Genomic DNA, 57,671 nt, shown 5'->3' with positions numbered 1-57,671 from the left:
TGTTCTGGGGACTATCAACACTGGCGACGGCAACAAGCGCCACCATGTACCCGGCCAGCAGGGCGCCATAGGCTCGAAAGTCCCGCTCCAGAGTGCCGACAAAGGCACATCCGGCCATCCACAGAGCAACACCACCAAGGAACAGCCCACGGTCCTGGCTGAACATGGAAATCAGCAGGATAGAGACGCCTACGCCCAGCAACGTCCCGAGAAAGCGATAGAGCGCCTTGGAAAGAGCCTGCCCCCGCAAAGGCTGGGCAAGAATCATAACGGTCACACCGGCGCCCGCAGGTGTATCAACCTGAGCCCAGAAGGCCGTAGCCAATGCTACGACCAACGCAATCCAGGTTCTAAGGCTGAACTGGATCCATCCCGGACGGAAGACCGACTGAAGTACAGTGGTCAAGAAGGGCTATCCCTGCCTGGCAAACGGGTCATTCCGGAGCAGTCTTGCAGTTCCTGTCATCAACTCAGACCGAAAACCCTACTCCTCCAATACTATAATGGTTAGCCCCTGAATGCGCATGACATGATTTGACGAAATTTATCGCCGTATTGTGATGTCGGCCAAGATCCGGCGCCATCACTCCTCTTCGTGCGGAAGACCACGACAGGCAGCGGCCAGCGTTGGGTTCTGTCCGGCAGAATCCCGACACAGCGTCCGAGCATCTGTTCCGCAGATAGTGGTCACGTCTTCCATGCTGGACGCCGTAACGTCACGCGCCACATCAACGTCCTGATTGTTTTCGTGTCCTTCTTCCTTGCTCAACTGATCCTGCGCCGCATGCATCTCTTTGAGCGCATTGATACAGGCGTCACTCGCAGAATCAGGATGAACCTGCAAAACCTTGAGGATCTGGTTAACTCCGATCCCCAAAGCATTGATCGACGGATCATCATCGTTGGTTTTGGCCCCTCCATCTTCGGCATGAGCCAGAACCGGAAAGGCGAGCGGGACGGCCAGAAGCAGGGTGGCCACAAAGCGACGCTTGATCATGACGGCATGATTAGGGGAAAATAATCTCGGGACAAGCCTTCTGGCCCGGTAGTCACACACCGTTGCAGAACCCTTTGCCGTAGCTTTTCCGCGCTTCGGAACGCAGTTGTCCTTGACTCACTGACGGACCATCGGTAAGCGGGGCCATCCTTTTGCGGGCGTTCCGGCCCGCTATCCGGTCCATCATGGACCACACAGTCGAGAGCCTGGAAACATCATGAAGATCCGCAACAGCCTGAAGTCCGCAAAGGTCCGCGACAAGGACTGCCGCGTTGTCCGCCGTCGTGGACGCGTTTACATCATCAACAAGAAGAACCCGCGCATGAAGGCACGTCAGGGCTAATTGCCTTGATCCGCTGGATGACAACTGAACGGCGCTGCCTGATGGCTGGCGCCGTTCTGCTTTGTACTCCAGTATTTTCTGCCTCTGCAGCGCCGGTTGCTCCTCCTGCCCCCGCGCTTGCAGGTCAGACACACTCCCCATCGCCCGTAAAAACCGATTCCAGCAAGGCACATCCGCACCACAAGACCGTTCAGGAACGGCTTGTTGAAACGGAAAAGGCTCTCGCTCTCGCTGGAAACGACAAGGACGCGCGCAAACTCGCCGATCAGGCGGAAACATTGCGGAACCGCAGCCTGACCGGAGCGGTGCGGATGCTTCTGACCGATTCGCAGGATGCTCTCGGCAAGCATGATTTTCAGTCCGCCGAAGATGATCTGACGTCCGCCATCACTCTCCAGCCCGATCAGACCATCCTGCGACGTTACCGCGCCGCCATCCGGTCCGCCGCTGGAGACAATAATGGAGCGATTTCCGATCTGGGCGTCGTGATTCAGGCTGATCCCGGAGATACCACCGCATGGGGCATGTTGGCAGAAGCTGAGCGGGACCGACACGAGCCTGACGCTGCCCTACGGGCCTACAAGCAGATGATGCTCCTTGATCCACACGCCCCGGATGCAGACAAGCAGCTCAAGATCCTTCAGAAAGAGAAAGACGGACAGGAAGACTGACGGACACAACCTCTTGTATTCGTCAGCGTTCATTCCCTGATTCACTCTATTCAGGAGGATTTTCATGAAGACCAAAACCGTTCCCGTTGAACAGGTCCCCGCTAAAACGGGCTGCTGCAGCAAAGTTAAAGCCTGTTGCAAGCATGCCGGTCGTGCCCGCGAAATCGGCCTTGCAGGCATGACCGCCATGGCGACCATTGGCCCGAAACGTTTTCGCCCCTATTTCCAGCAGGCTCTGGCTGTTATTTCTGTCGTGGCCGCGACCATCCAGTTCTTCCGTAACCGGAAAGGCTGAACCTTTCTCTGGCCAGACTCCACACCGGCACTCTGGCCAGAACCCTCTTCAGAATCGCTTTGTCAGACCGCCCATGATTGTCCTTGGGGTTCCGACAACCGTTCGGCTTAAAGAGGCTGATGGGAAGTATCGCTTGTCGGCTGCATTCTGCACGTTGATCTGAGCGCTCCAGGACCCTCTTTCATAATACGCCGCCAGATTGACCAGAGCATAGGCAGACGTTTTATACGTCAGGCCATAGACGGGATCGCGTGGCGTATAGTTATCGGCTGGACTAGACCCTTCAAAATGCACACCCGCCCCAATACCAAGCCCCTTCAGCATCCCTGACGGGATGGAATACTTTGTCCAGATATTGAAAATATGGTGCGGAACGCCCGCAAGCCACAGAGTTCCGCCATTGGGCAGAAGCCGATTGTCTTTGGTGATTTTGGTATCGAGATAAGTGTACGCAATATTGGCAGTCCAGGTTGGGAGAATTCTGAGATTGCCTTCCAGTTCAAACCCTTTGCTCCTCTGCTCACCCTGGGCAATTGAGTAAAGCGGATGGAGGGGATCTGTTGTCGCGACATTTGTCCGCGCCAGATCGAAAAGGGTCGCCATCCCTGTCAGAACACCGTTTCGCGTCTGCGCTTTGAGACCCACCTCGTAATCCGTTCCCCTCTGTGGCGGCAGGATCTTCTGCTGATAATCAACAGACGTCGTTGGAAGAAACGCCTTGGACCAGTTGAAGTATGCAGACATCCAGTCCGTAAAGGCCCAGGTAATGCCCGCGTGCGGGCTGAAAGCCGTCGTTGGCGGATTGTTCCCGCCACGACCACTGGTCGCACGATCCCAGCGCACACCAAATGTCACCGCAACCTGACGGCCAATTTTCATATGGTCCTGAATATAGGCCCCGAACTGATCCTGACGTGTTTTGGAAATGACACCGCTGCTCGCATAGTCGGGAACATCCCCATAGACCGGATTTGCGAGATTGAGATTTGTTGTGGTTGCAAAGCCGGTGGTGGAATTGGTCCCATTCTGACCATAGTCGGTCCCGACCAGAACGTAATGCGAAATCAGGTGTGTTGTATGGAATTTGAAATTAACATTCGTATCAATTCGGACGTCAGTTCCATGATTATTATACGGTCCATAGTAGTAACGACCAACCTGTGAGAGATCGTTCGAGAACCCCGTCGTTGCAAACAGCCATCTGTTGTAGGTCTGACGGTAAACCTGATACCGAAACCCTTGATGGAAGCCGATGTTCTCATTGAACTTGTGATCAAACATGTAGCCCAGATGAACGTAGGTCTGTCGCTGCTGGGCAGGGTTTTCAACATCGGTTATGGCAAAATCCCTGGGTAGTTTTCCCCAAGGAGACGGCAGAACCGTTCCATACGCCGGAATCGCCGTATAAGGGTGACCGCTCGTGCGATTATAGCGAAACAGGAGCGTCAGATCGGTATGATCTGTCGGACGAATTGAAATGGATGGCGCGATGTAAAGCGTCTCCATATCCGAGGCGCGAACGAAGTAATCCTGCTTTCGGTAAACGGCATTCACCCGGGCTGTAATCATCCCATTGGATGTCAGCTTCCTGTTGATATCCGCGCGCCCTTCATAATACGACCAAGATCCACCCTGAGCCGTGAAGGTGGCAAAATTACTGTCTACCGGCCTCTTGCTGACCATGTTGACCATGCCGGAGAGCGGCCCCTGCCCAAACAGGCCCGAAGCCGGCCCTTTAATGACTTCCATGCGGGACAGGCCCACAGTTTCGTTCATGGAAAGGCTGTCGATGGTTTTCATACCATCGAGATAGGTCATGCCGGATGTGCTGAAACCACGCACACGAATACTGTCATACAGGCCGTAGCTGTCCGCATGGGACACGCCTGCTACGTTTTGCAGCGCATCCGAAAGACGGATGACATTCTGCTCGTCCATCAGTTTGCGGGAAACAACGGAAATGATCTGAGGGTTTTCCAAAAACGGAATGGCCATCTTGGCGGCACTGACAGAAGCAGCCTGCTGCTGCCCAACCACCGTGACAATATCCTGCTTTCTGCGCCTGGCCGCAGCAGAAGGGCTGTTTTTACGAGCGTGGGGTGCAGAGGCGCTTTTCTGCTTTTCCGGTTTCTCCACCAACGAGCCTGCACTGGCGGAAGAAGACAGCAACAACTGGGAAACGATCATCAACGCCATTGGCTGAGTGCAACGAAACACACTCCGACCAAGGCTGGCTGTTGTAGGGCTCATTTGATTCGCATCTCAGAGAGTAAGGATTTGATGCTAATGCGAGTCATTCTTAATAAAAACAAGCACCCAGACTTTGTTTGTCATAATCCGGATTGTCGTTATCAACGCTTCAGAGAAACGAGATGGGATCGATATCAATATCGATCTTGGCACTTCCTTTGGGCCTGATGTCTTTCAGCCAGTCTCGCAAAATCGGCTGAACAGCAATTCCTCGCATGGTCCGCAGCAACAACCGGCGCCGGTGCCGCCCGCGCAAAACAGCCAGCGGTGCAGGCGCTGGCCCCAGAACCTGAACCCCTTCCCGCTCCGGTGCGGCAAACGCGATTTCCTTTGCCAGCGCATCCGCCGCATCCGCTGTCGCAGCGCTGACAATCAGCGCCGCCAGCCGCCCATAAGGCGGCCAGAAAGACGGACGTCTCTGCTCCGCTTCCTGCTCCATGAAGGTCTGGAAATCATTCGAGACGAGCGCCGTCATGACCGGATGCTCACCCACATAGCTTTGAAGCAGCACACGGCCCGGACGTTCCGCACGACCCGCGCGCCCCGCGACCTGATGCAGAAGCTGAACGGTGCGTTCTGCGGCCCGCAGGTCACCACCCCCCAGCCCCAGATCGGCATCCACCACACCTACGAGCGTCAGCTTGGGGAAGTGCCAGCCCTTGGCGACGATCTGGGTTCCGATGATGAGATTGACCTCGCCATCCGTGATCTTCCGCACTGCCTCCGCCGTTGCAGCCGGAGACCCGAGCGTATCCGAAGACATGACAAGGATCTTCGCCTCCGGAAAACGCAGTTTTGCTTCTTCCGTAATGCGCTCGATCCCCGGCCCGATCGGCACCAGAGAATGTTCAGCATGGCATTGCGGACAGTCTGACGGAATGCTCTCGGTATGACCGCAGTGATGGCAGGTCAGGATACCGCGCGCCCGATGTTCCACCAGCCAGGTGGAACAGTTAGGACACTGCATCCGATGCCCGCAGGCGCGACAGAGCGTCAGGGGCGCGTAGCCACGGCGATTGAGGAACAGCATCGCCTGCTCCCCATTCTTCAGCGTTTCATCAATGGCGGTGCAGAGCACCGGAGACAGAAACAATCCCCGTTCCGGCGGGTCAGACCGCATATCGACCAGAGACACGTCCGGCATTGTCGCGCCACCATGCCGGGCAGTCAGAAGCTCATGGTGATAACGACCACCTTCGACGTTCGCCAACGTCTCCAGAGACGGCGTGGCAGACACGAGAATAGCGGGCGCGTTGGCCAAACGGGCACGGACGACAGCCATATCCCGCCCATGATACATGACGCCCTCTTCCTGCTTGAAGGCAGTTTCATGCTCCTCGTCCACCACGACAAGGCCCAGATTTTCAAACGGCAGGAACAGGGCTGACCTTGCGCCAACCACAACGCGTGCCGTGCCATCAGCAACAGCACGCCATGTTTCACGCCGACGCTTGGCCCCGAGATCGGAGTGCCAGACAGCCGGTTCCGCACCAAAGCGACGGATAAACCGATCAGTCCACTGCGCTGACAGGGCGATTTCCGGCAACAGGACCAGAACCTGCTTTCCTTGAGCCAGACAGGCCGCCACAGCCTCAAAATACACTTCCGTCTTGCCAGACCCTGTCACGCCCTCAAGCAGGGTCACGTCAAAGCGCTGCTCTTCCACCGGACGGCAAAGCTGCTGTGCAACCTCTGCCTGCTCGTCAGAAAGACGCGGCGCGCCATGGCTTGGGTCAGGTGTCGCGAAAGGTGCCGCCACCGAAATCACGGCCTCCCGCAACAGACCAGCCGTCGCAAGCCCTCTGATAACGGCGGAACTGGCTCCGCTGGCCGCCGCAAGATCGGATGTCGTCATCGCCGTGCTGGATGCCACATCGAGAACAGCGCGACGTGCTGGCGTCACACGCAGACCATCTTCGGGCTGCTCAGTCCGAACCCAACCAAGAGCAGGTTTGGGCGCATCTTTCAGGTGAATCCGGGTCGCCATAGCCAGAACCAGCCCCGGCGGCGTCAGCGTATAGGCTGCCACCCAGTCGATGAACCGCCGCAGACTCCCCGGCAAAGGGCGTACATCCAGCTTTTCAACTACGGGACGCAGGCGGGATAGTGGAACTTCACGCGCAGGTGCTGTCGCGAAATCAGCCGGAACCGTGGTGGTGGTGTCCCAGACGCATCCAACGATCTCCCGCTTTCCCAACGGAACCGCAACCAGATCGCCTGGCTGAAGCGGTATGGGTGCCAAATAGTCCAGCGGCCCCGGAAAAGGCAGCGGAACGAGCACCGAAACGCGCGTTCCGGTGGGGGGTGGCTTTCGCCAGAGGTCAGGCTTGGGTAGGCTGCTGGATGCCATGCCTGTGTCTAACCTCCCTGAGCCCGAAATGCCATGATGGCCCATGACGCATTGCGCGACTGGACCGAATGGCTGACCCATGAACGGCGCTCCAGCCTGCGAACAGTCGAAGCTTACCGGCACGATATTGTTCTGGCACTGGCCTTTTTCGAGCAGCACCTTGGCGGGGACGTTGATCTGACATCCCTCGCCAAACTGTCTCTGGCCGATTTGCGCGCCTGGCTGGCCCATGAAACCGCCCGCAGCGAAAAACCTACACGTCGCGCCACGAACGCAGACTCCCGCGCTCGATCCAGAGCCCGCCGCGTGTCGGCCTTGCGGTCGTTTTACCGCTATCTGGCCGTCCGGTTCGATATATCAAATCCCGCTCCCGGACTTCTGGCCACACCGCGCCTGAAAAAACGTCTTCCCCGCCCCCTTGGGCAGGAACAGGCTCTCGCCGCTCCCGAAGGGATTTCCGACGACGCCTACACCAGCGCCGCCGCCCTCAGGAACAAAGCCCTTTTCACGCTGCTTTACGGCACCGGATTACGCATTGGCGAGGCCCTCGCCCTGGACGTGCGGGATCTTTCAAACGCTGGTGAAAACATGCTCCGGGTTGTCGGTAAGGGCGGGAAAGAACGCCTCGTTCCCCTCCTTCCCGCCGTGCGCGAGACATTGGAGACATGGAAAGCCGCCCATCCATCTCCCTCCCCCGATGCTCCCTTATTTTGCGGCACGCGCGGGGGGCGCCTGAACCCCGGTGTCGCCCAACGCGCCATGCGGGAATGGCGTAAAGGCGAAGGCCTGCCGGATTCCGCTACCCCTCATGCGCTGCGCCACTCCTTTGCAACCCATCTGATGGAAGGCGGCGCAGATTTGCGCGCCATTCAGGAACTCATGGGCCACGCCAGCCTTTCCACCACCCAGGCATATACGCTGGCGGACGAAAAGCATCTGCTGGACGTCTGGCGCAAGGCACATCCACGGGCGGAGCAGAAATGAAACGACTGATCGGCAGCTTTCTGACATCTCTCCTGGCGGTAACCGGATATGCGAATGCCGGAACCTGTCGCATGACCCAGGCCACAGTCCTCCCTCTTCGTAATGATGGCGGTTATCTGAGTGTTCCTGTTCAGATCAACGGCCAGGCTGCCTCCATGATTGTGGATACAGGCTCACAGGGAAGCCTGATGACGCCTGAAGGAATCAGGACGCTCCGCCTGCCGCAGGACCAGAACCGCCATACCGTCATGCAGGGACCAAATGGGGCTCCCCGACTGGTCCCGAACAGCCGCATCGCCGATCTGCGTCTTGGCAAACTCGCACTGGGGGCTGGCTCCATGCCCGTAGGGTCTCTCCCCGGCTCCCCCATGATTCGCCCACCCATTCTGGGACTTTTAGGAGCGGATGTTCTGGACGGATACGATCTGGAATTCGATGTACCACATCAGCAGCTCATCTTCTGGAAAATCCTGCCCAGTTCCTCAGACTGCCAGCTTGCGCCATCATGGAAAGGCAAATGGAACACCGTGCCTGCCCGCGTCATTGACGGGCGCATGATGGTCACGTTCACCCTGGATGGCACCCACGGCACCGCCCTGCTGGATAGCGGTGCACGCTCGCATATCATCAGTACGGATTTCGCTTATCGGCTGGGTCTCACGGACGAACTTCTGGCTCTCGACCCCGGCGGCACGACAGCCGGAGTGGATCTGCATGAACGCCGCTACCACTGGCACCGATTTAAACGCTTCTCCATGGGAGGCACGGTCTGGGAAAACCCGGTTCTGACCGTAGCCCCAGTCCACGATCAAACAGATATGCTTCTGGGATCAGACTGGTTTGCCAAGCATGACATCTGGCTGTCGTATGCGACAAGCCAGATTTTTGTTCGCTAGTCCGTTAGCTAAATCATAAAGAAATGATTTCTTTTGCCAGCGTGCCACATTACTCAGACACCCTAACTATAAAGAGTTACATATCTGATTATTTTACCGAAAAATATTAAAAATCAGATATGTAACATGAATTATTTATTGATAATTCCCTCGTCATTATCGACAATATTCTGTATTTTTTTAAACCACATCTTTTCAAAAAGAAGATCTTGACTCTTATTGATCATACCTCTCATCGAATAATTTTTAACGCCCCACATACTCGAATTCGCCATATCATTATGACCTACAAGAAATGGAAACGTTGTAACAATTTTCAAATCTTCAATATTCTCCAAATATCGATCAATGGTATTGGATTCAATATCAAGATTTTTTTCATCCCACTGGGCTATTATTTCCAAACTCTTCCTGCTGTATACATTACAAACCATGCCAACCATTTTATCGATAAGAGCGCATTCCATTTTATCAAATTCAAATATTGATGATACTCTTGCATCTGGATGAAGGTCAGATATAAATGCAGAAAAAACATCCCACTGGCATTTTTCGCGATATATCCGGATTGCAAATTCAAATATTTCGTCAGCTGTTACGTCAGAAAAAACGGCATCGTCTTCATGAATAAGAACGAACTCACAATCTGACTCCAAAAGTTTTTTTGCCAAATATTTAAAACTATAAGCGGCACCCACCCAACCTGGGGTAGCACGCAGTCCAGAGAAACAGAATATTTCACCGTTCTGTTTCTTTTTTGCAAAGGCGTGACGCTCGAAAGTTTCAGGCATACTCAGCACGATTTTATTGGAATCAATTTTCGTTCTGTTGCTCTGGCTATAGAAGCGTCGGAAATCAATAAATCCGAGGGCCAGCATGATCCGACTGATATAAAAATGAAATTCCCCCCCGGAATTTCTGTTTGCACTAGGATCGACCGTCACTTCTTTTGAAATCATTTCCTGAATTGACGAAACGATTGCATCACAATCCCCTAAATCAACAAAAGATATGCTTTCGCCGTATTGGGAAAAATCATAATCACCTTGATCATTGGACACTTCTGAAACAACAGGTATCCCGAGAGAAAGAGCTTCAAATACTCTCGTACTTTCCAAGGCTGAATCTTCATAATAATGAATATTAAGACACACCCGAGCCTTTAAAATTTCCCGATACAAATCAGCGCCGAATAGATTACTAACAACCTTAACATTAAAATTCTTACCCACAGCTTCAAGAATTTTATTACGCCTTATGTTATTGGCGTCTCCATAGAAAAGAACGTCATATTCTTTTTCTTCCGAAGAAAGCTGAATGCCGTGATTTTTTACATAATTAATATAATCGGGAAGAGCTCCAATCTGAGCATAATAAACTTTGGGATATGAAATCCCCATTCCATCAAGAAATTTGATTCCAGAATTCGTATATTCGATGACGGCAAGCGACGCATTCAGGACATCAATATATTTTTCTGTAAACCACCGTGACATAGTCGTCTGCTCAAGCTGTACGCAAATACGGCGATCCGCAGGTGGCAGATTTTGAAACATTTGAGCACAAACAACAAAATATAGCCGTGATGTAAAATCTTTAGGCATCTCGGTTTGAACGCCAACATCAAAACCCAACGAAGTCAGTGAGCTGGCAATTAAATTTGCCACATAAAGTGTATGAGGCGTAGCAATAACCATAATAGAAAATAAATTTTCCATTTCCTGCTTCGGTTCTTTTCGAGAAGAAATTGGATTTATTTTCTCGTTAAGTATTTTTTTAATTAATTTTACCTTACCTCTAGATATTAGACTCGAAAATGTCTTTAATTTTCTAATAAAAATTCCAGCACCCCGTAAAGGCGCTGAAAATTTCCAGCTTGTAGACGTTTTATAAATATTTATATCAGCATCTTTTTGAGAGAGAATACCGTTAATATTTTCTATATGCTGATTCAGATTATTTATGTGAATCATTTTTTGATGAAGTTCAGAATCTTGCCTACCAATCTCACGTTGGAGATGATTAATATGATTTTTAAACCCCTCTAGCTCCTTTCTAGCTAGACTAAAATTCTTCTGAACCGTCAGTGCACCACGCAACAATTCAACAGTACTATTCTTATATTCCATGGTATTTTCGAGATTTTTATTATATCCTTCTCCGATTTTCTGACTTTCCAATTCACAGAATTTTCCAAGATTGGAAAAAGCCGCTGTAGCCTCTTTCCATGAGCCATTATTTTCCAAAGAGGAGACCAAGGAGTAAAGATCCGGGTTCACATCAGAACCAACCATAACAACACCCAACCCATTGCTATGATTAAACCAGAACGTCGGATATTTTCTTTTTAAATCTTCAAAAAATTTCCAAACACCAAAATTTCCCGTATAGACTGCAATGTCATGAAGAAGAACAACCCCAGATGAAGACATCTTTGGGAGCCATTTTGTAAAATCATTTTTTACAGATTCATAAGTATGAAGGCCATCTATATGCAGAAGATCTATACTGCCATCTTCGAATTTTCCTAACGCATCATCAAAGGTTGACCTTATCAGAGTCGAAAACCCCGAGAAATTTTCGTTATTGTATTGATTAACTAAAGAAAAAATATTTTCTCCGTAGAAACCACTCTGGACATCTCCATTCCAAGTATCTATGGCATATGTTTTTGTTTTTAAATAATTTTTTTGCACTGCATGACAAAAATTAAAGTATGAATTTCCTTTATAGGTCCCCAACTCGACAATTATTTTTGGTTTTATGACACTCACAATCCAATATGCAAATGGGATATGTCCTGCCCATGGGCCTGGGTGAGTAATATAATATTTATCTTGGATCGCTGGGGCCAAATTTATATAGGTTTCGTTCATAATTTCCTCGAGGTATTCTTACATTATTAGAAAAGTTTCTACACTAGCTTCTTTCTCAAAGTAAGACCCTCACTGTCACCGTAGGCCTACCAAAAATTCACAGCTCTCATTCGAAAAATAAAATACCCCATTCCAGTAATATCCACCCTAAAATACTGCAAAAAATTTTATATTCACCACTATAAAAACAATTTCTTACTTTACACTTTAAATAATTCTAAAAATATTTTTTAATATTTATATTTTACAAATAAAAATAATTGTTTAATATTATATTTTAAGGGACGAATTTTATATTTAATCCCAAGTCCAGAACTTCCCTGCTTTCATCCGTTCTTTACGGGATGGCGTGAAGACCCACCAATCCAGAGCTTCTCCTGTCCGAGCCTCATGGATGGTCGCGGCAAAAACGTCATGTACGCAGGGATCATGCCTCTGCCCGGTGAGCGCACACAGTTTCACGTAAAGATCATCTGCTTCACACGCCGCCAGTTGCGCTGTTGATGTTACTCCGAGAACAGCAAAATCAGCCAATGCTGCCTTACCTACATTCTTCAGTTTCGCAAGATCGCTCATCCTTAGGCTCCTCTTCAGGCAACCATGCTCTCACTGACACCTTAATGTCCTAGCAACAAAAGGACATCATTCATGGCACTTCACGGGTTATCACGTTTCACGGATCGAAAAGTCCTTGTAACAGGGGCAGCATCCGGGATTGGGCACGCAACCGCTCTCCGCTTTCTGGAAGAAGGGGCACATGTTCTTCTGGTTGATCGGGACGAAGACAAACTGAATGATGTCATGACGTCTCTTGACCCGGCAAAAGCGACGGCTTCCCTAACTGATATTTCCCAACCCAAACAGGTTGAAGCACTTCTCACCTTCACACAACAAACCTTTGGAACACTTGATGTCCTGGTGAATAATGCCGGCGTCACAACAATGGGGACTGTGCTGGATGGCGATCTATCCGCCTGGGAGACGGTCTGCGCCACCACATTGACCGGCACCCTGAATGTCAGCCGGACTTTCCTGCCACTCCTCATCAAAAGCAAAGGCAATATCGTCAATACGGCTTCTGTTTCGGGTATGCGCGGCGACTGGAATACGGCCTATTATGACGTGGCCAAAGGCGGCGTCGTGAACCTGACCCGCGTTCTCGCAATGGATCATGGTAAAGACGGCGTCCGCATCAATGCCATCTGCCCGTCTGTAACCCGGACTGCCATGACAGCAGAGGCCGTGAAAGACGCTGCTTTTGTTAAACGTGTTGAGGACCGGATTCCTCTGCAACGTCTGGGCGAGCCAGAAGACATGGCCGCAGCCATCACCTTTCTTGCCAGCGATGATGCTGCTTACATTACGGGCCTCATCATGCCAGTTGATGGAGGCGTGACCGCATCAAACGGGCAACCTCCCTTCCCTATGAACTGATTTACTCCACGTCTCCGCGCTTGTTCTGCACGGAGACGTTGCCTGAATGCGTTGAGAAAAAATGTAGATTCCTGCCTTTGGGAAGCGGCGGCTGGTCATTTGAGAGCGTAAAATACATTCTGTTTTCACGCAGGTTCCAGAGAACAATCTTGTTCTCGAAAAACGGCAATCCCAGACTGCCAATCTGAACATCGTCCTGAAAAAGAACCTTCTCGTCTTCAATGGAAAGACCACCCATTGTCATATTGCTGACCGTCGCCACCTGCCCGACACTCATAAAGCCATCATAATGCGTGAATTTTTTCTGCTCACCCAACCCTGAGAGACTGTCTTTCAGAGAGGAAATCCAGGCGGATGGAAACGTCGTGTACGTCAGATCAGGATTAAAGCTGACGTGCCTTTTCTTACCGCCAATCCGTAGATGAACTGTAAAATCATCTTCCATATATAGAGAGCGACTCTCTTCCCCAAGGAAGGTGTCTATTGCCCCCTTACAGGCAGCGTCGCGGCTAAACTCAAGATAGGCAAACTTCCGCTTGGGAATGTCTATCAAAACCGAAAGACGGGAAAGCGCGGCCCGCCCCAACACTCCAACAATCGGCCTGCCATCCACGCTTTGTGCTGTTGGCCGCTCTAGCAGAACAGCATCCACATCTTTGAGCGCTACACCGTCCAGAACAAGCTCAGAGATTTTGGAGTGATAAGCCCGTTCCTGATAGGTCCCGTTGATAATGACCCTCGCGTCTTCATCGGCCTGCGGAAATTGGACGTCCCCAGAGTTGCGAATGTAAATATAATCAAATGCGGGACTGACATACATTGCAGCCGGTTTACCATTGATGGTCACGGGGATCAGCGGCGCATCGCCTTGCCCTCCCAGAAGAGGCAAAAGAATTGGTGCAGTCACACACTCGACAGAATTTTCCGCCTGCGCGGATTCAATAAACAGCCCTGAGGACACAAGAAGAGCAAGAACCAGTTTCTTCATGGGCTGTGGCCTTCCGGGCAACACACTCAATATTTCCAATACGTCATCAACTCTGGGGCCATCTGTCCCCTCAGTCTTTTTTGCTGATGTCTTTCTCCGTTTTAACCACCTTGCGACAGCAGACTGAATATTGAACGAAACAGAGCGACCCTCATAAAAAAGCCTCCAATCCAGATCAGGATCGAAGGCTTTCAAACATATCAAAGCTCAGAAGACTTATTCGCCCTTGAGACGGCTATTGCACTGGGACCAGTATCCGCCGCCCTTCTGTATCCATTTGAGGTTCCCGTTCTTCCCCGTTGCCTTGTTGGCATTGTACTGCGCCACGCAGGTCTTCATGCGGGCCTTGCCAGGTGTCAGGCTGGAGAACTGAGAAGATATCGCCGTTGGGAACACTACATTCCCAGACGTAACCGGCACAGTCTTGGATTCAATCGGAGCCTTGGTCCCCGCAACAGAAGAGTCAGGCGGGTTCGCCTTGCCTGTCGTAACAGGCACCGTCGTCGTGGGAGCCGTGGCCGCAGAAGCCGGAGCGGCAGCCTCAGGCGTTGCATCCGGTGTTTCCGTACCACAGCTTGCAGCCTTGAAAGCCTTGTAGCTCTGGCCATTCAGCGTACCGCCCTTCTTGGCGGCCTGGAAAGCAGCGTGACATTCCTTGGCCGTCATCGCGTGAGCAGGAACAGTAGCGAGCCCGGCCGCCAGAACAGTGGCGAAGGTTAGGCGGGACAGCAAACGGTTGGAAACCATGAAAAAACATCCTTGTCTGTCAACCGGAAGGTCGTAGCCTCCCGGCCCGGAAACGCCAGTGACTACGCTCAGTTGATACGCTCACCATGCATGGTCATGTCGAGGCCTTCAAGTTCCTCTTCTGCAGAAACGCGCAGCCCCATGACGCGATCCAGAATCTTCAGGATCACGAACGTCATGATAACACACCAGACAATCGTCACGCAGACCGCTTCGGCCTGCGCCAGAAGCTGCGACAGGCCCCCAACCGTTCCCGTCGGGTTTGCATCCGTCGCAGAAAGCGGTCCGTAAGCCAGAAGGCCCGTCAGAAGCGCACCAATGATCCCGCCTGTTCCATGGACACCAAAGGCGTCAAGGCTGTCATCATAGCCTAGCGTATGCTTGAGCCACGTCGCACTCCAGAAGCAGACCGCACCCGCGATCAGACCGATCACGACGGCACCACCCGGAAGAACGAACCCAGCCGCCGGCGTAATCGCGACCAGACCAGCCACAACACCGGAAATGATACCCAGAGCTGTTGGCTTTCCGGTCCGTGCCCATTCCACGACCATCCAGGCCACGCCACCTGCAGCGGCCGCAAGCTGCGTCGTCAGCATGGCCATGCCCGCACGGCCATTCGCACCCAGAGCAGACCCGGCATTGAAGCCAAACCAGCCAACCCAAAGCAGGGATGCACCAATAATGGCGTAGGTCAGATTAAACGGAGACATGTCATCCGTACCAACGCCACGACGCTTGCCCAGAACATACGCACAGACCAGGCCCGCCACACCGGAGTTGATGTGAACGACTGTACCGCCTGCAAAATCCACGGCACCGAGACCAGCAACCCAGCCCGTCGGGCTCCAGACCCAGTGAGCCACAGGGGCGTATACCACAAGCAGCCAGAGAATGGTGAAAACACACATGGACGAGAACTTCATGCGTTCCGCGTAAGCACCTGTAATCAGCGCTGGCGTGATGACGGCAAACGTCATCTGGAACATCATATAGACGCTCTCGGGGATCGTCATCGGCACAGCGGCCGCAGTCCCAGCGCCCAATGTAAACGCAGAATCTACACCATTATGGAAGTTCGAAGCCACACCGTTCAGGAGGGCCCGGGACAGATCACCAATCCATGGTGTACCATTCGAGAAAGCGAGACTGTAACCCGCAACCATCCAGACGAGGCTGGCAATGCAGCAGATGGCGAAAGACTGGATCAGCGTGGCAAGAACGTTCTTCTTGCGCACCATACCGCCATAGAACAACGCCAGCCCCGGAACGGTCATCATCAGCACAAGCGCCGTACTGACCAGCATCCAGGACGTGTCACCCGTATCAATGGCAGCCGGAGCATCCGCAGCCATGGCAGAAGCAGGCAGCAGAGCCGCCGCTGCCATGAGTGAAAGACAGGAGCCCTTCATCACAGAGCGCCCTCCCCGGTCTCTCCCGTGCGGATACGGATAAGCTGATCCAGGTTGGAGACCATGATCTTGCCATCACCAATCTTGCCCGTCCGAGCAGCGGTCATGATCGCCTCAATGACGTCTTCCACGACAGAATCCGATACAGCAACTTCGATCTTGAGCTTCGGCAGGAAACTGACGTGGTATTCGGCCCCACGATAAATTTCCGTCTGGCCTTTCTGACGACCAAAACCTTTGACTTCTGTGACGGTCAAACCTTGCACGCCCAGCGGCGTCAACGCCTCCCGGACATCGTCAAGCTTGAAGGGTTTGATAATGGCGGTGACGAGCTTCACGAACGGCATATCCTCGTTGGGTATCAGCAGACTGACGGTCAGTATGGCCCAGATTGTACCAGTTCAACAACAATATACGAAACAACCCGGAGACACCGGAAAACCGGTGCCTCCGGGCATTTTTGCTCCGCCCGGATCTGAAGACTGATCAGAACGTGGCGTTGATACGACCGTAATAGTAGCCACCAGCAATGCCGATGCCGGAAGAATCCGCGTCGTAGGTATTTGCTCCAAGGTAGTTAAGATACTTGGTCAGACGACGCGGACGCTGGTTGAAGATGTTATTGGCACCCACGGCGAAGTGCCACACGTGATTGAGACGATACCCAACCTCAAGATCCGTCAGCCAGACTGGCGTATTCTTGAACTGTCCCCAGCAAACATTGGAATACTGAAGGCTCTCTCCTTTGCAGGTGAGATTTGCAGGCGTCTGATCCTGATACGTCAGCATGGAGGTCGTCTCGCCGTAACGGGTCTGGCGGACGTTCACATCCCACTGACCAATGGTCCAGTACGCGTTCAGAATGATCTTGCTACGCGGAGAGGTGGACGTCAGATACGCAATGCTCTGCTCGTTGAGGTAAGGATTACCCTGCGAGTTCGTGTTGATGTGGCTGACGCGTGTGCGGTTCAGGTTGAGCGCCATCGTCAGATCAAGATTTCCATACCGATGCATATGCAGCAGATAGTCGGACTGGATATCGAGACCCTGCGTTCGCGTACTGCCTACATTGGCGAAGTAGTTGGCAGACACGTCAGCGGACGTAATATCTGTTGGCAGCGTCGCACCCGTCATGGCGATCGCCGAGATCGCCGTATCACCGTAAATGGAGCCTGCACCGGAAATGCGGTCACGGATGTTGATCTGGTAAACATCCGCAGAAATATGCCAGCCATCTACCGGCTCAAGAATGATACCGCCTTCTGCACTTGTAGACCGCTCGGGCTTCAGTTTCTGTGCACCCAGTGCGCGTCCTGCCGCACCTGAAGTCGACAGAAGGCCAGAAGCACCCGTTGGAGACACATTCAAAGCACTGAAGTTTTCTTCCGGCAGGGTCGGCGCGCGGAAACCGTTGCTGATCGTAGCACGGACAGCAATACGCTTCGTGATGTCATAGCGCGTGGAAATCTTGCCGTTCTCAGTGTTGCCAACGTCGGTGTAATGCTCAAACCGGCCAGCAAAATCGAGATCCCAGTGCTTCAAAGGATGGAAATCACCATCCAGATAGGCCGCCCAGACGTCACGACTCCATTTGCCTGAGTTTTCAGGCATCAGGCCCGCATATCCCTGCGTTCCGCCCTGTGTGTACGACGCGATTTCGCCGGGCCAGATCTGATAAGTTTCAAGACGATGCTCGCCACCGAAAGCCACGGTCACAGGAACGAGGTTCGCAATCTTCAACTGACGGCGGAAATCAAGATTGTTCGTCCACTGCGACAGACGATAGGTTTCAGCACGAACCGTCGTCGGGGACGTACCCGTCTCCTTGATCAGATTCGGGTTCGCCGTATTTTTGTTGCCGATGTCACTTTCATCCGCACCATAGGTCGAGCTGAGATCCCAGGAAAACCCGAGGAAATTGTCACCCTTCAGACCCAGCGTGGCAGCGTAATCATTCTCTTCAATGGTTTCGAGCGGTGAGAACCCATAAGGATAGAGCGTCGGCGCGACAGACGGCATACGATAGTTCTCGTAAGCCTCGGAATGACGATGCGCATAGGTGATGAGGCCATAACCCTTCACACCTTCCGTCAGCGTCTTGCCAAACTCAATGCTGAGATTTTCGCGGGTTTCTTCCGGCGTACTCAGGATTTTGTTGGAGTTGTGAGGAACCGTGAAGCCTTTGTACTCGGGATTGCCCGGAACCGTACGGACATCCGTCGTGTTCGGGACCATATGGTCCGTGTGATAAACCTGCCCACTCATATGGACATAACCATCACCCAGAAAACCAAAGCCGCCATCTGCGCCAAGCTGATATTGCCAGCCATCACCGTTATAGGCGTTGGCACCTGTCTGGGCCGTCATGTTCAGACCATGTGGCGTCTTTTTCAGAATGATGTTCACAACGCCTGCAATGGCGTCTGAGCCATACATGGCCGCCGCACCATCACGCAGGATCTCGATGTGATCGATTGCAGAAGCCGGGATCATGTTCAGATCGACCGGCGTCGAACCCTGCTGCGGACCTGCATCAGCATAAATATTGGCCGTCGTATGACGACGCTTGCCATCCACGAGGACCAGAACCTCGTTCGGGTTCAGACCACGCATCCGGATCGAAGACGTGAGTGCGCCCGCATCACTTCCCATGGCGTTGACTGTAATGGACGGATCGGTACGAACGATGGCGTCAGCCAGGTTCATCTGGCCGGAACGCCGCAGCGTTGCCGCGGTAAGCACACTGATCGGGCTCGTGGAATCCCGTGCCCGGCGATTAAACGCATGCGTTCCCGTCACGATCATCTGTTCGTTGCTGTTGCTATCAACCGCATGAGAGCGACGCGGCGTTACAGCAGCCTGACGAACGGCTGTTTTCTTCCCGGTGGTTTTGACCGTTCCCTTCGCGGGTGTCGTGGCCTTGGTCGATTTGTGCACGGCAGCAGAGGCCTGATGTGCTGGATGCAGAATCGTAACGATGGTGGTAGCGAGAAGAAGTGACTTGAGGCGCATTCAGGCTGTCCTAATCAGATCCGGTGTTCAGTTCAGATTAGGAACGTTTTTTAATGTGTCTACGGTTATTCCTTTCTCGAAACTATATCACAGCGTTTCTAGTGCACAAATGTCACACCATCAGGCTTACAAACGTAATTATTGAACCCTCCTGTGTGACACTATGAAATTTCAGGGAACAACGGGCATTTTCATATCCGGACCGCGATATTTGGTATCACCGGGTCGATTGACTGGAGGTGCCATGAGACTTTCCGGCCACGGCATGTCAGACGGAGAGTCAGAAACGACAGCCGTACGGCCACGCGGAAGACATTCTGGCAGTTCGATCTGAATCCGCCGCAACATGCGCTCGCGTATATCGCAGGACAGATTCCACATGCGCCCAGCGTCTGCTGCCCCTGCAATCATACGAATGGAAATGACCTGAGCGTTGCTGTCCGCAATCTGACAGGCGACGGAAGAGCGGTCCTGATCCCAGTCCGGGCAATGAACAATTTCCTCCATGAACATCTGCCGTAGCTTGTCCATCGGCGTCCGATAATCCAGCCACAGAAAAATGGACCCAATCAGAGACTGTGAACTGTGCGTCCAGTTCTGGAACGGGTTTTCCAGAAAATAGGAAATGGGCACAATGTAGCGGCGTCGATCCCATGTTCTCAGCACCACATAAGTCGCATTGATTTCTTCAACCCAGGCCCAGTCTCCATTCAGAATCAGCATATCCTCCATCCGGATCGGCTGCGTCATGGCAATCTGAATACCAGCAATCAGGTTCGACAGAGCAGGACGCGCAGACAGACCAACGATCAACGAAGCCGCTCCAGCAGAAGCAAAAAGCGACACGCCAAATTTCTGAACGGAATGAAACACCATCAAAGAGGTAGCGACAGTGAGCACCCCAAAAGTAATTTCAATCAGACGCCGAAGAACACGGATCTGCGTCTGATGAGACCGCACCGTAATGTCATCTACATTTTCTTTTGCACTGATACGGTTGAGATACTGATCCGTCACCAGCCTGAAAGCCCGGATAATCCCGAAGCCCAGGTTCATGATGAACAGACAGGCCAGCGCGTGTGCCAGAAATGTTTCTGTCTTGGGAGAAAAGCCTTCCGTGGCAGGCAAAGCAGCACTCGCTGCAATAATCATCAGAAAATAACTGATGTTCAACCGCAACCTGTTGATGATCGCATGAATGAACTGGATTTTCCGCAATCCCGGCAGCCGTGGCAGTGCGCCAGTAATGAGGCGGCTTAGCAGAAGCGCAATCAGCGCAGCCGCACAAAGCAACAGAATGGATCCAAACGGGTCAGGCAGCCAGTCAAACTGGTGACGGAGAGTGGACATTGAATCCACGTAATTCTGTCTGAACATGGGTCTCCCTAGACAGTCGTAAGCCGTTCCCCTTCAGGTCGCGCAGGGACGATATCCTGAACGAATGAAACGCTATTTCCGGGTACTCCACAGCAGATCCACTGCGGAACGCTCGACTATAACCTCACGGGAGCAGAACTGTTCCCCAAATAGAACACCACCAATTTTCACTATATTATTTAGTTATTATATCTTCTTCACTATTCTTGTTGCTGAAAAGATACACTGCACATACCCTTTTTTATGCGGCCTGAAATCCAAACATCCAGAAAAACAAATTTAGCAAAAACACTGAATTTATAAGCAGTTTTTAGTTTTTTACCGAAACGGTATTTAAACAACGATCCACATTGATGTTTCGATTTATTGACATAGAATTTATGTAATTTTTTAAATTAACGATCTGGTGAAGTTTTATGTCGCCCCATTCTTCCATTTTGTCCTCTGTCCTTTCCTTCACCCTTCTTATGTCAGGCACCTCCGCCGTTGCATGGGCAGCGACACAGAATGAGCCACCGGAAACACGCACAAAGCCCCTGACCGGCGCTCACCACACCGCACAGAAATCGCGTCCTGCGTCTTCCCATCATGCGAAAAGCGGACATCCGGATGAGGCAGATGAAAATTTCACCGTCCGTGGTCATGCCCATCCCGTTAATGGTGGGGCGTTGGGGACCAAACGCGTTCTGGACACACCCTTCTCGATCAGAACCGTTACGGCAGCCGAGATTCAGGAACGACAGGTCAAATCCCTTGCCCGCGTTTTTTCGCAGGATGCATCCGTCATTTCAAACGGCGACACATATTCATTCAACGCCTACTCCGTGACAGTCCGCGGTGTGCCGCTTGACGATTACAACGGCTACAAGATCAACGGCACGCCCTTCTTCATGACGACCGTGGAGCTACCGCTTGAGTCCTTCGAGGCAGTACAGCTTCTCAAGGGGGCTTCCGGTTTCATGTACGGCTTCAATGCGCCCGGCGGCATCATCGACTTCCAGACCAAAAAACCAACAGACGCCCGCACGTTTTCCTTTGATGCTGGCTATAGTTCAGGCGCGGTCGGCAGCCAGCACATCGATACAGGCGGCCGCCTCTTTCGGAACGATATTTTCGGATACCGCCTCAACCTCACACATGAAAACGGCGAAACCTACAGCGGCTCTCACGTCACCCGGTTCTCGGGGTCTCTTTCCACCGATGTACGCCTTGCCCCCAACCTTCTCTGGACGGCCGACGCCATTTATCAAGACCGCCAAGTCCGAGGGGGCGTACAGGATTTCTTCATTGATGACCCGTCTGCCTATGGCGGCAATCGCCTGCCCGATGCCATCAGCGGCCATAAAAATCTGACCGCCTCTCCCGCCAGCATGTTCACATCCCACACGCTGTTCGTTTCCACCGGACTACACTGGGACATCACGAAAAACTGGACCGCCCGGATCGATTACAGTCACAGCATGGACTACCGTCGCTATCGCGGGGAGTGGATGTCCCTGCAAAACCAGGCCGGCGACTACAACACCTACATGAGCACCAATCCCGGAAGCTGGGCGCAGTACGATCAGGTTCAGGCCATTCTGGAAGGAAAATTCCGAACAGGCTTCATCCGACATGACTTTACCATGGGCGCCGCATGGCAGGGCTTGAGCAAATATCTGCCCTATGATTCCGACTACGTTGATATCGGAGGACAAAACCTCTACGCGCCCGTCATCAGCCGTTCCTACAGCGGAAGCTGGAACACAGCGACTTACAACAATTACCGCTCCGATCAGGTTGGTCTTTTCGGAAGCGACACTCTGACGTTTGACAAACACTGGTCGTTGCTGGCTGGCATTCGCTTCACAGATTTCCACCAGCTGACCTGGAAGGCTTCAGGCGCGAAAACCGCCCTGCGCACCACCCCCCTCACCCCGACAGCCGCGCTGATGTTCCATCCGTGGAAAGACACCACCATTTACGCCAGCTACGTTCAGGCACTGGAGAACGGCGGAACCGTCGGCGATACCTATAAAAACGCACGTGAAACTCTTCCGCCAATCCGTTCAGACCAGGTGGAAGTCGGTGCAAAAGTGGCTCGTGCAAACTGGGATCTAACAGGCGCGCTCTATCGCATCACACGCGGCGCACAATACGCAAATGCTGACAATGTCTATGTCTCTAACGGCACCGTCACATATCAGGGCGCAGAACTCAGCGGTCATGTAGATCTTCCGTTCGGCATTACGCTTACGGATAGTCTGGGCGCCGAAGGCGGAAAATACAGCAAGGCGGATGCCACCATCAAAGGAAACAAGATCGAGGGTATTCCACTGTTCCAGAACGTGTTCCAGCTGACAGACCGTATCCCCGGCGTGCCAGGTCTCTCAGCCACGGCGGAAGTTCACTATACGGCCTCCATGTGGGGTGATAGCTCCAACACCTACCACGTCCCAAGCTATACCCTGCTCAACCTGCGAGCCAGCTATCGCACGAGCATCGGACGCCACAAAGTGACCCTGCGTGCTGAACTCGATAACGCCACGAACCTTCATTACTGGGGTTTTCTGGCCTCTGACTACTTCTTCGTCGGAACGCCACGGGCCGTCTTCCTGAACGCACGCTTCGATCTCTGACTTACACTGGCTCCACCCTTCCCTCTTCCGCTCCCAACCTCACAGGAGTAGGACAGGGGGCAGGGAGATGAGCACGATGAAAAAGACACATTACGACCTGTGCATTAACGGAGCTGGCCCGGTTGGAGCGACACTCGCATGCCGTCTGGCCGCAGAGGGCGTTCGTGTTCTGCTGATTGACCGTGCGCCTCTCCCGGGCATGGAAGACCCCTCTCTGGACGGTCGCGCCTACGCCATTGCGGAAGGCTCACGTCAGATGCTCGAAGCCGCGGGCATCTGGGACAATCTGCCCGGCGTCTCCCAGCCTATCCGTGAAATCCGCGTGTCTGATGGCCGCCCTCATGAAGCCGCCTCTCCGCTCTTCCTGCACTTCGGCGTGGAAGATGCGCCAGAAGGCATGAATTTCGGCTGGATGGTCGAAGCCCGTGATCTGCGTGTCGCCATCAATCAGACGCTGGGACAGTATGAAACGTTGGATGTGCGTGCGCCCGATACCGGCACATTCACCTTCCATCCGGATCGCGTCTCCATCCGCCTAGCCTCTGGCTCCACCGTTACGGCGAAACTTGCCATCGCCGCAGAAGGTCGCCGTTCGCCCTTGCGCGAGCAGGCTCGCATTGGCCTGACGAAAATTCCCTACCATCAGTACGGGATCGTCGCGACGATCGCGCACGAAAAGCCGCATGACGGCGTGGCTCTGGAACACTTTCTGCCAGAAGGCCCGTTCGCCCGCCTGCCCATGCCCGGCACACCGGAACACCCACACCGCTCCGCCATCGTCTGGGCAGAAGGCGAAGGCCGTGCACAGCGCTTCCATAGCCTCCCGCATGACGTCTTCGCACGGGAAATCAAGGCTCGCATGGGCGACGAGGATCTTGGCGCGATTACCCCCATCGGGCGCCGCTGGATCTACCCCCTCTCCGCACAATACGCCCAGACCTATATCGCGCAGCGTCTGGCCCTCGTTGGAGATGCCGCACACGGTATTCACCCGATTGCCGGTCAGGGCCTGAACATCGGTTTCCGGGACGTCATTGCCCTTGCCGATCTGCTGATCGAAGCTCACAGCCATCGTGCTGATCCGGGAAGCCATGAACTCCTGACACGCTATCAGCGCCGGACGCGCCCCGGCAACATGGCCATGCTGGCTGCAACCGACATTCTTGAGCGCCTGTTTGGAAACGACAATCCAATCCTGCGGCGCGTGCGCGACCTGGGCATTGCAGGCGTCCATCGTTTTCCACGCCTCAGACAGGCCTTTGTCCGTCGGGCAATGGGCGTATGACCCGCACTCCTGACCTGGCTCAGCTCTGGCGCGACATGCAGTCTCAGGCCTGCAGTTGCCATGACCCGCTGATTCAGGATGTTTTTGCGACCAATATCGGGGACCATGCCGACTTCAGTTCGGCACTGGCCTCCCTTCTGGGCACAAAACTGGCAGATCGCTCAATTTCTGCTACGGCCCTTACACGCCTTGTCGCCTCCATCCTTCAGGACGTCCCGGAAATCGCGGAAGCGGCGGCCGAAGACATTCTGGCGACCCGGGACCGGGACCCCGCCTGCCCGGACCTTGTCACACCCTTTCTGTTCTTCAAGGGATGGCAGGCCCTCCAAGCCCATCGCATCGCGCATTATCTCTGGCAGCAGAACCGCCGACACCTGGCCTATCATGTCCAGAGCCGGATCAATGAACTGTTCTCGATCGACATTCATCCCGCCGCTCAACTGGGACGTCGTCTGAGCATCGATCATGGAACAGGCATCGTCATTGGCGAAACCTGCATCATTGAAGACGATGTTTCCCTTTTCCAGGACGTCACCCTTGGCGGGACCGGAAAATTGAGCGGAAACCGCCACCCAATTGTCCGCCGAGGCGCCATGATCGGTTCGGGCGCCAAAGTTCTGGGTCGGCTCATCATTGGCGAGAATGCACGAGTCGGCGCGGCCTCCGTCGTTCTGGAAGATGTTCCTGCCAACTCAACAGCCGTCGGAAATCCCGCACGCATTCTCGGAACAGCAAAAACTGCTGTCACACCGAGCCCTGTTCATCCCGTCCCCTGACGAAGACAGCAGGCAGAACAGGGCTGCCTGCGCCGAAGAATTGTTTCGATATGAAACAGATTTGTTTCCATGAATAACATTCCTTATTACCAAGAAACAGAAAGTATAGTTTTGTTTTAGTTTGATGATATTTATGCAACAGCGTGACTAAAGGGCATTTCTTCCAGATATTTCCGGATAGACAAAGTTCTGGGACAAAAACATTACTTGCGGGATCTCAGAAATATAGTCTGACTGTGAGCCCACATGATTCTTCATCGACGCAGGGAGCTGCTTCTGTGCGCTTCCGTTCTCAGCATGGGACTGGACGCGACCGCATCCGCGAACGCACAGACCGCCACGAGCACGCATCACCGTGCGTCCTCTCACCGCACATCCTCACACGCCAAAACGGCTGCTAAAACAACAGCAGCAACACAGGCTCCCGTTGGTACGACGGCATCCGTTGTTTCCACCCCCGCCGCGCCAACTTTGAACGCTCAGGTTAATCGCCGTCGTGCGGTTGCTTCTATTGACGCGGGCCGCTCTGAAAGCGTCGTTGTCACCGGGTCGGCCCTGAGCACGTCCAACAATCAGAACGCCAACCCGGTCCAGATTGTCACGAGCAAGCAGATCGAACAGACAGGCGCCACGACACTTGGCGATTACCTGCAACGTCTGCCCTCCATCGGGTCATCCGGAACAACGAACAGCCAGACCAACGGAACGGGCGGCGCCTCCTGCACCGACATCCGTAACCTTGGTCAGAACCGCGTTCTGGTTCTCGTTGATGGCAAGCGCGCCGCCATCAACGGCAACAACAGCTGCTTCGACATGAACACGATCAATGTTCATCAGATCGCCAGCGTTGAAATCCTCAAGGATGGTGGCTCAGAACTTTATGGTGCCGATGCCGTTTCCGGCGTTATCAACATCAAGCTCAAACACAACCTGAGTGACGGCAACATCACGGTCCGTGGTGGCATCACAGATGTTGGTGACGGCCAGACAGGCATGATCTCCGGCTACAAGGGCTGGAACTTCGATCATGGCCGCGGCAACGTAACCGTCTCCGGCTCTTACATGACCCAGAGCGGGATCAAGCAAAGCAGCCGTTCCTGGGCTAACCCGGTTCAGATCAACGATCCTGCCAGCGCGTCCAGCATCTCCTATGGCTCGTCCATTCCAACTGCCGGCCGTTTCATCACGGATAGCGGGGATTATCTCGCAACCGGTACAGGTGGCGTCCGTAATTTCACAAAATCTGACCGCTACAACTATGGCAATGACCAGAACCTGACGAATTCGCTGACAAACGCGACGCTCGGTTTTGACGCGCATTATGACATCAACGAGCACTTCACGCCGTATCTGAACTTCAATTACAGCCACCGCAATTCGTCCACGACGATGGCTCCAATGCCCGTTTCCGGCAGCATCTATCCGTCCACCCTGCCGACAACGCTGTATATCCCTGCCGATTACCCCGGAAACCCGACGGGTGAAGACGCAGTCATGTACAAGCGCATGTCCGAATGGGGGAACCGTCGTAGCGAAACCGCATCCGACACCTACACCGGAATTGCGGGCGTAAAAGGCGCGATCACCCACGGCTGGAACTATGACCTGTCCTACTCTTATGGGTGGAACCAGGTCATGTCGCAGACGTCAGGCGTCGGCAACTACTCCAAACTGCTTCAGACCTATGGCCTGGAACAGGTCGAACCCGGAAACTCGGACAGCGCGCTGGTTTATAACCCGTCTGTCTGCAATGCAGCGGCTGGCTGCGTTCTGTCCAATCCGTTCACGAAGCTCTCGTCCGCAGCGGCAGCCTATTCCAACTACACGTCGCACGATCACTACTATTACCAGTTGCGTGACCTGAACCTGCGCATCAACAACAACCATGTTGTGCACATGCCGTGGAAGAACGGTGGCGATCTGGGTATCGCAATGGGTATGGAGCACCGCGGCGAGCAGCTTGCCTACCATCCGGATGCGCTCGTTGAATCCGGCCAGACGCTGACGAACTCCGCCTCCTACACGGGCGGTGGATTCAACGTCACGGAAGGCTACCTCGAAGGCAAGGCAACGCTGCTGCACAATGCGTTCCTCGCCAAGGATCTGACGATCGACGCGCAAGGCCGTTACTCTGAGTACAACACGTTCGGCAGCGCCAAGAACTGGAAGGCCTCCATCAACTGGGCGCCAATCCAGGACATCCGCTTCCGCGCGACGCTCGGCACGTCTTATCGTCAGCCGAACGTTTATGAACTGTATGGCGGCCAGTCCCTCGGCTACGCGTCTGCAACAGACCCGTGTGACTCCGTTCAGGCAGCCTCTTATGGCGCAAAATCTGCAACGGTCGCCGCCACCTGCGCCAAGCAGGGCATCAATTCTTCAAGCTTCACTTCGGCCTATTCCGGCCAGACGCCAACACTGTATGGCGGCAATTCCAAGCTGAAGCCTGAAACCGGCCGGACCTACACGATCGGTACGGTCATCACGCCGCGCTGGATTCCGGGGCTCTCGGCTTCCGTGGAATACTGGCACTACACGCTCAAGAACATGATCACGTATCTGAGCAGCCAGTACATCATGGATCAGTGCTATACGGGTGCCAACACGAACTATTGCAGTGCCATCACGCGTGTTGCCAGCACGGGTCAGATCAACTCCGTTACGTCCACCTATGCCAATATCGGCGGCCTGAAGACGAGCGGTATCGACTTTGACCTAGACTACCGCATCCGTGTCACGGCCCACGATGTCCTGACACTGTCCAACAACTTCCAGCAGCTCGTCAGCTATCTGCAGCAGAACGAAGTCGGCGGTCAGTGGTACAACTATGCAGGCCGCATGATGTATCAATCAGGCTACGGCATGCCGCGTGTGCGTGATTATGCAACAGTCGGCTGGCAGCATGGCCCCGTCGGCGTCACCTACATGATGAACTACATCGGTGGCATGCGCTGGAACGACGGCACCACAGATCTGACACGCGCCAACGGTTATGGCCGCACCAGCACCCCTGGGATTTTCTCCCACGATGTGACGGTGACATATCGCTGGAAGACCTGGAACTTCCAGGGTGGTGTCACCAACATTCTCGACAAGAAGCCACCATTTGTCGCCAGCGGAACAGACAACAGTGCCTCCGCACTTTACGGCAACCTCTATATGGGCCGTTACGTCTTCCTTCAGGCAGGCGTGAACTTCTGATCCTCCGGATCAGCAGAAAGGGGGCGGTCCTTGCGGATCGCCCCCTTTTTTGTTCGCGTGCCCGAAAGTCTTACTTGTTCGAGAACTTGAAGATCGTCGTGTAATCGAATGTCTGGCCCGGCTTCAGCTCTGTCGTCGGGAAAGACGGATGGTTCGGGCTGTCGGGATAGTGCTCTGCCTCGAACGCAACAGCATCGGTCTGACGATAAGACCGACCGGAAATGCCAGCATATCCACCATCCAGCGAGTTGGACGTATAGACCTGAAGGCCCGGCTGGTTCGTCAGGATTTCCATGCTGCGACCAGAGCGGGGATCGTAAACCTTGCCCGCAAGGCGCGGAGCCTGACCGTAAGCGCCGTTAACAACCCAGTTCATGTCATACCCGCGGGCATACATCATCTGCTGATCGTTGCTGCGCAGACGGTCCCCAATGGCGGTCGGCTTGCTGAAGTCCAGCGGCGTTCCTGCCACGGGAACAATCTGCCCGGTCGGAAGGGATGTGCTGTCCGTCGGTGTGAAGCTGTCCGCATTCAGCTGAAGGATTTCCGGCTCAATGCTGCCCGAGCCTTCGCCATTCAGGTTCCAGTAGCTGTGGTTCGTCAGGTTCAGAACCGTCGGCGCATCGGTTGTGGCGACATAATGCAGGGACAGAGCATCATCGTTACCCAATGTGTAGGTGATGTGCGTCGTCAGAGTGCCAGGAAAGCCCTGATCGCCGTTGGGGCTGACCAGCTTGAGGGTCACATACGCGCCAGAGCCGTTGGTTCCGGTCTTTTCAAGCGTCCAGACATTCTTGTCGAAACCCTTCTTGCCACCGTGCAGAGCATTCGGGCCGGCGGTGATGTCCGTATGATAGACCTTGCCCTCAACCGGGAAGCTGCCACCTGCCAGGCGGTTGGCGTAACGGCCGATCATGGCCCCAAAGAACAGGCCACCCTTGGCACTATCGACCGTGTAGCCCTTCAGGTCACCGAACCCGAGAACCACATCCTGAACATGCCCGTTGCGATCCGGCGTCTCAACGGACTGGATGATGCCACCATAGGTAATGACACGAACGGTGACGTTATGATCGTTCTTCAGCGTCACAATACGAACGGCCTTGCCGTCCGCCGTTGTGCCCCAGGGCTGTGAACTGACAGCCGGGTGAGCCTGCGCCACACCGAAGGACAGTCCAACAAGAGCAGCAGTGGCGAAAAGAGGGGCTTTGAGAGAAGCGGAAATAGACACCGAAAAACTCCGTGGTGTTGAGTTGGCGCCACACTGCTCTCAAAATATTTCAATCGTCAAAGTGCCCGGAGTGTCCTTCAGACTTCTGGATCGTTAAAGGATCACGTTCGTTCCCTGTGTCATAATTTGGAGACATAGAGGGGTGCGGGCTAGCCCAGTATAGGCTATGACTACCGCCTTCCGCAGTTTTCCGCGACGGACGGCTCATGGCTCTGCTAGCGGCATGATAATTGAATGGGAACGGATTTGGAAAATTTCCGTTTTCAGATGAAGTCTTTGTGAGCACGCTCGCGGAGTGGGGTTTTTGAGGAATGGTTATGGACTCTCGGCAGGACAGAATCGGTAAGAAGGCGACGCGCTCGCATCGTAGCAGAGCCATCGCAGGCGTGTTGGCACTGCTGACGCTGGGGGCCTGTGGCTCCCTGCGCAATCCGCCGCCGAAAGATCCGGACGACCTAGCCGACTACAAGGCTGCCAACGATCCCTACGAACCGTTGAACCGGAAGATGTATAACGTCCAGATGTGGGCCTACCACGTCGCACTGCGCCCCGTGGCCAAGGCCTGGGTCTGGGCCGTGCCGAAGCCGGTGCGTCACAGCATTTCCAATATCAATGAAACCTGGCGCGAGCCTGCCGTGTTCTTCTCCGATGTCGGGGCTGGAAAGCCACGGCGCGCAGGCGACTCGTTCATGCGCTTTACGATCAACATGAGTGCAGGTGTGGCCGGGTTCTTCGATGTTGCCAGTCTGGTGGGATACAAACAGCATGAAACGGATCCAGGCATGACCATGGGAACATGGGGCGTGCCGAGCGGTCCGTATCTCTTCATTCCATTCGTAGGCCCCAGCAACTTCCGCGATGGCGCAGGTTACGCGATCGGTCAGGCTCTGACCCCGATCAACTATGTGCCAAGAGGGTACGGCCTGCTGACATTCAACTGGGCTTATAATATTCTGGGCACGGTTGATGGCTTTGCCAACAGTGTGGATCAGATCGATCATCTGGAGCAGGACAGCCTTGATCCGTACTCTTACGTCCGCAGTGCATGGCAGCAGAACCGCCAGAGCCAGATTGACGCCATGCAGAACGATCACCGCGCCACCACCCCAGACTGGTACAACTGAGGACAAACGCATGCTTAAAGCCCTTTCGCGCCGCGCCCTGTTTGGTGCACTTGCTGCAACCCTCACGTTCGGGGCCGGTGTCGCACACGCCAACCCGGCAACAGATTTCGTGAATTCCTTCGGCGGCCAGCTGGTCAGCATCGTCAACTCCAGCAAGCCACTGGCTGAGAAAAAGCGTGAAGTTCTCCCGCTGCTTCAGTCCAACGTCGATATTCAGGGCATCGCCCGATACTGCCTCGGCCGCTACTGGCGCACGGCAACACCGGCCCAGCAGCAGAAATACCTGCAGCTCTTCGATCAGGTTCTGGTCAACACCATCACGGACCAGATCGGCAACTATCAGGGCGTCAGCTTCCGTGTGACAGGCTCCACCCCGACACCGGATGGTGAGCGCGTCAATGCTCTCATCGACCGTCCAGGCCAGCCTGAAGTCAACATGCAGCTTATCATTGGCGGAAACCCGTCAAAGGTTGTGGACATGTATGGTGAAGGCGCCAGCCTGCGCATGAACCAGCGTGGCGACTACAGCTCCTACCTTTCCCGCCATGGCGGCGATGTCGGCGCTCTGAACACCGCACTGGAGCATCAGCTCAACAATCACCACTGATGAAACCGTCTGCGGACAGGACATCATAAAAAAGGCCTCCCGTTTCGGAGGCCTTTTTTATGCTCGTTACCCTAAAGCCCCCAGTTAACGAACGGGACGCTTCACGACAGTCACATGGAAACGGTAAATCGTGTCTTTTCCCGTAAAAAGAACATCGGTCTGCCCTTCATGATGCGCCAGAATTTCCGCAACTTTCTGGGACACGAGATTGACGTGTAAAACATCTGGCAAACTCAGGGTCGCGGTTTGCAGATCGGGCGGGAGGGCAACAATTTCTGTCCCACCAACAGGCAGCACAAGCGTACGATCAATAATGTGCATCCCCCCAACAACGCTCTCGGCAGGCTTGACCGCACCCGCTTGAGCCATCGCTGTCCCCGCACTCGCCGCAACGGCCAGCACAAACACTATTTTCCGCATATTTTTCAAAAAATCGGCCACACCACATTCCTCAATGAATACTTTCATATTGCTTGAGACGGTAGTGCCGGCGGAGCCGGGAAACAAATGCTGTCTCCCTGCTCAGTGTCAGCCGGACGTTATTTCGTAGAGAAACATCGTATTGCCATCGCGTTCGAACGTATCGACATGCCGCATGCCGATACTGCCAAGCACAACACGGGAGGCCAGATTGTCTTCCTTGGCCACAGCCACAATACGTGGCTCTCCTTCATCCAGAACATACCGGATCGCAGCAGCAGCGGCCTCGCGCGCAAGTCCACGTCCGGCAGCCCATGGAAAAATGGAAAATCTCAGCCCAAGGCCACGACCATCCGGGCGTTCATGAACGCCCGTCATCCCAACAAAGCGCCCATTCTCACGGATGGCAAAAATACCAATACGGCGCCTGGCCCAGAACGCAACGTCCTCAGCCATTTCCTGTTCCGTATCAAAGCGGCTTCGCACGCCGCCAAGCATCTGTCCGAAAGCACCGGCATCAGCCTTGAGAGCAATCATATCCTCAAGATCCGGCCAGTTGACCGGAGTGAGAACCAGACGTGCAGTACGGAGTTCGCGCCCTAGCAAACGGGCCTCCTCAAACCGTCAGAAACCGGGACAGACTACCCTGCCCCGGTGACGAGCAAAAGGAACGGTCCGTCTTAGCGGGCCAGAGGGCGATACTTGATGCGGCTTGGCTCCGTCGCATCTGGTCCAAGACGGCGGCGCTTGTCTTCTTCGTAGTCCTGGAAGTTACCTTCAAACCACTCAACGTGACTATCGCCTTCGAAGGCCAGGATATGCGTCGCCAGACGGTCAAGGAACCAGCGATCATGGGAGATGACCACGGCGCAGCCAGCGAAGTCTGCCAGAGCATCTTCGAGGGCACGCAGCGTATCAACGTCAAGATCGTTGGTCGGCTCATCGAGCAGCAGAACGTTGCTGTCTTCCTTGAGCATCTTGGCAAGATGAACGCGGTTCCGCTCACCACCCGACAGGATGCCGACACGCTTCTGCTGGTCAGCCCCCTTGAAGTTGAACGCTCCCACATACGCACGGGACGGAACCGTCCGCTTGCCAAGCTGAATAACGTCCGTACCCCCGGAAATTTCTTCCCAGACGGTCTTGTTGGCATCCAGCGTATCGCGGGACTGGTCAACATAACCAAGCTTCACGGTCTCACCGATCTTCAGTGAGCCACCATCCGGCTTGTCCTGACCCGTGATCATCTTGAACAGGGTAGACTTACCCGCACCGTTCGGACCGATCACACCCACGATGCCACCCGGCGGCAGCTTGAAGTTCAGGCCATCAATCAGCAGACGATCGCCAAAGCCCTTGGAGAGGTTCTCGGCCTCGATCACCGTACCGCCAAGGCGTGGACCCGGCGTGATGACGATATCCGCCGTACCGCCAACCTTTTCAGAGTTGGCAGCCAGCATCTCTTCGTACTTGGTGATACGAGCCTGGCTCTTGGCCTGACGCGCCTTCGGAGAGCTGTTGATCCACTCCTGCTCAGCAGCAAGTGCACGCTGACGGGAGCTCTCTTCCTTCTCTTCCTGGGCCAGACGCTTGCGCTTCTGTTCCAGCCAGGACGAGTAGTTGCCTTCGAACGGATAGCCACGGCCACGCTCGAGTTCGAGAATCCAGTTGGTGACGTTATCAAGGAAGTAACGGTCATGGGTAATGACCATGACAGTGCCCTGATAATCACGCAGCGTCTTTTCGAGCCAGCTGACGCTCTCGGCATCAAGATGGTTGGTCGGTTCGTCAAGCAGCAGGATGTCAGGCTTTTCCAGAAGCAGGCGGCACAGAGCCACACGGCGCTTCTCACCACCGGACAGCTTGTCAACCGGACTGTCGGCTGGCGGGCAACGCAGCGCATCCAGAGCGATTTCCAGCTTGCGGTCCAGTTCCCAGCCGTCGCCTGCGTCAATGATTTCCTGAAGCTCGGCCTGTTCGGCCAGCAGGTTCGTCATTTCTTCATCGGACATCGGCTCTGCAAAGAGCATCGAAATCTCGTTGAAGCGATCAATGGCATGCTTGAGCTTGCCAAAACCAAGAGCGACGTTTTCCCCGACCGTCAGGGTTTCATCAAGCTTTGGTTCCTGCTCAAGATAACCGATCTTGACGCCCTCAGCGGCCCAGGCCTCACCACCGAATTCCTTGTCGATCCCGGCCATCACCTTGAGCAGCGTGGACTTACCGGCACCGTTGACACCGAGAACACCGATCTTCACGCCCGGCAGGAAGGAGAGCGTGATGCCCTTGAAGACCTCACGTCCACCCGGATAGGCCTTTGTAAGATCCTTCATGACATAGACATACTGGTAGGCGGCCATGCGAGGTCTCCTGATCGGGGTGGAACGTGGAATGGGCGGCAACAGAGGGCACGCCAGACAGAATAAAACACCGTGCGCCCGGAGGGACTCGAACCCCCAACCAAGCCGTTATGAGCGGCCGGCTCTAACCAATTGAGCTACAGGCGCGCGGTTGCTGCACGAAATCGCTTACCTGACGCATTTTTGCAAGGCCTGACATGGCGAAATGTCTTTTTTTGCATTATGTGTCTAACGCCTTCCCGCCTCCGACAGGACTTTCCAGAGCCGCTGCCGCCGTTTCGAGATGGCACCTGCCGGCCTGCATTGCTCTGGGGGAAGACATCATGGAAGACACCCGACATCCTTTTGCCCGCTGGCAAAACCGGTGATATCCGCCAGCCCGGCGCCGCTTCTGCTCAAGCTGCGCTGGCTCTACGCTCCCGATCCGGTCATGGCCGGATACGCCCTCCGAACAACCCTGACATCCCTGCTCGCACTGGGAATCGCGCTGAAGATGGAACTCGGCAGCCCCCAATGGGCCGCCCTGACCGTCTGGATGGTGGCACAAGGCACGCGCGGGCGAAGTTTGGCCAAGGCAAAGTGGCATCTGTTCGGCATGGTTCTGGGCGTGATCTCGGGGGTGGCCCTCGTTGCGGCCTGCCCACAGGCGCCACTGATGTTCATTCTGCTTCTGGCAGCGGGAATCGGCCTGTTCTGCCTGATCGGGACCTTTATGCCCGGCCCGGCCTCCATGACCAATTACCGCATCCACGGCATGCGCGCGACCGGCTTCACCTACGCCATCGTTTCGCTGGATGGAATCGCCGACCCTCACCACATTTTCGAAATCGCCATGTCCCGCGCGACCTATATTGTGCTGGGCATTGTTCTTGAGGCCTCTGTCTCCGGGCTTTTCCAACTCGGCCTGACAAAGCGAACCCGCCAGCAACTCTCCAGCACGTTCAAAGACACGCTCAAACCAGCCCTGCTCACAATCGCCGATATTCTCATCGGGAAGGTCGATGCGCTGGAAACCATGCAGCCGGTCTTCACCCGTATCACAACCCTCGGAGATCAGGTCGAGTTTGCGGAAGTCGAACTGGGCCGTCAGGATCACGCAGGCGATCACACCCGCGCTGCACTGGCGGACATTGCTGTTCTGCTGGCCAGAGCACTCGATCTGGCCACGCTCATGCGCCTGCCCCTTAGTCAGGATGATGCTTTTCTTGAACAGGCAGAGTGCATCCGGGAGATGTTTCTGACCCTTCCCGACAGGCTTGAAAGAGCCGAACCCATGGAAGCGATCCTGGATGACCTGCGAAGCCTCCGCCGGGACTGCCGCCACCGCGTTGTCCAGTATTTCGGAACGAACCTCCCGGGAGCAGATGATCGCGCAACCATGTTACGCCACGGCATGTTGCAACAGGCCCTCGTGGAACTGATCGACGCTCTGCGTATGGCCCTTCGTCAGTTCGAAGCCAGCAGAAATCCAAAGCCGCACGATCATTTCCATGAACCCATTCGATCCTACCGGGACTGGCGACAGGCCATCGTCAACAGCCTGCGCTCCTCCGTGACGGTCTTCGGAGCCGGCGTGATCTGGATTGCGACGGCGTGGCCCAGCGGCCTGACATTCATCATGTTCGTCGCAATCGCATGCAGTCTGTTTTCCACACTCGAAAGACCAGCCCTGGCCACACAGGCTTTTCTGCACGGCGCCTGCTGTGCGGTTCTTGCCGGTGGCGTTCTCGACCTGCTCCTGCTCGGCAAACCTACCACCTTTGAGATGTTAGGCATGTGGTCCGGCGTCGCCATGATGCTGGGCGGACTCGCTTTCGCTTATCCTCCCCTGACGCTTCCGGCCGTGTCGTACAATCTGTTCCTGCCCATCATGCTTGGCCCCTCGAACCAAGGACGAACGGACGAGATCGTCTATTTCAATACCGCCCTGCCGCTTGTTCTGGGTCTGCTCTACACAACATGGATGTATCGCGTGTTCCTGCCCTACGATCCGGCCCATCAGCGCTGGACCATGCGGGAAAACATTCTCCGGGATCTGCATCACATCGCAGACGGGAAAAACGACACCACACTGGATGTGATCGTCTCCCGCAACGTAGACCGTTTCGTCCGTCTCATGACCAACTCGGCAGACACTCCCTCTCCCGTCGTTCATGCCTACCTGCAAGGCATCCTGTCCGCCATGCGTGTCATGCTGAACCTACTGCGTCTGCGGGCCATCAGCCATGATGCTGCCCTGAGTCCACGCGCCCATCAGGCTCTGAACCTCGTTCTGGCCCGCATGAGCCATTTCAGCGGCCGGTATCACGGCCATTATGGCCGAACCCTGCGTGCCACCCTGCTGGCCATCCAGCGCCTCAGAGACTGTGAAACAACCGAATCGCGTCCCAGACAGCGATTTATTCTGATCGCCGCCCTGACAGCGCTGGATGTGATTTCCACCGAGCTGACCACAAACCGTGTCTTCTTCGATGCCCGCTCTCCTTATCTTGACCCCACCTTTTGAATGCTCACGAAGAAATGTTCTGCAACGGACTTTTCTTTTCACGCAAACGGGAGAAGTGTTCCGTTTCAACCGCGGGGTGCCGCGGAAGACAGGGTCTCAGAAAGGATACCGTCCATGTTTCGTCGTATCGTGCCCGCTCTTGGCCTCGTAGTTGGCCTCGGTATGGTTTCGTCGGCCGCTCTGGCACAGGAACAGTCACCGCCGCCGCCGCCAGCCGTTCAGGGCACGCCAGGCAAGGATTTTACAGGCGTTTCTCCCGCTAACCTCGCAGGAATCATGAACTACTGCATCGAGCTGCAGTATCTGTCCTACGACGAAGGCAATCCGGCTCTGTATGGCCTGAGCGAGAAGTACAAGGCTACCGAACAGACAGTCGGCAATGACGACTACGCTCTTGGCACGGCTGGTTATTTCAACAGCAACGGCAAGCGCTATTATCTCGTGGCTTATACCAATGAAGATGACCGCCGCGCAGCCTGCCACAATGCGCTGAAGGCCGCCCAGCCACTTCTCTGAGCCCACTGATCTTCTGATCATTGGCTTTCCGTATGAACGCCCCGGACCTACGCCGGGGCGTTCTGCGTTTCCGGGTGTTTTTCTTCCGCACTGGGCAGAAAGCTGAAGGACCGTTAATGTTCGTTCGTCTTAAAACCAGTTCAGGACATGAACATCATGGACGTTTCCAAGATCTCGCCCGGCAAGGATGTGCCGAACGACATTAACGTAGTCATCGAGATCCCGCAGGGGTCCCAGGTCAAGTACGAAGTGGACAAGGAAAGCGGTGCGATCTTCGTAGACCGTTTCCTGTTCACCCCCATGGCCTATCCGGCCGCCTACGGCTTTATTCCGGGCACACTCGCCGCTGACGGCGATCCTGCTGACGCCCTCGTGCTGGCTCCGGCCGCCGTTGTTCCGGGTGCCGTCATTCGTGCACGCCCGATCGGCATGCTGAAGATGGAAGATGAAAGCGGCCAGGATGAGAAAATCATCTGTGTTCCGCACGACAAAATCCACCCGCAGTTCACAGACGTAAAGTCCATCGACGATCTGCCGGAAATCACCCGCAAAGCCATCGAACACTTCTTCGAGCGTTACAAGGATCTTGAGCCGAACAAGTGGGTCAAGGTGACGGGTTGGGCCGGCAAGGAAGAAGCTGGTAAAGTGATCGAAGCAGCACTGGCCGCTGCAAAGTAATACGTGTTTGTGATCCGTTTTATACGGATCACAAACTCTTTTTTCTTGTACAAGCTGTATCTGTTCCTTAAAAAGCACAGCTCGTATCATATGAACGTGATTTTTGAGATTTTTATCTCATAATCACTGTTCTTTATCCCCGATAAAGTGTTACGAAGATCTCGCAACCTGATACCCGAGGATAAGAGACTTGTCTCGCCTGCATCTCTATGCCGCAGCCTGTGCGGTTTCGCTCACGCCCGCCATCGCCGCCGCTGAAAGTGCGGCCAAGGCCCCGGCCCCTGTCACGACCGTTGTCCAGTCAGCCCCTGGCAAGAAGGTCACGACAGTCCACGTCCTCGCGCCTATCACAGTCATGGACTGGCCGGATCAGAACTCGGAAAACCCCAGCGTCCGCGTTAATACACCACTCACCATTCTGTCCTTCGACAAGGAACAGGTTCCGCCGCTTCCCAAGCCTGAAGCGCTGTTGACCAACCCTTTCGGCTGGAACAAGTGGCTGCGTGATCGTGGTATTGCGCTGATGATGGACAATACAAACGAATATACTGGCGCCATTACCAAGCCAACACCTGGCTATGGACTGCGCCAGGGCAGCAGCAATGCTGGTCAGTACAGCCTTGAAAACGACATCGACTGGGAAAAGCTCGCCGGTATCCGTGGCTTTTCAACCCATGCTGTCGTTGTCGGCCGTTACGGTATTCCGGCCAGCCGCATGTTCGGTGACAACCTCAACCCCAGTTCCGAAATCTACGGTGCTGGCGGCAACGTGGTGATCCACCTTGTTTACGCATACGGCGAAGAAACACTCGGAAACGGCCATTTCGACGTTGCAGCAGGCCGTATTCCGTTCCTGAACGACTTCTCCGCCAACCCGCTGTACTGTAATTTCCAGAACAATGCCTTCTGCGGTAACCCCAAGGCATCGTCTGACAATACGACCCACTCGTCTTACCCAGACGCGGTCTGGGCAGCGCGTATCCGTGTCCGCCCAACCAAAAGTACCTATATCCAAACGGGTGTGTATTTCGCGCAGGCCGGCATCTACAACAACGTCCAGTACCGGACAGGCTTCAAGTTCAACGGCGCCGACATCAACGGTCAGGCCGTACCAGTTGAAGCAGGCTGGGAACCGCTGTTTGGCAAAGATCACCTGCCCGGCCACTACAAGGTCGGCTACGCGATCGACAACGCTCCTCACAAGGACAACTACTATGACGCCAACGGCAATCCGTTTGTCATAACAGGCCTGCCACAGAGAACGGTAAACTACTCCTGGGCTGCATGGGCACTGGTGGACCAGATGGTGCTGCGTCACCATACCCCGGGCAATCCGGATGCAGGCCTGATCGTTCTTGCCGGTTTCTATGCCAACAGCCCCCGCACGCAGACCCGTGCCCAGCAGTATGAAATCGGGTTTGTGGACAGTGGCTTCTGGAAGGCTCGTCCCCTGGACGGCATCGGCGTGAACTTTACCTATGTTCGCGTTGCTGGCAGCGTTTCAGACACGCAGCGCCTGCAACTTGCCCGCGGCATGTCTCTCATGAACGGGTCCTACGGCATCCAGAACTACGGCGAAGTGCTTGAAGCGAACTACCGTATCCATGTAATGCGCGGCGTGACGTTCGCGCCTGACTTCCAGTACTACTTCCGCCCAGGTGGCCAGGCCGCCCTGCATGACGCAGCCATGCTTGGCTTCAAGAGCCACATCCAGTTCTTCTAAACCCAAGCGCTTTCCGCAGATCAGAAACAGCGGCCAGCAGGTTATCCTGACTGGCCGTTTTTTTTGAACCTGACTGGAATGATTTTCAGGAAATAAAATCATATCCGAAAACGAAAAAAGACGCCCGAAGGCGTCTTTTTCAATCTGGAGCGGGTGATGGGATTCGAACCCACGACCCCAACCTTGGCAAGGTTGTGCTCTACCCCTGAGCTACACCCGCGTTCCGTGGGCGGTGTTATTACCGAACTTCGAAACCTGCGCAAGAGGGAAAACACATCAGGCAGATTAATTTTCCATTTCTTCCGATTCCATGGGGATCCCTTGCCTTTTCCTGAGCTATTCCAGCTTCCCTCAGCCCAAAGTCCTCTTGCACTGATCCCCATCAACCCCGATCTTTCGGAAAACCGGATTTCTCCAGCAGGATGGCCTCCTTTTCATGAGCAGCACTTTTGACGAACATCTGATCGGCCAGTCTCCATCACAGGGAGCCACCTCCCCTATCATTGACGCTGACCAGACGACTTTCATGGCTGATGTGGTCGAAGCCAGCCAGCAAACACCCATTCTGGTGGATTTTTGGGCTCCCTGGTGTGGCCCCTGCAAGCAGCTCACCCCTGTTCTTGAAAAAGTCATCCGCGCTGCGGCAGGGCGTGTCCGCCTTGTCAAAGTAGATGTCGAGGCCAACAAATCTCTCGCAGCCCAACTTGCCCAGATGGGTCTCCCCCTGCAGTCGATTCCCCTCGTCGTCGCGTTCTGGAAAGGGCAGGTCCTCGATCTTTTCCAGGGCGTGCAGTCTGAAGGAGAGATCCGTCGTTTTGTTGAAGCCTTGCTGAAGACAACGGGGGGCACAATGCCGTCCGCCGATCTTCTTGCAGAAGCCAAGAAAGCACTGACTGAAAACCTACCAGCTGAAGCTGTGGAACTCTATGCACAGCTTCTGGACGTTGAGCCGGAAAACCCGGAAGCCTGGGGCGGCCTTCTGCGTTCGCTTCTGGCTCTGGATGAAATTGAAGGAGCGGAAGAAGCCTCCGGTCAGGTTCCGGCAAAGCTGGACGCGCACCCAGAAATCACAGGAGCCCGCGCGGCTCTGGCGCTCAAGAAAGAAGGGGCCAAAGCTGCATCTGAACTGGACACTCTGCGCCAACAGGCCGAAGCTGATCCGTCAAACTTCGATATTGCTTTGAAACTGGCCGCTGCCATGAACGCTTCCGGTCAACGAGCTGAAGCCGCTGATCTTCTCCTCGAGATCATTCGCAAGGACCGCGACTGGAACGAGGGCGCCGCAAAGACCGAACTCCTGCGTTTCTTTGAAGCCTGGGGCCATACCGATCCCATAACCCTGTCCGCACGCCGCAAACTCTCCTCCCTCCTGTTCTCGTGAGCCTATGACCCGAACGCCTGATACATTCGTAGATCTCAGCGACATTCCCCGCAGGGTTCCGGCCCTGATGGACCTGACGCTGGCCGATCTTCCTCCCCGTGTCGGGCTTTTTCCCGTATCCGGAGCCATGCTGCTCCCGGGAGGGCAGCTCCCGCTGACCGTTTTTGAACCGCGCTACGTTGCCCTGCTGGAGGACGCGCTCGCCGAACGTCGGCTCATCGGGATGATCCAGCCGCAGGAAGACGACGAGGAAGACCCTCTTCCCGTCCTGCACGATATTGGCACCCTCGGGCGCATCACCAGTTTCACGGAACACCCGGACGGGACATTCTCGGTCACCCTGCTGGGCGTGACCCGTTTCCGGCTTCTGATGGAAGGTCTGACGCGCCGGGGCTGGCGCGAAGGGGCAATTGACGCCTCTCCGTTTTTCTCTGACCTGGTGGAGAGTGACCCCTCTCCCATCAACCGTTCCAGACTTCTGAGCCGACTGAAAGACTACCTGACGGCCCACGAACTCCAGACGGACTGGTCCCTGATTGACGAGATGGATGACGAGATGCTTCTTGTTGTCCTGCCCATGCTTGTCCCTTTCAGCCCCACACAGAAACAGGCGCTTCTTGAAGCAGGCACACTGGATGATCGTGCAGGGGTCTTGCTGGATCTTCTGGCAAAGGGCATGGAATAATCATGAACGCTGAACTTGACCCCCGCCTCCTGTCCCTTCTGGTCTGTCCGGTAACCAAAGGCCCCCTGACCTATGACCGGGACACACAGGAGCTTATCAGCCCCCGCGCGAAGCTGGCTTTTCCAATTCGGGATGGCATCCCCATCATGCTTCCAGAAGAAGCACGTCATCTTTCAGACTAAAACGTCAAACCGGTACGGGACTGTGACAAGGCAGATTGATCGTCACGAACCTTGAAGTTCATGACGATCTTCATCAGTTCTGCCGCATCCCCCACCAACTCCTGACTGGAGCCGCTCATTTCCTGCACGATGGCTGCATTGGTCTTCGTGACAGCTTCAAGCTGGGTTGTACTGGCGTTGATCTCCATGATCCTTAAGGCCTGCTCCTCCGCACCAGACGCAATCTCCCCAACAGCTTCTCCCAGACGACTGACAGATGTGGTGATATTCCCGAGCGCCGCACCAGTTTCATCGACCATTTTCACACCACGTTCGACGTCTTCCATGCTGCTGCTGATGAGTTCCTTGATCTCACGTGCAGCCGTTGTCGATCTCTGAGCCAAAGCTCGAATTTCCTGAGCCACGACGGCAAAACCACGACCAGCATCCCCCGCTCTTGCAGCTTCGACGCCAGCATTCAAAGCAAGCAGATTTGTCTGAAATGCGATTTCATCAATAACACTGATGATCTGCACAATCTGAGTCGAGGACTCGGAAATTTTCGCCATCGCTTCAACCGTGCGATTAACAATTTCCGCGCCCTGCCCGGTTTCATTGCAACAGGCCTCTACTGTTTCGTCCGCCTGTCGGGCTTCTTCAGCCACCTCCTTCACGGAGGCCGTCAATTCTGTAATGTTGCGGGAAACTGTCCCCAGGGCCTGAACCTGTTCGGCAATCCGGCAGGCAACATCTTCCGATGAACTACTCAGTGTTCTTGCACGATGTTCAACCACCCCGGATGTAGACCGCACGGCATGAACGATATGGCTCAGACCAGCACAGGCATTCTGGAACGCACCACTCATCCGGGTTGTTTCGGTTTCCAGATCCGGATCAATTTCCTGCACCAGATCCCCTTTCGCCATCCGCTCAAGCGCATCGGCGAGAGCTTCAGACAGAGCGGTCAGACTCTCAGTCCGCTCTTTCTCAGCCCTTGACCGCTCCTGATCATCCATATTCAGGGTATAGGTCTGAAGCCCCAGCTCCATATCCAGCAACGCGGCTTTAATCAGCAGACCTACTCTGCGCGTAGCCTCCTCAACAGGCAGAACGGGCTTGGCCTTTCGGAAAAGACGATCGAAAAATCCCTGTGGTGGCTGCGGCCATGCTTCACGCAGGAATCCCGAGACAATCCCCTCAAGCAGCAACCCGTAACTTCCAATATACCATTGAGGCTCAAGCCCAATCCGCGCATGAGTGTTACCGATGGCCTTCGTGCTCTGAACATAATCAGCCCCAAAATCGCCATCCAGAATACGGCTCCAGTGCTTCTCCTGCTGAGTGCGGGCCGATTTCTGGTGAAGCGGATTGGAAAAGAACCGAGACAGAGCCGGGGTCTCATCAACCCGACGATAGAACCGATCCAGTGCAGGCCCAAGCGTCTGCCTCACCTGCTGGCCAATACGGTTGATCAGGGCTTTTTCCGCGGCGCCGATACCCAGAAAAGCAAGACGTTCTCTAATATCTGTCTCGACCTGATCGGGCATATTTGATCTCCAAGGCGTCGCTCGGTCCGGGGAAAAGGACTGGCTTCGCCCTAGCACACCAAAGGTTACGCAATCATGAAGACACCCGGTGAGGTCACAGCAGAAAACTAGTTCCCACTGTTCTGCCCATAAGAGACTTCCGTGTCTGGAACCGCCGGCCGCGGCGTAATGTCCGCCGTGTTTCCTCCAGGGCCACCAGCCCCAAAGCTGACGCCTTCTGATGAAGGGCCACTCGCCTCATGCGGACGGCTATCCTCACTCATGCCCCCAGGGGGCATGGGCATAACCGGCGCATCATCCGCATAAGACATACCGCTCGGATGAGGGCGGCGCCTGTGGTGATCTCCCCGATCCGGACCGGCCCCCGGTGGCGGCAACGCCGTCATGTCTGCGGCTGGACCGTCAAACATGGAGCCAACACCACATCCTCCCAGTGAAAGGCAGGACAACGTCAGGGAAAGAGAAAGCCAGCGCATGCCACGGTATTAGCATTTTTCCGGAGTTGACGCATCCCTGTTTGGAATGGGACACACCGCAGCCATACGCCTTTCACCCGGCGCCCACAGTCAAGGATAGACCCTGCATGTTTGAAGGCCGCATTACCTCTGCCGCCGATCTGAGACGCGCCTGGTGGGACAGTCTGTTCGTGGACCATTCCATTTTCCGCCTCGGCTGGACGAACCTTTCCGAGGTCATTCCAGGCAAGGTGTGGCGCTGCAATCACCCAACCCCTTCTCGCCTGCGGAGGCTGACCCATCGCCTGCACCTGAAGACGCTGGTCAATCTGCGCGGACATCGCAAATGCGGTTCTGATGCACTGTCCCGCCGGGCCAGTCAGCAGGTTGGCCTGACGCATCTGGATATGGCTTTTGAAAGCCGCGGGGCTCCACACAAGGACCGTATCCTGCGCTTTTACGACATGTATCAGACGCTTCAGTTCCCCATGCTGATGCACTGCAAGTCCGGCGCAGACCGTGCAGGACTGGCTTCAGGGCTGGTCACTATGTTTGAAGGCGGAACCGCGACAGACGCCCTGAAGCAGCTTCACTGGCGCTTTGGTCATTTCAACCGTTCCAGAACCGGTATTCTGGACGCATTCTTCCTGCGCTATCGGGCCGAAGCTGAAGGCCGCCTGCCCTTCATGGACTGGGTCCGCACAGAATATGACGAAGATCGCCTCCGCGCGGATTTTAAAGCCGGAAAGATCTCGTCTTTCCTGAACGACAGCATTCTCCGCCGGGAGTAATCCGGCGGGGGCCCTTTCAGGCCGCTTTATCGTCAGGTGCGCCAAGCGTCCGGATCAGATCCAGCATCCGCTTGCGGACAGACTGATCTGGAATGCGATAGTAAGACCTCACAAGATCAACCGTCTCCCGACGGCTGAAAAGCGCGGCTTCATCAACCGGAAGGTCAAAAAGACGCGGCGGGACGGGCGTCGCAGTCTTCGGAGGCGGACCACCAAATGTCGCCTGTGTTTCCGCAAATCCGGCAGCAAAGGCAGGAGCGGGAGACGCCGCAGGTTTGGGGGTACCATCCTGCATGTCATCAAAGAAAAAGCCGATTGGCACGTCCAGAACACGCGCCAGATCGTATAAACGGCTGGCACCCACACGGTTAGCGCCACGCTCGTACTTCTGAATTTGCTGGAAGGTCAGGCCAAGCGCCTCACCAAGCTTCTCCTGCGACAGTCCAAGAAGGGTCCGTCGCAGACGGATACGGTTCCCCACATGCACATCGACTGGCCCAGCAGCGGCGGCACTTTTCGGCTCGACCTTACCGTGACCGATTGTCATGTAGTTCCCTTCCCAATCAAGAAAGAGAAGGTAAATAGAACAACCCTAGATTGTCAATATTAACCTTTTTAACGCTTTGCAACCAAGGCCCTCTAAACCCGCCGACGCGGCCAGAAAGCCAGAAGAACACAGACAATCGACAGACCGAGCGGAATTGCGCGTCCATATCGGGAAAAGAGCGTGGGTGGCAGCGGAGACGGAATATTGCTGACCAGCACATCCGTCTTCCCCCACCCCAGTCTGGCTGTCTCGCGCCCGGCTGCATCGTAAACTGCGGAAATGCCGGTATTGTTCGCGAAAACAACTGGAAGCCCCTCTTCAACAGCCCGCATCCGCCCGGTCGCCAAATGCTGGCGTGGACCCGCACTGTCTCCATACCAGGCATCATTGGAAATGGTGACAAGCCAGTCCGGCCGATCATGAGGCGCAACAACAGAGCCCGAGAAGATGATCTCATAGCAGACCATCGGCCCCACCTTGCCAATATCCGGCATGGTCCAGGTTTTCAGTCCCGGCCCAGGCGTCAACACACCCGGCAGAATATTAAAGGGCAAAATCCAGGGCTGATATTCGCCAAACGGCACAAGACGGCTCTTGTCATAGATCGCAGCGATTTTCCCGTCCTGGTCCACAACTTCGAGACTGTTATACCAGTGACCGTTTTCTTCACGGTCAGAGCCAATCATGGCCGGAGCACCACCCGCAGCATGTGCAATGATCTGCCGGGCAAGATCATCTTCATCCAGCAGGCCCGGAAAGCCTGATTCCGGCCAGATCACAACACTCGGCCTGTCGTCTCCCATCAGTCGAGCCTGCTGAACGCCCTGCGCCGTCATGCGGACATACCGACGGAAATTCTCGACACTCTGTTTGTGGTCAATAATTTCTGCCTCGGGAACATTCCCCTGCACCAGAACAGCACGCGGATTGATGACCGGCAGCGGCTGCAAAACCGACAACCGCCAGAAACCCCCACCGACCCAGAGAACAGCACCAGCCAGAACCAGCAATGCCGCTCTCCGACCACGGAAGATCGCAAGAGAGGCCAGAACCAGCGCAAGTGTCAGACCATCCACACCCAGAACCGAAGCAGGCTGGATTAGCGCATCACCAAACCGCCCCGGAAGTTCCAGATCGCTTCCCAGCGGGTTCCAGGGAAAGCCGGAGAAGATCAGCACACGCCCCATATCCACAGCGGTCCAGCTCCCGCCGAACATCAGCACACGCCTCCAGCCCGCCGGAACCAGACGGCACAGAACAGCCGGAACCGCGATCAGTGGAGCAATAATCAGGGAGACACCCGGGGAGGCAAACGGAACCACCCACCAGAATTCATGCACGCGTGTCAGGATAGCGTTTGTCAGCCAGTACAGACCGGCGGTGTGGAACCCCATCCCGAACAGGAAGCCAGACAAAGCAGCGCCCTTCCAGGACGCAGCATCCTCAGCGGCCCGGTACAGAACCAGAAGCCCGAGAGGCAACGTGAAAAGCGCACAGACAGGCGGCAGAGACAGGGCCGCAAACGCCCCCGCCAGCACCATCAGGCCAGCAAGCCGCCAGCCATGAACAGGGAGCGTCGAAGTCATGAAGACGACCATCCATCAAAATAAAAAAACGGCCGAGCTATGTCAGCCCGACCGTTACAGGGATGTCAGGAGTCGAGAGCGTCCCGAAGGCGGCGCTCGTAATGACGGTAGTACTTGTCCGCCAGAAGCTCGCTTTTTACCAGAACGGCAACATCCGTCGTGTTGAACTGCTCGTCCACCACTGCACCGTCACCCACATATCCGCCCAGACGGAGATATCCCTTGATAAGCGGCGGCAGCTTGTTCAAGCATGCCCGGTGATCCAGCGTATGGGGATCGACGCGCAGCATTTCCACATAGCGATCCGGCAAGGCGCGGATACGGAGCGCCGGCGGAGCCAGATGGTTGTGATGCATGTAGGTCAGCTGATCGGCCACGGCATCCGGGTCCGTACCCGGCAGACTTCCACAGCCAAACAAAACGTCAATACGATGCAGGAAGATATAGGAGGCAATGCCGCGCCACAGAAGCTGCATGGCCGACCGACCACGATGCTCCCGCGCGACGCAGGAGCGCCCGACTTCCAGCAAACGTCCCGGAAATTCCGTCAGGTTCGAGATGTCATATTCGGACGATGTATAGAAACGGCCAATCTTCTCGGCAGCATCAGAGCGGAGCAGACGATAGGTGCCCACAACTCCTTCTGCACCCGATCCGATGCTGTGATCGATGACGAGAAGATGATCCGCAACTTCGTCAAACTCGTCCACGTCGCGCTTGGTGCGGAACGTGCGTTCGTCGGGATGAGCACCAAGCTCTTCAAAAAAGACCTTGTAACGGAGCGCCTGAGCCGCATCACGCTCGGCCTCGGTCTCCGCAATCCGCACTCCCAGAGACCCACCCCGAAGCTCCTGGAAGCCGCCATCGCGGTTCAGGGCCAACGTGGAGAGAGTCTCCATCTGCTTCAGCGTTTCTTCACTGCTGACGAGCGAATGGCCTGGCGCTGAGTTTTTATCCTCGGCCGAATTGGTGCTCATGTGTCGCTCTTGTTCCTGCTCTTGGGAAGCGGCCGCTTCGGGGTCTCTTTTTCGAGACGATGCCCGAACAGCTCAATACGGTGAGAAACGAGATCGAATCCAAGACGCTGTGCAATCTGCGTCAGGAGACGGACGGGCTCGTCATCTTCGAATTCGATGACCCGGCCGCTATCTACGTCAATGAGATGATAATGGTGGCCACTGTCGCTGGCTTCATAACGGGCACGCCCACCGCCGAAATCACGACGCTCAAGGATGCCCTTTTCTTCCAGCAGACGAACGGTGCGATACACCGTGGCCACGGAAATACGGCTGTCTATAGCCGATGCGCGGCGATATAGCTCTTCGACGTCCGGATGATCGTCAGCTTCAGACAACACATGGGCAATCACCCTGCGCTGTCCTGTCATTTTCAGACCATTCTCCACACAGAGGCGGGCAATGGGCGAATCATCCACAACGGCAGAACCAGCTGGCTTCCGACCTTGCGTGCGGGTGCGTCTGTCCGCGACTTTCGTATCTACGACCATAACAGCGGCCTAGCCGAAAAACGGACCATTTGTCCAATCAGAGATGCAAATAAAAATACCGGCTTCCTGCGGATGAGGGTCAGGAAGCCGGGAAACATGATCAATCGTCGTCGCGACGACGGCCGAGGCCGATCTTGCGAGCCAGGGAAGACCGGTGGCTTGCGTAGTTTGGAGCAACCATCGGATATTCCGGCGGCAGGCCCCAGCGCTCGCGGTATTCCTGCGGCGTCATGTTGTAAGCTGTCTTGAGGTGGCGACGGAGCAGCTTCAGCTTCTTACCGTCTTCAAGGCAGATGATGTAGTCGGGGAATACCGACTTGCGAGGCGGCACAGCCGGGACTGGCTTCTCAGCCGGCACTTCTTCCTGCACATCAACATTCGCAAGGGAATCATGTACCGAGCGAATAAGACCCGGAAGCGCGTCAGCTCCGATGTCATGGCTGGATACATAAGCGGTAACGATCTGCGCAGTCAGGTGGCGCAGATCAAGGTCTGCTGTCTCTTGCGACATAATATAAAGTCCTTCATCCGGAAACGGGCAGTTCTCTATCAGTGAATTTTGACTACTATCAAGCAAAAACAAGGTGCAGACGAGACATGACAGAATATGAAATATTTTCCCTCGACATCAGAGACAAGCGTTGTCCAATGACGACTGTGTATGTCCGCACCCGTCTGGACGCCATGACTTCCGGCCAAAAACTCAAGGTTTTACTCAAAGGCGAAGAACCAAAGCGGAATGTTTCCACCGCCGTTCGAGCACTTGGACACCAGATAATAGACGAAACTCACGTTCAGGAAGATAGCGGTTTTTATTGTCTTCTGATTGTCAAATCTTAGAGGTCATGACGATGGCATCACTTCCATCCTGATAATAACCACGTCTTACGCCAGCCCGGGCAAATCCGCAGGCTTCATAAAGCCTCCTTGCCGCACTGTTACTTACGGATACTTCAAGAAATATTTGACCTTTTGGAAAGATTTTCTCGATCAACTGACGTCCCAATCCCCGTCGCTGAAAGCGGGGAGAGACAGCGAGTGTCAGGATTTCTGTTTCATCCAGAAGCGTTCTGGTCAGAATAAAGCCCGCAGGTTGCCCTTCCAGAGCCACAACCAGCGCTTCAGTGCCAGGGATGGACAGCAAAGAGGCAAACGCCGCCTCACTCCAGACTTCCCCGCCCTGAAAGGCTTCTTCATGCAAGGCCGCCAGCAAAGGTGCGCCTTCCACACCCAGATCCTGAAAGACCTGGTCCGGTTTTGCGGTTGTCATTGGGGAAGCGGGCGCAGTCCAGCCGCAGGCGGCTTTGCTTCCGGAGGATCAACATAAAGAGGGCCAAGAGGACCAGCCGTCTGCTCCTGCGCTGCACGGACAATTCCAGACGCATCGGGAGCAACACAGGGGATCGTGGGACATTTCCAGGAAGAGCGCTCCTGAAGTCCATCGCCCGCTATCGCAGAAAACACTGTCTCATCCAGATCGTCCGCCGAGATTGCGAAAACATCTCCACTCGGCGGGTCAACAAAGAACCGCCCTCGCCGCGCGAGACTGACACAGGCAACATCCGGCCGTCCAAGCGTCGCCCGGATCGCAGCGCCCAACGTGACGCCGATTGTCGGACAGTTCCACCCAGCGGCCAGTCCTGCGGCCAAAGACAGAGACGCCCGCAACCCCGTAAAAGATCCTGGCCCTATCACAGCAACGACCGCATCCGGAGCCTCGACCCACTGCCCGTCTTCAAGAAGGGATCTCAGGGCAGGCGCAAAATGCTCGGATGCGCCTCGTCCGGTCAGAAGCTTTTCCGCAACGACACGTCCGTCTTCAACAAGAGCAATAAGATTGGTCGTTCCCGTCCCTGCACCTGCGCCGTTGAAAACCACAGTCCTCACAGGCACAGACATGCCTCGCCAAAATCCAGACGCGGAGCACGAGGTGCCGCATGATCCGGATGAGGCTCATTTTCTGCCAGATAACCAAGGCCAATCAGGAAATTCGCCCGCCACCCCGAAGCAGTCAGCAAAGCATCTTCCACCATGAAGGAATCAAATCCCGACATTGGCATCGCCGCAAGCCCCAGCATCCGGGCCGCCAGAATGAGATAGCCGCCCTCCAGCGTCCCATTCCGGAACGCTGTTTCTTCAGACAGACCAACATCCGCCGCAAACCAGTCCCGCAGCCCTTCATCGCTTCCAAGCCGGGGGAGCGCTTCAAAGAACAGCGGATCATGGCACACGACAGCCAAAACAGGAGCGGCCATGGCGCGTTCAACATTTCCGGGCGACAAGGCAGGGCGCAAACGCTCCTTGGCATCCTGCGTCGTCAGAAACACGAACCGTCCCGGTGAGCAATTTCCAGATGTCGGACCCAGCTTCACCAGATCGTACAAATGCCGCAACACGTCTTCCCCAACAGCCCGCGGGGAAAAAGCCCGTGGTGTGCGGGCCTGTGTAAACAGAACCTCAGCGCCCGGCACAGGGCCGGAACACGGGGTCTCCGTCACGGGGAGAGACGTCTGGTCGTCCATAAATCAGTCCTCGACCTGCTCGACAGACTGCACTTCCGGCACATAATGACGGAGCATGTTCTCAACACCATGCTTCAGCGTCGCGCGGGAAGACGGACAGCCGGAACAGGCGCCCTGCATCGTCAGGTAAACAATTCCGTCCTTGTAGCCCCGGAAAGCAATGTCGCCACCATCTCCAGCCACAGCCGGACGAACACGCGTATCCAGCAGATCACGGATCCGAACCACAACGTCAGCATCTTCTGGCGCAACATCGTACTTCAGGGCTTCATCACCGCCAGCAAGCACAGCCTTGCCGCTCTCAAAGAACGTCGTGAGCGTGCTGAGCACGACCGGCTTCATGTCTCCCCAGCTGACGTCGGGCGCCTTGGTAATGGAAACGAAATCGCTGCCCAGAAAGACGCGCTTGACGTCCGGCAGAGCAAAAAGCGTCTCAGCCAGCTCGGAACGACCTTCAGCAGCTGAGGCCTCTCCAAAATCGACCGTGCGCGAGTCTCCGGTTACGGGGCGTCCCGGAAGAAACTTCAGCGTAGCGGGATTCGGGGTATCTTCGGTTTCAATGAACATCGTCGTCATGTCCTCAGTGTCCAGTCCGTCCCTGACATGTGCCACTTCAGCCCTCGGCGCAAGGGTCTGGACCAATCCAGTCCCACTTCCCGGTCTTCAAACCTGTGGCCGTTCGCCAATCGTTGGCTTGCGGGCAGGCGGCAGAACAATTGTCGCACAGAGCCCACCATACCCCTTCTCGGCATCACCCCGACCCAGACGCAAATAGCCCCCTTCCCGGGCAATCTCGCGGGTCACAATGGCCAGTCCCAGCCCGATCCCACCCGTCTGACGAGAGCGGGACCCTTCCAGACGGTAGAACGGCGTCAGAACACGCTCATATTCACTTTCGGGAATACCCGGACCATTGTCCTGAATGGCAATTTCTATGGAGTCATCCTCCCGCACAGTCAGGGTGGCCAGAACATTTCCCCCGTAATTCAGGGCGTTCTCAATCAGGTTGGACAGAACACGCTTGATCGCCAGGGGGCGGACGCGGACCAGCGCCCGATCCGGGCCTTCGTAGCGGGCATCCTTGCCATGATCGGCATGGTCATCGACGAGCGTCGTTAACGTAGCGACAATATTGATGGTCTTTGGTTTTTCCGGATCATCCGCGCCTGCGAGATACGCGAGAATGCCATTCACCATCCCTTCCATCTCATCAAGATCCGACTCGATGGCGGCCTGCGCCTCTCCATCGTTCAGAAAACCGCATCGAAGCCGAAGGCGTGTCAGAGGTGTTCGCAAATCGTGAGAAACGGCCGCCAGAGCCTGTGTCCGGTCATTGATGAGGCTCTGAATACGGCGCTGCATGGCGTTGATGGCGCGCGCAACACCCCGAACTTCCCTCGGACCACGCTCCGCAAGCGGCACCCAGGTTTCATTGGAACCAATCTTGTCCGCAACGGATGCCAGAGCCCGCAAGGGCATACTCAGGCCACGAATGAGCATGGTCGCCGCGATTGCCACGGCACAGGCTGCAATCGCGGCGGAGGCCAGACCACGTGTGAAATGATGTCGTCCCAGCAGCCCCGGAACCCGGAAATGGATGTAACTTCCATCCGGAAGGCGCTCGGTTCCCAGCACGTCAGGGGATCCGCTTCCCAGCGTATAGAGATCAAGCTGGGCCTGAGCGAGGATGGGGTCATCCTTGATCAGCCGCTTCGTCAGGTCCAGCAGGACCTGCGGTCGATGTCCCGGCAACCGCGGCATGGATGTCGCGGGCTGCCAGGCAACGCTCAGTTCACTGCCCGAAAGCATAACTGCCAGAAAGGAGCGCTGCGTAACAGGTGCAGCCGCCAGCACACGCAAATTGGTGCTCAGCCCTTCTCCAAGCTGTGCAATCCGCACGTCATCAACAATGTAGGTTTCAGCCTCGCCATAAAAAACGGCATTGGCGAGGAACACCAGTGTGACCGCTACGGTCAGGACGACGCAGACACGCCCGACCAGCCCCAGCGGCCACAGCAGGATCCGATTCTGAATATTCAGACCCGTTCGACCTCAGCCACGAAGATATAGCCCAGCCCCCTTACCGTACGGATAAGCTGGTCCGCATCAGAACCCAGCTTACGGCGCAGACGGCTGACGAGAACGTCGATACTGCGATCCGAGACATCACCCAGACGGGTACGGGACAGTTCCAGCAGACGATCACGGGCAATGACGCGCTGGGGATTGTCGAGGAAGCTGGTCAAAAGATCGTGTTCAGCTCCGGAGATATCGACCGTCGCACCGCTTGGATCAGTCAGTTCACGGCGACGGAGATCGAGCGTCCAGCCCGCAAACTGTAATTTTTCGCGCCGAACCTTCTCCGGTGCTGTCGTGCCGGGAGTGCCTCGTCGCAGAACCGCACGGACACGAGCCAGCAGTTCACGCTGACCAAAAGGCTTGGGCACATAATCGTCTGCACCGGTCTCAAGCCCCATGACACGGTCACGCTCTTCACCACGGGCCGACACCATGATGATGGGAACCTGTGACGGCGGCGTCTCGTCAGGATGACTTGCCCCTTGGCCACTACGCAGCGCACGGCACAACTCTATGCCGTTCGTACCAGGGAGCATGATGTCCAGAATAATGAGATCGACCGGAGCCACCTCAAGGGCGGCCCACATCTCATCACCACTGGCGACACCACGGGCGCGGAAACCGCCGCCCTGCAATGCACGCAAAATGAGGGTACGCATACCTGCGTCGTCTTCAACGACGAGAATGCGAGCGGGAAGATCGGGGTCTGAAAGATTTGGCACCATACTTTTCCATAATCTCAGCGGGGCAAACACTACAAGCAACAAATCTGGGCTGGAACTGTTCCCTTATCTTGAGCGCTCATGACGGAAAGATTTTTCTGCCTTACAATACATGAAACGCAGGGCCAGCCTAATCAGGGTTCCTGCCATTCGACCGGAGTCTCTCATGACAAGCGTTTCTCCCGGCGTCGTAACAGGCGCCGATTATAAAACTCTTCTTCAGGCATGCAGGGACGGCGGATATGCCCTTCCTGCCATTAACGTCGTTGGAACCAACAGCGTCAATGCCGTTCTGGAAGCCGCCGCAGCCAACAGGTCCGATGTCGTCATTCAGGTCTCGAATGGCGGGGCCCGCTTCTTCGCCGGCGAAGGCTTGCCGGATGCCCATCGCGCGCGTGTTCTTGGTGCAGCCTCAATGGCGCATCACGTTCATCTTCTGGCGAAAGAATATGGTGTCGCCGTCATTCTTCATACCGATCACGCTGATCGCAAGCTTATTCCCTGGCTTGAGGACCTGATTACCCTCAGCGAAGCCGAGTTCAAGGCTCAGGGTCGCCCACTGTTTTCATCCCATATGCTCGACCTGTCCGCCGAGACGCTTGATGACAATCTGGCTCTCTCCCAAAAACTTCTGACGCGCCTTGCACCCCTTGGCATGGGCCTGGAAATCGAACTGGGCGTCACGGGCGGCGAGGAAGATGGCGTCGGCCATGATCTGGAGGAAGGTGCGGACAATGCGCATCTCTATACCCAGCCGGAAGACGTGCTGAGAGCCTGGGAATTGCTCTCGCCTATTGGCATGGTCTCCATCGCCGCGTCTTTCGGCAACGTTCATGGCGTTTACAAGCCAGGTAACGTCAAACTCCGTCCGGAAATCCTGAAGAATTCACAGGATGCCGTACAGAAAGCCACAGGAAGCGGGCCAAAGCCCCTACCGCTGGTCTTCCATGGCGGGTCCGGTTCCAGTCTGGAAGAAATCCGGGATGCCGTGGCTTACGGCACCTTCAAGATGAATCTGGACACAGATATCCAGTTCGCTTTCGCTCACGGCGTCGGCTCTTATGTCAGCGCGCATCCGGTTGCCTTCCAGCACCAGATCGACCCCGCGACAGACAAGCCTATGAAGTCCCTTTACGATCCTCGCAAATGGCTCCGCGCAGGCGAAAAATCCGTTACGGAGCGTATGGGCGAGGCTTTCGAAATCCTCGGCTCAAAGGGCAAATCCATCGCCCGAAGCTGAAACAGCCCCGGGAGATAACCCTCCAAACTCTGGCGCCGGGTCTCAGGGACCCGGTGTTGCGGAAGCAAGCTTCGTTCTGGTGACGTCCTGCGATGCCGGAACGACATCTTCCCAGCCGCCGCCAAGAGCGTTGTAAAGACGGGCCAGATTGGTCGCGACAGTTGCATCGCTCTCGGCAAGGCTCATCTGGGCGGACTGAAGCTGACCCTGCGCATTCAGCACATTCAGGTAATTGGTCAGGCCACTGCGATACTGGCTCTGGGCCAACTGAAGCGCCTTGCGGTTATCATTCACCGCACGCTCCAGACCCTGATGACGAAGCTGCTCGTCACGATAGGCAATCAGGGCATTATCAACGTCATGCCAGGCCTGAATGACCGTCTGCTGATAGGAAATTGCCGCAGCCTTCTGCGCATATTTCTTCAGTTCCAACTGGCCGCGCAGACGTCCACCCTGGAAAATCGGCAGGGAAATGGATGGCCCCACATTCCAAGCGCGGGCATTCCAGAACCCGAGATCCCGGAAGGACAGAGTCTGGAAACCGAAATCAGCATTGATAGTGATTTTCGGATAGAAGTCCGCTGTAGCCTCACCCACTTCTGCTACGGACGCGCGCAGTTTGGCTTCGGCTTCCCGGATGTCGGGACGGCGATGTGCCAGTTCGGACGGAAGCCCAACGGGCACAACCGGCGGCACAACCGGAATACCGGCATTTTTCTCGAGTTCTGCATTCAGGCTACCCGGAGGCGCACCGAGCAGAAGGGCCAAGGCATTCTCTTCCTGCGCGATACTCTGCTGAAGCTGGGCGGACTGTGCTTCGGTATCGTGCTGACGGGCCTGTGCAGAATCCACATCAACTTCCGTCACCAGACCGCTGCGATAGCGGCTCTGGGAAATATCCACGATCTGCTTCAGCGTTGCGAGGTTATCCTGAAGCACCTGGAGGCGTTTCTGGTCTCCCCGCAGACCCATGTAACCGCGCGCCATATCGGCTTGCTGGGCAATCAGGACTGACCGGCGCTCCTCGTCCGTTGCCTGAAGATCTGCTTTCGCAGCATCATACTGATGCGCGACACGGCCCCAGAGATCGATTTCGTAGCTGGCATCAATGGAGGTTTTCCACTGATTGAGCAGCGGAATTGTGGCACCACTGGCTGCACCACTTAAAATGCTACTGCCCTGATCACCAAGAAGCCCATTATCGGATTTGGCAATACTGCCCCCTACCCGGCTGATGATTTCCTGCATCTGCTTTGTGCTGAACTGGCTGCGGGTATAGGAACCAGAAGCACTGAGCCCGGGAAAGCGCTCGGCACCCGCCATCAGAAGCTGTGCACGGCTCTGAGCCAGGTTGGCCGTTGCAAGGCGGAAGGACAGGTTCTGCTGAACCAGGCGGTCTTCCAAAGACGCCAGTTCCGGATCGTTGAAGACCGTCCACCACTTGCTGGCGGCCTGGGCTTCACTTGTCACACTCGCAGGCGCGCCAGCCGTATGGTCAGCATAATGCGCGGGGGACCAGGGGTGTGGTTCATGATATTCCGGTCCAACCCGCAGGCAACCGGACAAAGCGACGAGGGCGCAGCCTGACAGCAGCGCGCGGGACAGAAAGGCTGCGCTCACAAAGAAACTCCTGATACGGAAATGATCTTGCGGTGACCGACCAGTTCGGTCAGCATAATGAAGACGGTAGAAGAACCACAAAAGGACCCTGTCCCCTCATGACCAGTACCCCTGTCCCCCGCACCCAGAACACGCCTGACGAAACCAGCGCGTCTGTGTGCCAGTTGCGCGCCAAGCGCGAGCAGATCCTGCAGGGGGCGGAAAAGGTTTTTCTGGCGAGTGGATACGAAGGCGCGTCCATGTCCCAGATTGCCAGAGAGGCTGGCGTTTCGAAAGGCACGCTTTACAATCATTTTGACGGTAAGGCGTCCCTGTTTTCTGCGTTTTTCGAAGAACGTAGCAAGACTAAACTTGCCGCCATCGAGGCCATCTCGCGTGAAGACGGACAGAATGTTCACATTGTCCTGCGGCGTCTCACGGAAAGCGCCATCAAGATGATGCTCAACCCCACTTCCATGGACCTGTACCGCATCATTGTTGGCGAGGCAGGAAAGTTCCCCAATCTGGCCGATGCGTTCTGGCGCTATGGTTTCGGGCGCACCCTGCACAATCTGGCGGACTGGCTCCGCCGTCGCAGCGATGCGGGAGAGCTTCACATCGAAGATCCTGAATTCGCCGCCGAACAGCTCATGATCCTGTGTCAGGCACGCATCGTTCATCGCCGCCGCCTCATGCTGCAGGTCGATGACAGCCCGGAAGCGATCAGCCTTTTGGCGAGCAGGACGGCAGATTCGTTCATGAAAATGTACGGTCACCGTCATCAGTGACCCCCAGCCGGTTCCGTTTTCTTCGTGCTGTTGGGTGACAGCAGGAAGCAAAGCGGAACCACGAACATCGCGATGATACCGATCCAGCGGAATACTTCGTTGTAAGCCAGCATCGAGATCTGCGATGTGAACTCTGCAAACAGGCGATGAATTGCAAACGTATGCGCGGCGGCAGGTGTGAGGCCATGCGCTTCCCCCACGGCCTGCGCCTGATTGATGTAGTTCGTAAACTCCTGCCGTCCCGGCGTCATGTTGTCGGTCACATAGGTCTGGTGCCGCTGCCGAGTCTCGATAATCGCCGCCGTAGCCAGAGAAATGGCCATGGATCCCACATAGTTTCGCGCCATACTGAAGAGCGCCGATGCGTCCGAGTTCAGTTCTCGC

General features: G+C 55.5%; 54 protein-coding genes and 2 tRNA genes (2 of these 56 running past the window's edge). 23 read left to right on the top strand and 33 right to left on the bottom strand.

Features of this window, described 5'->3' with window-relative positions; translation table 11 throughout:
* Positions 1-406 carry the 5' portion of an FUSC family protein gene (locus tag HKD32_RS05545; protein WP_061931927.1) on the bottom strand. Its footprint begins 1,604 nt before the window's first position, so only the first 406 of its 2,010 coding nucleotides appear in the window; it begins with the start codon at positions 404-406; the stop codon falls past the left edge of the window.
* 177 nt (positions 407-583) lie between these two features.
* Positions 584-997 carry a hypothetical protein gene (locus HKD32_RS05540; protein WP_194257665.1) on the bottom strand — a complete coding sequence of 138 codons (414 nt, stop codon included), beginning with the start codon at positions 995-997 and terminating at the stop codon, positions 584-586.
* Between the two features lie 217 nt (positions 998-1,214).
* Here HKD32_RS05540 and ykgO point away from each other — a divergent pair, with 217 nt between their 5' ends.
* The 3 genes from ykgO to HKD32_RS05525 all read left to right on the top strand — a co-directional run bounded on the left by ykgO (position 1,215) and on the right by HKD32_RS05525 (position 2,306).
* Positions 1,215-1,340 carry a type B 50S ribosomal protein L36 gene (ykgO, locus tag HKD32_RS05535; RefSeq protein WP_007281615.1) on the top strand — a complete coding sequence of 42 codons (126 nt, stop codon included), beginning with the start codon at positions 1,215-1,217 and terminating at the stop codon, positions 1,338-1,340.
* 17 nt (positions 1,341-1,357) lie between these two features.
* Positions 1,358-2,011 carry a tetratricopeptide repeat protein gene (locus tag HKD32_RS05530; protein WP_228118788.1) on the top strand — a complete coding sequence of 218 codons (654 nt, stop codon included), beginning with the start codon at positions 1,358-1,360 and terminating at the stop codon, positions 2,009-2,011.
* Between the two features lie 64 nt (positions 2,012-2,075).
* Positions 2,076-2,306, top strand: coding sequence for a hypothetical protein (locus HKD32_RS05525; RefSeq protein ID WP_010504142.1), 231 nt, complete (start codon positions 2,076-2,078; stop codon positions 2,304-2,306).
* A gap of 48 nt (positions 2,307-2,354) precedes the next feature.
* Here the strand turns inward: HKD32_RS05525 and HKD32_RS05520 are convergent, their stop codons facing one another.
* Together HKD32_RS05520 and HKD32_RS05515 are read right to left on the bottom strand one after the other, a co-directional pair.
* Positions 2,355-4,556 carry a TonB-dependent siderophore receptor gene (locus HKD32_RS05520; RefSeq protein ID WP_228118787.1) on the bottom strand — a complete coding sequence of 734 codons (2,202 nt, stop codon included), beginning with the start codon at positions 4,554-4,556 and terminating at the stop codon, positions 2,355-2,357.
* Between the two features lie 109 nt (positions 4,557-4,665).
* Positions 4,666-6,906: a primosomal protein N' gene (locus HKD32_RS05515; RefSeq protein ID WP_194257663.1), complete on the bottom strand. Its 2,241-nt coding sequence runs from the start codon at positions 6,904-6,906 to the stop codon at positions 4,666-4,668.
* Positions 6,907-6,939: 33 nt separating this feature from the next.
* Between HKD32_RS05515 and HKD32_RS05510 the strand changes: the two genes are divergently transcribed.
* Positions 6,940-7,890: a tyrosine recombinase XerC gene (locus tag HKD32_RS05510; protein WP_194257662.1), complete on the top strand. Its 951-nt coding sequence runs from the start codon at positions 6,940-6,942 to the stop codon at positions 7,888-7,890.
* A complete protein-coding gene (locus HKD32_RS05505; RefSeq protein ID WP_194257661.1) occupies positions 7,887-8,786 on the top strand; it encodes a retroviral-like aspartic protease family protein in 900 nt (299 codons plus the stop codon). The genes HKD32_RS05510 and HKD32_RS05505 overlap by 4 nt, the downstream gene beginning before the upstream one ends.
* Before the next feature lie 131 nt (positions 8,787-8,917).
* On the opposite strand, the gene HKD32_RS05500 is transcribed toward HKD32_RS05505, so the two are convergent.
* Positions 8,918-11,662, bottom strand: a complete 2,745-nt coding sequence (locus HKD32_RS05500) for a class I SAM-dependent methyltransferase (protein WP_194257660.1) — start codon at positions 11,660-11,662, stop codon at positions 8,918-8,920.
* Between the two features lie 297 nt (positions 11,663-11,959).
* Positions 11,960-12,238: a helix-hairpin-helix domain-containing protein gene (locus HKD32_RS05495; RefSeq protein WP_194257659.1), complete on the bottom strand. Its 279-nt coding sequence runs from the start codon at positions 12,236-12,238 to the stop codon at positions 11,960-11,962.
* Positions 12,239-12,310: 72 nt separating this feature from the next.
* Here HKD32_RS05495 and HKD32_RS05490 point away from each other — a divergent pair, with 72 nt between their 5' ends.
* Positions 12,311-13,096, top strand: coding sequence for a meso-2,3-butanediol dehydrogenase (locus HKD32_RS05490; protein WP_194257658.1), 786 nt, complete (start codon positions 12,311-12,313; stop codon positions 13,094-13,096).
* A gap of 1 nt (position 13,097) precedes the next feature.
* Here the strand turns inward: HKD32_RS05490 and HKD32_RS05485 are convergent, their stop codons facing one another.
* The 6 genes from HKD32_RS05485 to HKD32_RS05460 form a co-directional block, all read right to left on the bottom strand.
* Positions 13,098-14,084, bottom strand: coding sequence for a hypothetical protein (locus HKD32_RS05485; protein WP_062025724.1), 987 nt, complete (start codon positions 14,082-14,084; stop codon positions 13,098-13,100).
* Positions 14,085-14,300: 216 nt separating this feature from the next.
* A complete protein-coding gene (locus tag HKD32_RS05480; RefSeq protein ID WP_194257657.1) occupies positions 14,301-14,831 on the bottom strand; it encodes a hypothetical protein in 531 nt (176 codons plus the stop codon).
* A gap of 68 nt (positions 14,832-14,899) precedes the next feature.
* A complete protein-coding gene (locus HKD32_RS05475) occupies positions 14,900-16,243 on the bottom strand; it encodes an ammonium transporter (protein WP_194257656.1) in 1,344 nt (447 codons plus the stop codon).
* Positions 16,243-16,581 (bottom strand): P-II family nitrogen regulator, encoded by a 339-nt coding sequence (locus HKD32_RS05470; RefSeq protein WP_194257655.1) that lies wholly within the window; start codon positions 16,579-16,581, stop codon positions 16,243-16,245. The genes HKD32_RS05475 and HKD32_RS05470 overlap by 1 nt, the downstream gene beginning before the upstream one ends.
* A 148-nt stretch (positions 16,582-16,729) precedes the next feature.
* Entirely contained in the window at positions 16,730-19,255 is a 2,526-nt protein-coding gene (locus tag HKD32_RS05465) for a TonB-dependent receptor plug domain-containing protein (RefSeq protein ID WP_061931899.1), read from the bottom strand.
* 171 nt (positions 19,256-19,426) lie between these two features.
* A complete protein-coding gene (locus HKD32_RS05460; protein WP_194257654.1) occupies positions 19,427-20,605 on the bottom strand; it encodes a mechanosensitive ion channel family protein in 1,179 nt (392 codons plus the stop codon).
* A 494-nt stretch (positions 20,606-21,099) separates the two neighbouring features.
* Between HKD32_RS05460 and HKD32_RS05455 the strand changes: the two genes are divergently transcribed.
* The 4 genes from HKD32_RS05455 (at position 21,100) to HKD32_RS05440 (ending at position 28,512) form a co-directional block, all read left to right on the top strand.
* The gene (locus HKD32_RS05455) at positions 21,100-23,250 is read left to right on the top strand and encodes a TonB-dependent siderophore receptor (protein ID WP_228118785.1); all 2,151 of its coding nucleotides are present in this window, start codon (positions 21,100-21,102) and stop codon (positions 23,248-23,250) included.
* Positions 23,251-23,317: 67 nt separating this feature from the next.
* Positions 23,318-24,535 (top strand): UbiH/UbiF/VisC/COQ6 family ubiquinone biosynthesis hydroxylase, encoded by a 1,218-nt coding sequence (locus HKD32_RS05450; protein ID WP_194257653.1) that lies wholly within the window; start codon positions 23,318-23,320, stop codon positions 24,533-24,535.
* Positions 24,532-25,311 carry a serine O-acetyltransferase gene (gene cysE / locus HKD32_RS05445; RefSeq protein WP_194257652.1) on the top strand — a complete coding sequence of 260 codons (780 nt, stop codon included), beginning with the start codon at positions 24,532-24,534 and terminating at the stop codon, positions 25,309-25,311. The genes HKD32_RS05450 and cysE overlap by 4 nt, the downstream gene beginning before the upstream one ends.
* A gap of 246 nt (positions 25,312-25,557) precedes the next feature.
* A complete protein-coding gene (locus tag HKD32_RS05440) occupies positions 25,558-28,512 on the top strand; it encodes a TonB-dependent receptor plug domain-containing protein (protein ID WP_194257651.1) in 2,955 nt (984 codons plus the stop codon).
* A 70-nt stretch (positions 28,513-28,582) separates the two neighbouring features.
* On the opposite strand, the gene HKD32_RS05435 is transcribed toward HKD32_RS05440, so the two are convergent.
* The gene (locus HKD32_RS05435) at positions 28,583-29,743 is read right to left on the bottom strand and encodes an aldose epimerase family protein (protein WP_194257650.1); all 1,161 of its coding nucleotides are present in this window, start codon (positions 29,741-29,743) and stop codon (positions 28,583-28,585) included.
* A gap of 317 nt (positions 29,744-30,060) precedes the next feature.
* On the opposite strand from HKD32_RS05435, the gene HKD32_RS05430 reads away from it, so the two are divergent.
* A complete protein-coding gene (locus HKD32_RS05430) occupies positions 30,061-30,867 on the top strand; it encodes an MlaA family lipoprotein (RefSeq protein ID WP_061931886.1) in 807 nt (268 codons plus the stop codon).
* 10 nt (positions 30,868-30,877) lie between these two features.
* Positions 30,878-31,474 (top strand): MlaC/ttg2D family ABC transporter substrate-binding protein, encoded by a 597-nt coding sequence (locus tag HKD32_RS05425; protein ID WP_010504167.1) that lies wholly within the window; start codon positions 30,878-30,880, stop codon positions 31,472-31,474.
* 84 nt (positions 31,475-31,558) lie between these two features.
* Here HKD32_RS05425 and HKD32_RS05420 read toward each other — a convergent pair whose 3' ends face one another.
* From HKD32_RS05420 to HKD32_RS05405, 4 genes are all read right to left on the bottom strand, one after another.
* On the bottom strand, positions 31,559-31,915 hold the full coding sequence (locus tag HKD32_RS05420; RefSeq protein ID WP_061931884.1) for a pilus assembly protein N-terminal domain-containing protein: 357 nt from the start codon (positions 31,913-31,915) through the stop codon (positions 31,559-31,561).
* 87 nt (positions 31,916-32,002) lie between these two features.
* On the bottom strand, positions 32,003-32,500 hold the full coding sequence (locus tag HKD32_RS05415; protein WP_010504171.1) for a GNAT family N-acetyltransferase: 498 nt from the start codon (positions 32,498-32,500) through the stop codon (positions 32,003-32,005).
* A 74-nt stretch (positions 32,501-32,574) separates the two neighbouring features.
* The gene (ettA, locus tag HKD32_RS05410; protein ID WP_194257649.1) at positions 32,575-34,254 is read right to left on the bottom strand and encodes an energy-dependent translational throttle protein EttA; all 1,680 of its coding nucleotides are present in this window, start codon (positions 34,252-34,254) and stop codon (positions 32,575-32,577) included.
* A 73-nt stretch (positions 34,255-34,327) separates the two neighbouring features.
* Positions 34,328-34,401 (bottom strand) — tRNA-Ile (locus tag HKD32_RS05405).
* A gap of 220 nt (positions 34,402-34,621) precedes the next feature.
* Between HKD32_RS05405 and HKD32_RS05400 the strand changes: the two genes are divergently transcribed.
* From HKD32_RS05400 to HKD32_RS05385, 4 genes are all read left to right on the top strand, one after another.
* Positions 34,622-36,760 carry an FUSC family protein gene (locus tag HKD32_RS05400; RefSeq protein WP_194257743.1) on the top strand — a complete coding sequence of 713 codons (2,139 nt, stop codon included), beginning with the start codon at positions 34,622-34,624 and terminating at the stop codon, positions 36,758-36,760.
* 114 nt (positions 36,761-36,874) lie between these two features.
* On the top strand, positions 36,875-37,276 hold the full coding sequence (locus HKD32_RS05395) for a hypothetical protein (protein ID WP_010504177.1): 402 nt from the start codon (positions 36,875-36,877) through the stop codon (positions 37,274-37,276).
* Positions 37,277-37,432: 156 nt separating this feature from the next.
* Positions 37,433-37,954 (top strand): inorganic diphosphatase, encoded by a 522-nt coding sequence (ppa, locus tag HKD32_RS05390; protein ID WP_010504179.1) that lies wholly within the window; start codon positions 37,433-37,435, stop codon positions 37,952-37,954.
* Positions 37,955-38,144: 190 nt separating this feature from the next.
* On the top strand, positions 38,145-39,677 hold the full coding sequence (locus tag HKD32_RS05385) for a carbohydrate porin (RefSeq protein ID WP_194257648.1): 1,533 nt from the start codon (positions 38,145-38,147) through the stop codon (positions 39,675-39,677).
* A gap of 145 nt (positions 39,678-39,822) precedes the next feature.
* Here the strand turns inward: HKD32_RS05385 and HKD32_RS05380 are convergent.
* Positions 39,823-39,897 (bottom strand) — tRNA-Gly (locus HKD32_RS05380).
* Between the two features lie 216 nt (positions 39,898-40,113).
* On the opposite strand from HKD32_RS05380, the gene HKD32_RS05375 reads away from it, so the two are divergent.
* Genes HKD32_RS05375 through HKD32_RS05365 form a run of 3 tightly spaced genes read left to right on the top strand, consistent with a single transcriptional unit; the run spans position 40,114 to position 41,925 of the window.
* A complete protein-coding gene (locus HKD32_RS05375) occupies positions 40,114-41,058 on the top strand; it encodes a tetratricopeptide repeat protein (RefSeq protein ID WP_194257647.1) in 945 nt (314 codons plus the stop codon).
* A 4-nt stretch (positions 41,059-41,062) separates the two neighbouring features.
* On the top strand, positions 41,063-41,743 hold the full coding sequence (locus HKD32_RS05370) for an LON peptidase substrate-binding domain-containing protein (RefSeq protein WP_034880691.1): 681 nt from the start codon (positions 41,063-41,065) through the stop codon (positions 41,741-41,743).
* A 2-nt stretch (positions 41,744-41,745) separates the two neighbouring features.
* Complete coding sequence (locus HKD32_RS05365; RefSeq protein WP_010503567.1) at positions 41,746-41,925, top strand: Trm112 family protein; 180 nt, start codon at positions 41,746-41,748, stop codon at positions 41,923-41,925.
* On the opposite strand, the gene HKD32_RS05360 is transcribed toward HKD32_RS05365, so the two are convergent.
* Both HKD32_RS05360 and HKD32_RS05355 read right to left on the bottom strand, forming a co-directional pair.
* Positions 41,922-43,451: a globin-coupled sensor protein gene (locus HKD32_RS05360; protein ID WP_194257646.1), complete on the bottom strand. Its 1,530-nt coding sequence runs from the start codon at positions 43,449-43,451 to the stop codon at positions 41,922-41,924. The genes HKD32_RS05365 and HKD32_RS05360 overlap by 4 nt on opposite strands.
* 107 nt (positions 43,452-43,558) lie before the next feature.
* Entirely contained in the window at positions 43,559-43,927 is a 369-nt protein-coding gene (locus tag HKD32_RS05355; protein ID WP_061931878.1) for a hypothetical protein, read from the bottom strand.
* 107 nt (positions 43,928-44,034) lie between these two features.
* Here HKD32_RS05355 and HKD32_RS05350 point away from each other — a divergent pair, with 107 nt between their 5' ends.
* A complete protein-coding gene (locus tag HKD32_RS05350) occupies positions 44,035-44,697 on the top strand; it encodes a protein-tyrosine phosphatase family protein (protein ID WP_010503561.1) in 663 nt (220 codons plus the stop codon).
* A 16-nt stretch (positions 44,698-44,713) separates the two neighbouring features.
* Here HKD32_RS05350 and HKD32_RS05345 read toward each other — a convergent pair whose 3' ends face one another.
* From HKD32_RS05345 to HKD32_RS05325, 5 genes are all read right to left on the bottom strand, one after another.
* The gene (locus HKD32_RS05345; protein ID WP_194257645.1) at positions 44,714-45,244 is read right to left on the bottom strand and encodes a helix-turn-helix domain-containing protein; all 531 of its coding nucleotides are present in this window, start codon (positions 45,242-45,244) and stop codon (positions 44,714-44,716) included.
* Between the two features lie 92 nt (positions 45,245-45,336).
* On the bottom strand, positions 45,337-46,842 hold the full coding sequence (gene lnt, locus HKD32_RS05340) for an apolipoprotein N-acyltransferase (protein WP_194257644.1): 1,506 nt from the start codon (positions 46,840-46,842) through the stop codon (positions 45,337-45,339).
* Positions 46,843-46,895: 53 nt separating this feature from the next.
* Positions 46,896-47,729: a GNAT family N-acetyltransferase gene (locus tag HKD32_RS05335; RefSeq protein ID WP_026017567.1), complete on the bottom strand. Its 834-nt coding sequence runs from the start codon at positions 47,727-47,729 to the stop codon at positions 46,896-46,898.
* A 74-nt stretch (positions 47,730-47,803) separates the two neighbouring features.
* Positions 47,804-48,337, bottom strand: a complete 534-nt coding sequence (locus HKD32_RS05330) for a Fur family transcriptional regulator (RefSeq protein WP_010503553.1) — start codon at positions 48,335-48,337, stop codon at positions 47,804-47,806.
* Between the two features lie 100 nt (positions 48,338-48,437).
* The gene (locus tag HKD32_RS05325; protein WP_010503551.1) at positions 48,438-48,848 is read right to left on the bottom strand and encodes a MucR family transcriptional regulator; all 411 of its coding nucleotides are present in this window, start codon (positions 48,846-48,848) and stop codon (positions 48,438-48,440) included.
* A gap of 86 nt (positions 48,849-48,934) precedes the next feature.
* Between HKD32_RS05325 and HKD32_RS05320 the strand changes: the two genes are divergently transcribed.
* Positions 48,935-49,177: a sulfurtransferase TusA family protein gene (locus HKD32_RS05320; protein WP_194257643.1), complete on the top strand. Its 243-nt coding sequence runs from the start codon at positions 48,935-48,937 to the stop codon at positions 49,175-49,177.
* On the opposite strand, the gene rimI is transcribed toward HKD32_RS05320, so the two are convergent.
* The 6 genes from rimI to HKD32_RS05290 form a co-directional block, all read right to left on the bottom strand.
* Positions 49,167-49,607 (bottom strand): ribosomal protein S18-alanine N-acetyltransferase, encoded by a 441-nt coding sequence (gene rimI / locus HKD32_RS05315; protein ID WP_194257642.1) that lies wholly within the window; start codon positions 49,605-49,607, stop codon positions 49,167-49,169. The two genes, HKD32_RS05320 and rimI, sit on opposite strands and share 11 nt — an antisense overlap.
* Complete coding sequence (gene tsaB / locus HKD32_RS05310) at positions 49,604-50,215, bottom strand: tRNA (adenosine(37)-N6)-threonylcarbamoyltransferase complex dimerization subunit type 1 TsaB (RefSeq protein WP_194257742.1); 612 nt, start codon at positions 50,213-50,215, stop codon at positions 49,604-49,606. Before tsaB ends, rimI begins: the two co-directional genes overlap by 4 nt.
* A 5-nt stretch (positions 50,216-50,220) precedes the next feature.
* Positions 50,221-50,859, bottom strand: a complete 639-nt coding sequence (locus tag HKD32_RS05305; RefSeq protein WP_194257641.1) for a malonic semialdehyde reductase — start codon at positions 50,857-50,859, stop codon at positions 50,221-50,223.
* A gap of 3 nt (positions 50,860-50,862) precedes the next feature.
* A complete protein-coding gene (locus tag HKD32_RS05300) occupies positions 50,863-51,426 on the bottom strand; it encodes a NifU family protein (RefSeq protein ID WP_026017565.1) in 564 nt (187 codons plus the stop codon).
* A gap of 96 nt (positions 51,427-51,522) precedes the next feature.
* Entirely contained in the window at positions 51,523-52,875 is a 1,353-nt protein-coding gene (locus tag HKD32_RS05295) for an ATP-binding protein (protein ID WP_194257741.1), read from the bottom strand.
* A 20-nt stretch (positions 52,876-52,895) separates the two neighbouring features.
* A complete protein-coding gene (locus HKD32_RS05290; RefSeq protein WP_023943939.1) occupies positions 52,896-53,663 on the bottom strand; it encodes a response regulator in 768 nt (255 codons plus the stop codon).
* Between the two features lie 163 nt (positions 53,664-53,826).
* Between HKD32_RS05290 and fbaA the strand changes: the two genes are divergently transcribed.
* Complete coding sequence (gene fbaA / locus HKD32_RS05285; protein ID WP_062017820.1) at positions 53,827-54,900, top strand: class II fructose-bisphosphate aldolase; 1,074 nt, start codon at positions 53,827-53,829, stop codon at positions 54,898-54,900.
* 42 nt (positions 54,901-54,942) lie between these two features.
* Here the strand turns inward: fbaA and HKD32_RS05280 are convergent, their stop codons facing one another.
* Complete coding sequence (locus HKD32_RS05280; RefSeq protein WP_194257640.1) at positions 54,943-56,520, bottom strand: efflux transporter outer membrane subunit; 1,578 nt, start codon at positions 56,518-56,520, stop codon at positions 54,943-54,945.
* Between the two features lie 98 nt (positions 56,521-56,618).
* On the opposite strand from HKD32_RS05280, the gene HKD32_RS05275 reads away from it, so the two are divergent.
* Positions 56,619-57,287: a TetR/AcrR family transcriptional regulator gene (locus tag HKD32_RS05275; protein WP_194257639.1), complete on the top strand. Its 669-nt coding sequence runs from the start codon at positions 56,619-56,621 to the stop codon at positions 57,285-57,287.
* On the opposite strand, the gene HKD32_RS05270 is transcribed toward HKD32_RS05275, so the two are convergent.
* Positions 57,281-57,671 carry the end of a DHA2 family efflux MFS transporter permease subunit gene (locus tag HKD32_RS05270; protein ID WP_023943943.1) on the bottom strand. 1,184 nt of this gene lie beyond the right edge of the window, so the window shows 391 of its 1,575 coding nt (coding positions 1,185-1,575); the start codon falls outside the window, past its right edge; the stop codon is at positions 57,281-57,283. The two genes, HKD32_RS05275 and HKD32_RS05270, sit on opposite strands and share 7 nt — an antisense overlap.

The sequence above is a fragment of the Gluconobacter japonicus genome (assembly GCF_015244665.1).
GTDB lineage: Bacteria > Pseudomonadota > Alphaproteobacteria > Acetobacterales > Acetobacteraceae > Gluconobacter > Gluconobacter japonicus.
The sequence above is the reverse complement of the archived record's forward strand: the minus strand, read 5'-3'. Positions and strand labels throughout refer to the sequence as shown.

What these genes read in the sequence shown, in the direction of transcription:
- HKD32_RS05540 (WP_194257665.1), bottom strand. Translation starts at nt 997, where the DNA reads ATGATCAAGCGTCGCTTTGTGGCCACCCTGCTTCTGGCCGTCCCGCTC.
- ykgO (WP_007281615.1), top strand. Translation starts at nt 1,215, where the DNA reads ATGAAGATCCGCAACAGCCTGAAGTCCGCAAAGGTCCGCGACAAGGAC.
- HKD32_RS05530 (WP_228118788.1), top strand. Translation starts at nt 1,358, where the DNA reads ATGACAACTGAACGGCGCTGCCTGATGGCTGGCGCCGTTCTGCTTTGT.
- HKD32_RS05525 (WP_010504142.1), top strand. Translation starts at nt 2,076, where the DNA reads ATGAAGACCAAAACCGTTCCCGTTGAACAGGTCCCCGCTAAAACGGGC.
- HKD32_RS05520 (WP_228118787.1), bottom strand. Translation starts at nt 4,556, where the DNA reads ATGAGCCCTACAACAGCCAGCCTTGGTCGGAGTGTGTTTCGTTGCACT.
- HKD32_RS05515 (WP_194257663.1), bottom strand. Translation starts at nt 6,906, where the DNA reads ATGGCATCCAGCAGCCTACCCAAGCCTGACCTCTGGCGAAAGCCACCC.
- HKD32_RS05510 (WP_194257662.1), top strand. Translation starts at nt 6,940, where the DNA reads ATGATGGCCCATGACGCATTGCGCGACTGGACCGAATGGCTGACCCAT.
- HKD32_RS05505 (WP_194257661.1), top strand. Translation starts at nt 7,887, where the DNA reads ATGAAACGACTGATCGGCAGCTTTCTGACATCTCTCCTGGCGGTAACC.
- HKD32_RS05500 (WP_194257660.1), bottom strand. Translation starts at nt 11,662, where the DNA reads ATGAACGAAACCTATATAAATTTGGCCCCAGCGATCCAAGATAAATAT.
- HKD32_RS05495 (WP_194257659.1), bottom strand. Translation starts at nt 12,238, where the DNA reads ATGAGCGATCTTGCGAAACTGAAGAATGTAGGTAAGGCAGCATTGGCT.
- HKD32_RS05490 (WP_194257658.1), top strand. Translation starts at nt 12,311, where the DNA reads ATGGCACTTCACGGGTTATCACGTTTCACGGATCGAAAAGTCCTTGTA.
- HKD32_RS05485 (WP_062025724.1), bottom strand. Translation starts at nt 14,084, where the DNA reads ATGAAGAAACTGGTTCTTGCTCTTCTTGTGTCCTCAGGGCTGTTTATT.
- HKD32_RS05480 (WP_194257657.1), bottom strand. Translation starts at nt 14,831, where the DNA reads ATGGTTTCCAACCGTTTGCTGTCCCGCCTAACCTTCGCCACTGTTCTG.
- HKD32_RS05475 (WP_194257656.1), bottom strand. Translation starts at nt 16,243, where the DNA reads ATGAAGGGCTCCTGTCTTTCACTCATGGCAGCGGCGGCTCTGCTGCCT.
- HKD32_RS05465 (WP_061931899.1), bottom strand. Translation starts at nt 19,255, where the DNA reads ATGCGCCTCAAGTCACTTCTTCTCGCTACCACCATCGTTACGATTCTG.
- HKD32_RS05460 (WP_194257654.1), bottom strand. Translation starts at nt 20,605, where the DNA reads ATGTCCACTCTCCGTCACCAGTTTGACTGGCTGCCTGACCCGTTTGGA.
- HKD32_RS05455 (WP_228118785.1), top strand. Translation starts at nt 21,100, where the DNA reads ATGTCAGGCACCTCCGCCGTTGCATGGGCAGCGACACAGAATGAGCCA.
- HKD32_RS05450 (WP_194257653.1), top strand. Translation starts at nt 23,318, where the DNA reads ATGAGCACGATGAAAAAGACACATTACGACCTGTGCATTAACGGAGCT.
- cysE (WP_194257652.1), top strand. Translation starts at nt 24,532, where the DNA reads ATGACCCGCACTCCTGACCTGGCTCAGCTCTGGCGCGACATGCAGTCT.
- HKD32_RS05440 (WP_194257651.1), top strand. Translation starts at nt 25,558, where the DNA reads ATGATTCTTCATCGACGCAGGGAGCTGCTTCTGTGCGCTTCCGTTCTC.
- HKD32_RS05430 (WP_061931886.1), top strand. Translation starts at nt 30,061, where the DNA reads ATGGACTCTCGGCAGGACAGAATCGGTAAGAAGGCGACGCGCTCGCAT.
- HKD32_RS05425 (WP_010504167.1), top strand. Translation starts at nt 30,878, where the DNA reads ATGCTTAAAGCCCTTTCGCGCCGCGCCCTGTTTGGTGCACTTGCTGCA.
- ettA (WP_194257649.1), bottom strand. Translation starts at nt 34,254, where the DNA reads ATGGCCGCCTACCAGTATGTCTATGTCATGAAGGATCTTACAAAGGCC.
- HKD32_RS05395 (WP_010504177.1), top strand. Translation starts at nt 36,875, where the DNA reads ATGTTTCGTCGTATCGTGCCCGCTCTTGGCCTCGTAGTTGGCCTCGGT.
- ppa (WP_010504179.1), top strand. Translation starts at nt 37,433, where the DNA reads ATGGACGTTTCCAAGATCTCGCCCGGCAAGGATGTGCCGAACGACATT.
- HKD32_RS05375 (WP_194257647.1), top strand. Translation starts at nt 40,114, where the DNA reads ATGAGCAGCACTTTTGACGAACATCTGATCGGCCAGTCTCCATCACAG.
- HKD32_RS05370 (WP_034880691.1), top strand. Translation starts at nt 41,063, where the DNA reads ATGACCCGAACGCCTGATACATTCGTAGATCTCAGCGACATTCCCCGC.
- HKD32_RS05365 (WP_010503567.1), top strand. Translation starts at nt 41,746, where the DNA reads ATGAACGCTGAACTTGACCCCCGCCTCCTGTCCCTTCTGGTCTGTCCG.
- HKD32_RS05360 (WP_194257646.1), bottom strand. Translation starts at nt 43,451, where the DNA reads ATGCCCGATCAGGTCGAGACAGATATTAGAGAACGTCTTGCTTTTCTG.
- HKD32_RS05355 (WP_061931878.1), bottom strand. Translation starts at nt 43,927, where the DNA reads ATGCGCTGGCTTTCTCTTTCCCTGACGTTGTCCTGCCTTTCACTGGGA.
- HKD32_RS05350 (WP_010503561.1), top strand. Translation starts at nt 44,035, where the DNA reads ATGTTTGAAGGCCGCATTACCTCTGCCGCCGATCTGAGACGCGCCTGG.
- HKD32_RS05345 (WP_194257645.1), bottom strand. Translation starts at nt 45,244, where the DNA reads ATGACAATCGGTCACGGTAAGGTCGAGCCGAAAAGTGCCGCCGCTGCT.
- lnt (WP_194257644.1), bottom strand. Translation starts at nt 46,842, where the DNA reads ATGGTCGTCTTCATGACTTCGACGCTCCCTGTTCATGGCTGGCGGCTT.
- HKD32_RS05335 (WP_026017567.1), bottom strand. Translation starts at nt 47,729, where the DNA reads ATGGAGACTCTCTCCACGTTGGCCCTGAACCGCGATGGCGGCTTCCAG.
- HKD32_RS05330 (WP_010503553.1), bottom strand. Translation starts at nt 48,337, where the DNA reads ATGGTCGTAGATACGAAAGTCGCGGACAGACGCACCCGCACGCAAGGT.
- HKD32_RS05325 (WP_010503551.1), bottom strand. Translation starts at nt 48,848, where the DNA reads ATGTCGCAAGAGACAGCAGACCTTGATCTGCGCCACCTGACTGCGCAG.
- HKD32_RS05320 (WP_194257643.1), top strand. Translation starts at nt 48,935, where the DNA reads ATGACAGAATATGAAATATTTTCCCTCGACATCAGAGACAAGCGTTGT.
- rimI (WP_194257642.1), bottom strand. Translation starts at nt 49,607, where the DNA reads ATGACAACCGCAAAACCGGACCAGGTCTTTCAGGATCTGGGTGTGGAA.
- HKD32_RS05305 (WP_194257641.1), bottom strand. Translation starts at nt 50,859, where the DNA reads ATGGACGACCAGACGTCTCTCCCCGTGACGGAGACCCCGTGTTCCGGC.
- HKD32_RS05300 (WP_026017565.1), bottom strand. Translation starts at nt 51,426, where the DNA reads ATGTTCATTGAAACCGAAGATACCCCGAATCCCGCTACGCTGAAGTTT.
- HKD32_RS05290 (WP_023943939.1), bottom strand. Translation starts at nt 53,663, where the DNA reads ATGGTGCCAAATCTTTCAGACCCCGATCTTCCCGCTCGCATTCTCGTC.
- fbaA (WP_062017820.1), top strand. Translation starts at nt 53,827, where the DNA reads ATGACAAGCGTTTCTCCCGGCGTCGTAACAGGCGCCGATTATAAAACT.
- HKD32_RS05275 (WP_194257639.1), top strand. Translation starts at nt 56,619, where the DNA reads ATGACCAGTACCCCTGTCCCCCGCACCCAGAACACGCCTGACGAAACC.